The organism is Streptomyces clavuligerus, assembly GCF_005519465.1.
In the GTDB taxonomy this organism is placed as follows: domain Bacteria; phylum Actinomycetota; class Actinomycetes; order Streptomycetales; family Streptomycetaceae; genus Streptomyces; species Streptomyces clavuligerus.
On record NZ_CP027859.1, the window covers coordinates 749133 to 803638 of the forward strand.

Annotated in this window: 56 protein-coding genes (1 of these 56 only partly in view); 30 read left to right on the forward strand and 26 right to left on the reverse strand. The window is 71.9% G+C overall.

From position 1 onward, the window contains the following. On the reverse strand, positions 1-391 hold the start of the coding sequence (locus CRV15_RS31510; protein WP_009999255.1) for a class-II aminoacyl-tRNA synthetase family protein. It extends 470 nt beyond the left edge of the window; only the first 391 of its 861 coding nucleotides appear in the window; the start codon lies at positions 389-391; the stop codon falls past the left edge of the window. 838 nt (positions 392-1229) lie between these two features. Between CRV15_RS31510 and CRV15_RS31515 the strand changes: the two genes are divergently transcribed. The 8 genes from CRV15_RS31515 (at position 1230) to CRV15_RS31550 (ending at position 10367) form a co-directional block, all read left to right on the forward strand. After that, positions 1230-2357, forward strand: a complete 1128-nt coding sequence (locus CRV15_RS31515) for a phytanoyl-CoA dioxygenase family protein (RefSeq protein ID WP_003953241.1) — start codon at positions 1230-1232, stop codon at positions 2355-2357. After that, a complete protein-coding gene (locus CRV15_RS31520) occupies positions 2339-3649 on the forward strand; it encodes a DUF6271 family protein (protein WP_003953240.1) in 1311 nt (436 codons plus the stop codon). The genes CRV15_RS31515 and CRV15_RS31520 overlap by 19 nt, the downstream gene beginning before the upstream one ends. A gap of 105 nt (positions 3650-3754) precedes the next feature. Further along, complete coding sequence (locus CRV15_RS31525; protein ID WP_003953239.1) at positions 3755-5803, forward strand: condensation domain-containing protein; 2049 nt, start codon at positions 3755-3757, stop codon at positions 5801-5803. Continuing rightward, a complete protein-coding gene (locus tag CRV15_RS31530; protein WP_003953238.1) occupies positions 5800-7125 on the forward strand; it encodes an MFS transporter in 1326 nt (441 codons plus the stop codon). The genes CRV15_RS31525 and CRV15_RS31530 overlap by 4 nt, the downstream gene beginning before the upstream one ends. 78 nt (positions 7126-7203) lie before the next feature. Continuing rightward, positions 7204-8016: a thiamine pyrophosphate-dependent enzyme gene (locus CRV15_RS31535; protein WP_003953237.1), complete on the forward strand. Its 813-nt coding sequence runs from the start codon at positions 7204-7206 to the stop codon at positions 8014-8016. A 66-nt stretch (positions 8017-8082) separates the two neighbouring features. Next, positions 8083-8988: a transketolase family protein gene (locus CRV15_RS31540; protein WP_003953236.1), complete on the forward strand. Its 906-nt coding sequence runs from the start codon at positions 8083-8085 to the stop codon at positions 8986-8988. 504 nt (positions 8989-9492) lie between these two features. After that, positions 9493-9636, forward strand: coding sequence for a hypothetical protein (locus tag CRV15_RS37160; protein WP_009999260.1), 144 nt, complete (start codon positions 9493-9495; stop codon positions 9634-9636). Beyond that, positions 9636-10367 (forward strand): restriction endonuclease, encoded by a 732-nt coding sequence (locus tag CRV15_RS31550; protein ID WP_003963257.1) that lies wholly within the window; start codon positions 9636-9638, stop codon positions 10365-10367. Before CRV15_RS37160 ends, CRV15_RS31550 begins: the two co-directional genes overlap by 1 nt. A 202-nt stretch (positions 10368-10569) precedes the next feature. Here CRV15_RS31550 and CRV15_RS31555 read toward each other — a convergent pair whose 3' ends face one another. From CRV15_RS31555 to CRV15_RS31565, 3 genes are all read right to left on the reverse strand, one after another. After that, positions 10570-11649, reverse strand: a complete 1080-nt coding sequence (locus CRV15_RS31555) for a helix-turn-helix domain-containing protein (RefSeq protein WP_003963258.1) — start codon at positions 11647-11649, stop codon at positions 10570-10572. Between the two features lie 302 nt (positions 11650-11951). Then, entirely contained in the window at positions 11952-12383 is a 432-nt protein-coding gene (locus CRV15_RS31560; RefSeq protein ID WP_003953233.1) for a nuclear transport factor 2 family protein, read from the reverse strand. Positions 12384-12523: 140 nt separating this feature from the next. Beyond that, entirely contained in the window at positions 12524-13600 is a 1077-nt protein-coding gene (locus CRV15_RS31565; protein WP_003963259.1) for an FAD-dependent oxidoreductase, read from the reverse strand. Between the two features lie 161 nt (positions 13601-13761). Here CRV15_RS31565 and CRV15_RS31570 point away from each other — a divergent pair, with 161 nt between their 5' ends. The 5 genes from CRV15_RS31570 (at position 13762) to CRV15_RS31590 (ending at position 19815) form a co-directional block, all read left to right on the forward strand. Continuing rightward, entirely contained in the window at positions 13762-14373 is a 612-nt protein-coding gene (locus tag CRV15_RS31570) for a TetR/AcrR family transcriptional regulator (protein WP_003953231.1), read from the forward strand. Positions 14374-14648: 275 nt separating this feature from the next. Continuing rightward, positions 14649-15215, forward strand: coding sequence for a glycerol-3-phosphate responsive antiterminator (locus CRV15_RS31575; RefSeq protein WP_003953230.1), 567 nt, complete (start codon positions 14649-14651; stop codon positions 15213-15215). A 537-nt stretch (positions 15216-15752) separates the two neighbouring features. Further along, on the forward strand, positions 15753-16529 hold the full coding sequence (locus tag CRV15_RS31580; RefSeq protein ID WP_003953229.1) for an SDR family NAD(P)-dependent oxidoreductase: 777 nt from the start codon (positions 15753-15755) through the stop codon (positions 16527-16529). A 108-nt stretch (positions 16530-16637) separates the two neighbouring features. Further along, positions 16638-18110, forward strand: a complete 1473-nt coding sequence (locus CRV15_RS31585) for an FAD-binding oxidoreductase (RefSeq protein WP_003953228.1) — start codon at positions 16638-16640, stop codon at positions 18108-18110. A 265-nt stretch (positions 18111-18375) separates the two neighbouring features. Then, positions 18376-19815 carry an FGGY-family carbohydrate kinase gene (locus CRV15_RS31590; RefSeq protein WP_003953227.1) on the forward strand — a complete coding sequence of 480 codons (1440 nt, stop codon included), beginning with the start codon at positions 18376-18378 and terminating at the stop codon, positions 19813-19815. Between the two features lie 58 nt (positions 19816-19873). Here the strand turns inward: CRV15_RS31590 and CRV15_RS31595 are convergent, their stop codons facing one another. The 4 genes from CRV15_RS31595 to CRV15_RS31610 form a co-directional block, all read right to left on the reverse strand. Then, the gene (locus CRV15_RS31595; RefSeq protein WP_003963263.1) at positions 19874-20251 is read right to left on the reverse strand and encodes a peptidase inhibitor family I36 protein; all 378 of its coding nucleotides are present in this window, start codon (positions 20249-20251) and stop codon (positions 19874-19876) included. A gap of 381 nt (positions 20252-20632) precedes the next feature. Beyond that, positions 20633-21040: a RidA family protein gene (locus tag CRV15_RS31600; RefSeq protein WP_003953225.1), complete on the reverse strand. Its 408-nt coding sequence runs from the start codon at positions 21038-21040 to the stop codon at positions 20633-20635. A 194-nt stretch (positions 21041-21234) separates the two neighbouring features. After that, positions 21235-22515: a cytochrome P450 family protein gene (locus CRV15_RS31605; protein ID WP_003953224.1), complete on the reverse strand. Its 1281-nt coding sequence runs from the start codon at positions 22513-22515 to the stop codon at positions 21235-21237. A 660-nt stretch (positions 22516-23175) separates the two neighbouring features. Further along, positions 23176-24195, reverse strand: a complete 1020-nt coding sequence (locus tag CRV15_RS31610; RefSeq protein WP_003953223.1) for an alcohol dehydrogenase — start codon at positions 24193-24195, stop codon at positions 23176-23178. Between the two features lie 410 nt (positions 24196-24605). Between CRV15_RS31610 and CRV15_RS31615 the strand changes: the two genes are divergently transcribed. The 4 genes from CRV15_RS31615 to CRV15_RS31630 all read left to right on the forward strand — a co-directional run bounded on the left by CRV15_RS31615 (position 24606) and on the right by CRV15_RS31630 (position 28955). Beyond that, complete coding sequence (locus CRV15_RS31615) at positions 24606-25205, forward strand: DUF6973 domain-containing protein (protein WP_009999264.1); 600 nt, start codon at positions 24606-24608, stop codon at positions 25203-25205. A gap of 44 nt (positions 25206-25249) precedes the next feature. Continuing rightward, a complete protein-coding gene (locus CRV15_RS31620) occupies positions 25250-25717 on the forward strand; it encodes a hypothetical protein (RefSeq protein WP_003953221.1) in 468 nt (155 codons plus the stop codon). 177 nt (positions 25718-25894) lie between these two features. Next, the gene (locus CRV15_RS31625) at positions 25895-27391 is read left to right on the forward strand and encodes an FG-GAP repeat protein (protein WP_009999265.1); all 1497 of its coding nucleotides are present in this window, start codon (positions 25895-25897) and stop codon (positions 27389-27391) included. A gap of 58 nt (positions 27392-27449) precedes the next feature. After that, positions 27450-28955 carry an FG-GAP-like repeat-containing protein gene (locus tag CRV15_RS31630; protein ID WP_003953219.1) on the forward strand — a complete coding sequence of 502 codons (1506 nt, stop codon included), beginning with the start codon at positions 27450-27452 and terminating at the stop codon, positions 28953-28955. 76 nt (positions 28956-29031) lie between these two features. Here CRV15_RS31630 and CRV15_RS31635 read toward each other — a convergent pair whose 3' ends face one another. Both CRV15_RS31635 and CRV15_RS36150 read right to left on the reverse strand, forming a co-directional pair. Beyond that, positions 29032-30492, reverse strand: a complete 1461-nt coding sequence (locus tag CRV15_RS31635) for a cytochrome P450 (protein WP_003963265.1) — start codon at positions 30490-30492, stop codon at positions 29032-29034. Next, a complete protein-coding gene (locus CRV15_RS36150; RefSeq protein WP_157849254.1) occupies positions 30489-30632 on the reverse strand; it encodes a hypothetical protein in 144 nt (47 codons plus the stop codon). The genes CRV15_RS31635 and CRV15_RS36150 overlap by 4 nt, the downstream gene beginning before the upstream one ends. 211 nt (positions 30633-30843) lie before the next feature. On the opposite strand from CRV15_RS36150, the gene CRV15_RS31640 reads away from it, so the two are divergent. After that, positions 30844-31542 (forward strand): HAD-IA family hydrolase, encoded by a 699-nt coding sequence (locus tag CRV15_RS31640; protein ID WP_003963266.1) that lies wholly within the window; start codon positions 30844-30846, stop codon positions 31540-31542. 208 nt (positions 31543-31750) lie between these two features. On the opposite strand, the gene CRV15_RS31645 is transcribed toward CRV15_RS31640, so the two are convergent. Beyond that, a complete protein-coding gene (locus tag CRV15_RS31645) occupies positions 31751-32731 on the reverse strand; it encodes a DUF2332 domain-containing protein (protein ID WP_003963267.1) in 981 nt (326 codons plus the stop codon). Continuing rightward, entirely contained in the window at positions 32728-33765 is a 1038-nt protein-coding gene (locus CRV15_RS31650; protein WP_009999269.1) for a polyprenyl synthetase family protein, read from the reverse strand. Before CRV15_RS31650 ends, CRV15_RS31645 begins: the two co-directional genes overlap by 4 nt. Positions 33766-34198: 433 nt before the next feature. On the opposite strand from CRV15_RS31650, the gene CRV15_RS37565 reads away from it, so the two are divergent. From CRV15_RS37565 to CRV15_RS36155, 6 genes are all read left to right on the forward strand, one after another. After that, complete coding sequence (locus CRV15_RS37565; protein WP_003953212.1) at positions 34199-34324, forward strand: hypothetical protein; 126 nt, start codon at positions 34199-34201, stop codon at positions 34322-34324. A gap of 53 nt (positions 34325-34377) precedes the next feature. Beyond that, on the forward strand, positions 34378-34503 hold the full coding sequence (locus tag CRV15_RS37570; RefSeq protein ID WP_003953211.1) for a hypothetical protein: 126 nt from the start codon (positions 34378-34380) through the stop codon (positions 34501-34503). 72 nt (positions 34504-34575) lie between these two features. Further along, positions 34576-34701 (forward strand): hypothetical protein, encoded by a 126-nt coding sequence (locus CRV15_RS37575; protein WP_003953210.1) that lies wholly within the window; start codon positions 34576-34578, stop codon positions 34699-34701. Between the two features lie 33 nt (positions 34702-34734). Further along, positions 34735-34857, forward strand: a complete 123-nt coding sequence (locus CRV15_RS37580) for a hypothetical protein (RefSeq protein WP_003953209.1) — start codon at positions 34735-34737, stop codon at positions 34855-34857. 18 nt (positions 34858-34875) lie between these two features. Beyond that, positions 34876-35001 (forward strand): hypothetical protein, encoded by a 126-nt coding sequence (locus tag CRV15_RS37585; protein ID WP_003953208.1) that lies wholly within the window; start codon positions 34876-34878, stop codon positions 34999-35001. Next, positions 34988-35152, forward strand: a complete 165-nt coding sequence (locus CRV15_RS36155; RefSeq protein ID WP_009999270.1) for a hypothetical protein — start codon at positions 34988-34990, stop codon at positions 35150-35152. Before CRV15_RS37585 ends, CRV15_RS36155 begins: the two co-directional genes overlap by 14 nt. Before the next feature lie 140 nt (positions 35153-35292). Here CRV15_RS36155 and CRV15_RS31655 read toward each other — a convergent pair whose 3' ends face one another. Then, positions 35293-35835 carry a hypothetical protein gene (locus CRV15_RS31655; protein WP_009999272.1) on the reverse strand — a complete coding sequence of 181 codons (543 nt, stop codon included), beginning with the start codon at positions 35833-35835 and terminating at the stop codon, positions 35293-35295. 250 nt (positions 35836-36085) lie between these two features. On the opposite strand from CRV15_RS31655, the gene CRV15_RS31660 reads away from it, so the two are divergent. After that, the gene (locus CRV15_RS31660) at positions 36086-36625 is read left to right on the forward strand and encodes a DEAD/DEAH box helicase family protein (protein ID WP_003953205.1); all 540 of its coding nucleotides are present in this window, start codon (positions 36086-36088) and stop codon (positions 36623-36625) included. 162 nt (positions 36626-36787) lie between these two features. On the opposite strand, the gene CRV15_RS31665 is transcribed toward CRV15_RS31660, so the two are convergent. From CRV15_RS31665 to CRV15_RS37590, 3 genes are all read right to left on the reverse strand, one after another. Continuing rightward, positions 36788-37147, reverse strand: coding sequence for a hypothetical protein (locus CRV15_RS31665; RefSeq protein ID WP_003953204.1), 360 nt, complete (start codon positions 37145-37147; stop codon positions 36788-36790). Continuing rightward, positions 37144-37722 (reverse strand): DUF6232 family protein, encoded by a 579-nt coding sequence (locus CRV15_RS31670; RefSeq protein WP_009999275.1) that lies wholly within the window; start codon positions 37720-37722, stop codon positions 37144-37146. The genes CRV15_RS31665 and CRV15_RS31670 overlap by 4 nt, the downstream gene beginning before the upstream one ends. A 358-nt stretch (positions 37723-38080) precedes the next feature. Continuing rightward, complete coding sequence (locus tag CRV15_RS37590) at positions 38081-38920, reverse strand: TioE family transcriptional regulator (protein WP_003953202.1); 840 nt, start codon at positions 38918-38920, stop codon at positions 38081-38083. Positions 38921-38989: 69 nt separating this feature from the next. On the opposite strand from CRV15_RS37590, the gene CRV15_RS31680 reads away from it, so the two are divergent. Continuing rightward, on the forward strand, positions 38990-40309 hold the full coding sequence (locus tag CRV15_RS31680) for an erythromycin esterase family protein (RefSeq protein WP_003963271.1): 1320 nt from the start codon (positions 38990-38992) through the stop codon (positions 40307-40309). A 107-nt stretch (positions 40310-40416) separates the two neighbouring features. Continuing rightward, positions 40417-41007 carry a lytic polysaccharide monooxygenase auxiliary activity family 9 protein gene (locus CRV15_RS31685; protein ID WP_003953200.1) on the forward strand — a complete coding sequence of 197 codons (591 nt, stop codon included), beginning with the start codon at positions 40417-40419 and terminating at the stop codon, positions 41005-41007. Between the two features lie 21 nt (positions 41008-41028). Here the strand turns inward: CRV15_RS31685 and CRV15_RS31690 are convergent, their stop codons facing one another. Continuing rightward, positions 41029-42366 carry a hypothetical protein gene (locus tag CRV15_RS31690; protein ID WP_003953199.1) on the reverse strand — a complete coding sequence of 446 codons (1338 nt, stop codon included), beginning with the start codon at positions 42364-42366 and terminating at the stop codon, positions 41029-41031. Positions 42367-42551: 185 nt separating this feature from the next. After that, positions 42552-44120, reverse strand: coding sequence for an ATP-grasp domain-containing protein (locus tag CRV15_RS31695; RefSeq protein WP_003953198.1), 1569 nt, complete (start codon positions 44118-44120; stop codon positions 42552-42554). A gap of 382 nt (positions 44121-44502) precedes the next feature. Between CRV15_RS31695 and CRV15_RS31700 the strand changes: the two genes are divergently transcribed. Then, positions 44503-46497: a 1,4-dihydropyridine esterase gene (locus CRV15_RS31700; protein ID WP_129555073.1), complete on the forward strand. Its 1995-nt coding sequence runs from the start codon at positions 44503-44505 to the stop codon at positions 46495-46497. A gap of 47 nt (positions 46498-46544) precedes the next feature. Here the strand turns inward: CRV15_RS31700 and CRV15_RS31705 are convergent, their stop codons facing one another. The 8 genes from CRV15_RS31705 to CRV15_RS31735 all read right to left on the reverse strand — a co-directional run bounded on the left by CRV15_RS31705 (position 46545) and on the right by CRV15_RS31735 (position 52777). Then, positions 46545-47522: a hypothetical protein gene (locus CRV15_RS31705; RefSeq protein WP_003963273.1), complete on the reverse strand. Its 978-nt coding sequence runs from the start codon at positions 47520-47522 to the stop codon at positions 46545-46547. A 150-nt stretch (positions 47523-47672) separates the two neighbouring features. Next, positions 47673-48263, reverse strand: a complete 591-nt coding sequence (locus CRV15_RS31710) for a S26 family signal peptidase (RefSeq protein ID WP_003953195.1) — start codon at positions 48261-48263, stop codon at positions 47673-47675. Between the two features lie 5 nt (positions 48264-48268). Then, complete coding sequence (locus tag CRV15_RS31715) at positions 48269-50170, reverse strand: ABC transporter ATP-binding protein (protein ID WP_009999282.1); 1902 nt, start codon at positions 50168-50170, stop codon at positions 48269-48271. An 11-nt stretch (positions 50171-50181) separates the two neighbouring features. Further along, the gene (locus tag CRV15_RS31720) at positions 50182-50733 is read right to left on the reverse strand and encodes a thioredoxin domain-containing protein (protein WP_003953193.1); all 552 of its coding nucleotides are present in this window, start codon (positions 50731-50733) and stop codon (positions 50182-50184) included. Positions 50734-50735: 2 nt separating this feature from the next. Next, positions 50736-51278: a MauE/DoxX family redox-associated membrane protein gene (locus CRV15_RS31725; protein ID WP_009999283.1), complete on the reverse strand. Its 543-nt coding sequence runs from the start codon at positions 51276-51278 to the stop codon at positions 50736-50738. A gap of 127 nt (positions 51279-51405) precedes the next feature. Further along, positions 51406-51606 (reverse strand): hypothetical protein, encoded by a 201-nt coding sequence (locus CRV15_RS37180; protein ID WP_009999284.1) that lies wholly within the window; start codon positions 51604-51606, stop codon positions 51406-51408. A gap of 85 nt (positions 51607-51691) precedes the next feature. Then, the gene (locus tag CRV15_RS31730) at positions 51692-51898 is read right to left on the reverse strand and encodes a hypothetical protein (RefSeq protein ID WP_003953191.1); all 207 of its coding nucleotides are present in this window, start codon (positions 51896-51898) and stop codon (positions 51692-51694) included. 297 nt (positions 51899-52195) lie between these two features. After that, the gene (locus tag CRV15_RS31735) at positions 52196-52777 is read right to left on the reverse strand and encodes a helix-turn-helix domain-containing protein (RefSeq protein ID WP_230864309.1); all 582 of its coding nucleotides are present in this window, start codon (positions 52775-52777) and stop codon (positions 52196-52198) included. A 121-nt stretch (positions 52778-52898) separates the two neighbouring features. Between CRV15_RS31735 and CRV15_RS31740 the strand changes: the two genes are divergently transcribed. Beyond that, entirely contained in the window at positions 52899-54068 is a 1170-nt protein-coding gene (locus CRV15_RS31740; protein WP_003953189.1) for a helix-turn-helix domain-containing protein, read from the forward strand. A 141-nt stretch (positions 54069-54209) separates the two neighbouring features. Further along, a complete protein-coding gene (locus tag CRV15_RS31745; RefSeq protein ID WP_003953188.1) occupies positions 54210-54425 on the forward strand; it encodes a hypothetical protein in 216 nt (71 codons plus the stop codon). Positions 54426-54506 lie beyond the last annotated feature (81 nt).

Genomic DNA, 54506 nt, shown 5'->3' on the forward strand with positions numbered 1-54506 from the left:
GCAGTCCGTTGTCGCCGACGTCCCGGCCCTCCAGGGAGAGCAGCAGTCCGTAGCAGGTCGCGGAGGGCAGCAGATGGCCGGTCGGGCGCAGCGGCAGTTCGCCCGGCGCGTCCCCGGCGGCGAGGCCGTCGAACGCCTCCGGCGCGAAGCGCGCGGCGGAGACCCCGAGGTGGGGGAAGTTGCGGAAGTAGTCAAGACGCGCGAGTCCTTCCGCGGGGAGCAGCGGGGGGCCCACGACCTCGGGGGCCGCGAGCCGTGCCGCGAGTCCGGTGATCAGGTTGTCCAGACCGTGGAGCAGTGCGGTTTGGACCGGGTCCAGGGCGACGAGGCCGGCACCGGGGTTCTTCAGACCGCCGTCCGGGAGGGCCGTGACGGTGCTGGTGTTACTCATGGAAAACCGTTCCTTCTCGGCGTGAGCGAGCAGTCGAGCAGTCGAGCGATCGGGCAGTCGAGCGTTCGAGATGTCGGGCTGTCGGCTGTCGGCTGTCGGGCTGTCGGACTGCTTGGGCAGCCGACGTCTCGACGTGGGCGAGCGATCGAGCCCATCAAGGGTCGAGCAGAGCACGCGGTCGAAACCGGGCACGCGGTCGAGCTCGTCAACGGGGATCGAACACGTCTGGGGCGGGTGGTGCGTCGTCGGTACGTGGGCGCGGGTCGACGGAATCCACGGAGTCCACGGGATCGACGGATCGCGTGGTGCCGTGAGGGACGCGCGGCGCCGTGGGGGACGCGGAACGCGAGGATCAGCCCTGGACCGGTGGGGCCGGACAGGGCGAGAACCGGACGGGGCAGAACCGTGGCGGAGCTGGGTACAAGGACGGGTACACGCGGAAAAGCGCAGGACGAGCATGGTCAGGACCGGCTGATGCCCCATCAGCATCCGGTGTCGCAGTGGGACATTAGGCCAGCCAAACCACTGATGTCCAGACCACTGGGAGCGCGTCGGCGGGGCGAGCCGGAAAGGGCTTTCGGAGACGGAGGCCGCCCCGATCCACATGTCGACACAGCACTTGACAGCGCTTGTGGTCTGGACCAATTCTGCTGGGCAACGTGGCTCCAGCACCTCGCCACGGCGTCGCCAACCATCATGCCGTCCGCCTCCGCGCCCCACCAGGGGCCGATCCGTGCTGCCCGCCCATCGCCGAGGAGAAGAGCGTGTCTTCGACATGCTCCGGGCCCTCTCCCACCGCGCACCGCGCTCCCGACTGCCGCCGTCCTGGAGGGATCTCATGACCGCTTCCGCATCCGCCGCCCCGGGCCGCCGCCGCCCCTATCTGCACCGGGCGGCCTCCGAACGCCCCTACTTCAGCGCCGACGGCGAGTCCTATCTCGCCCAGACCACCCTGCGGGAACTGGAGAAGTCCCGTCCGCTGCGGGTGCTGTCCGATGAGGACTTCGCGCACTGGCAGACCTACGGCTATGTCATCGTCCGGGAGGCGATCCCCGCCGGGGCCGCGCGCCGACTGCTCGACTTCACCTGGGAGTTCCAGGGGCTCGACCCCGACCGTCCGGAGAGCTGGTACGAGGACCGCCCGTTCCGCTCCGAGCTGGACCAGCAGCTCCACGTCTACGGTTTCGTGGAGGCGTACCACCACCAGCTCCTGTGGGACAGCCGCCAGGCCCAGCGGGTGTACGACGCGTTCGTCGACGTCTGGGACTGCGAGGAGCTGTGGGTCACCCTCGACCGGCTCAACCTCAACCCGCCCAATGTCCGCAACCGTGACCGTTCGCTCATCTCGCCCACGGACCGCGGCTTCGACATCGAGCTGCACTGGGACATCGACACCACGCTCGGCGTCCCGCCGCAGCGGGTGCAGGGCATCATCGCGCTCAACGACACCAGCCCCGAGACGGGCGGCTTCCAGTGCTGCCCGGAGCTGTTCCGGCAGTTCGAGGAGTGGAAGACGGTCCAGCCCGCTGGCCGCGACCCGCTGCGCCCCGCCATCGACCGGGCCGAACTCCCCGTCGTCCGGCCCGATCTGCACCCCGGCGACCTGCTGATCTGGAACGGGCTGCTCGCCCACGGCGTCGCGCGCAACCGCTCCGAGAACGGGGTACGGGCGGTGCAGTACCTGTCGATGATGCCCGCGTTGGAGGAGCACGCGCGACTGCGTCAGTCGCGGGTGGACTCCTGGCGGCATCTGCGCACCCCGCGCTGGAACCGCACCCTGGTCGGCGACCCGGTGCTGCACGAGTCCAAGCGCTACCCGACGGCCGCGCTCAGCGGACTCGGCAGCAGGCTGCTGGGGCTCGCCTCCTGGAACGAACCCGATGAATCCGATGAAAGCACCCCGGCGGCGGCCACCCCGGGCGAGGAGCGGAGCGGGGAGCAGCCGTCGTGCGCCGTGTCTGCCTGACCCTCCCCACCAACCGGGCCTGCGCCGCGACCATCGCGGCGGTCGGTGAGGAGGCCGCCCACGGCGCCCGCCACTTCGGCGCCGAGGTGCGGCTGCTGATCCTGGACTCGTCCGACGGGGCGGCGCACGAGGAGCACCGGGCGGCGGTACGGGCCCTGCCCCCGGTGCCCGGTGTGGTCGTCCACCATCTCGACGAGGCCCGGCAGCGGGCCTTCCTCCGGGAGGTCGTCACCCGCTCCGGTGTCGCCGCGCCGGAACGGGTCCTCGGACTGATGCTGCCGTCCGGTGTCTCCTACGGCGCCTGCACCAACCGGGCGTTCCTGATCGCGGAGGCCCTGGGCTGCTCCTCGGTGCACCGCCGGGACTCCGACAGCCGCTACCAGTACCGGGACGGCGCGCCGGTGCTGCCCCTGCACCAGGAGCTGACGGCCCTCGGCCGACGGGCCGCCGACGTGACCGGGCTGGTGACCCGCAGCAGGCTCGACCCCGCCTGCGCGGACCGGGCGGTGGCGCTGGTCGGCGGCTCGTTCGTGGGCGAGATGTCGGTGGACGTCGCGGAGATCCACGCACTCGACCCGGGCATCTACCGGGAGGTCGTCGGTCTCTCGATCCCCGACGGCATCCCGGAGATCTGGCGCGGGAACCTGATCAAGGAGTCCTTCCGGGGCGCGGGCACCGCCCCGTTCACCGGCGACGTCACCACCCTCACCCGGGTCAGCCCCACCCGTGTGGACATGTGCAACATCGGCCTGGGCCGCGAGGTCTACGGCCGTGTCCCGCTGCCGCCCGCCACCGACACCATCGGCAGCGACTACTTCCTCGTCCACGCGGTCCACGACGCCCGGCTGCCGGGCGTCCTGCACAACCGCCATATCGTCAACTATCACACCGGCGAACGCCGTTCGGACGCGGGATTCCTCGCCTACCAGCTCAGATTCGCGAAATTCCTGCTGGCCACGCCCTATCTGAACAGCGTGTACGAGCGCATGACGGCCGCCGGTGACGCGCTGCTCGACGACGAGGGGCGCATCCGCTCGTCCGCTGTCGCCGGATTCGTCCGGGACAGCACCGGTCTCGACCCGGCGGTGAACGCCGAGCGGCTCGACGTCCTCGACCGCTGTTACCGCAAGCTGGACGGCCGTTGGACGGCGGTCGCGGACGCCCTGGCCGAGCGCCGCGAGAAATTTCTCGCGGAAGCACGGAACGACATGGCGGACTTCGCCCTCTTGATCGACGCCTGGGAACCGCTCACCCGGGCAGCGCCCGCCGTCGCATCCGTCCTCGTCCCGTGAGTCACACCGCCGTTTTCCTCCCCCACCGCTCCACGAAGACCGCGAAAGGCGTCACATGCCCCACTCCCCACACCGCGTGCCCCCGCTCCGGGCGGTGCCGGTCTCATGGCGGTGACCGAAGTGAGCGAAGTATCTCAAGTGCCCGAAGTATCTGAAGTAGCTGAAGTAGCTGAAGTATCCGAGGTGCCCGAGGTGCATGACGTACCCGAGGTGCATGACGTACCTGAGGCGCCCGAGGTGGCTGAGGTACCCGAGGTGGCCGAACGGTCATCCGTGCGGCCGAGGCCGACGGCCATCCGCACCGTCACCGTCGCCTACACGGGCGGCGAGGCCCGCCGGGGCCCCGTCACCATGGGGCAGGCCAACATGATCCGCTGCATCCTGCGGGACGAGCCCACCCACATCAACATCCACGACGTCTGGCCGGTACCGGCCGGGACCCGGGTGGAGGCCGCGGTCGACGCGCTGCGCGCGCTGGCCGTCCGGCACGAGGCGCTGCGGACCACGTTCCCCGGTCCGGCGGGCGCGGTGCCGCGCGAGCAGACGGTGGCGACCGGGGGCGAGTTCACCGTCACCGTCCTCAACCACGACGCCCTCCCCGACGATGCCGCCGCCTACGCCGAATCGGTGGCGCGGCACTCCCGCGCGGGCCGGTTCCGGCTGGACCGGGACTTCCCGCTGCGGATCTCGCTCATCGCCCTGGACGGGATGCCCCTCTTCGTCGCGCTGGCGTCCAGCCACGCCGTGACGGACGGGAGCGCGCTCGCCGTCCTCCGGGAGGAGTGGACCACCCTGCTGGCCGAGGGGACGCTGCCGCCCCTGGACATGCTCACGCCGCTCGACCTCGCCGCCGAGGAGACGTCCCCGGCGGGGCTGCGGAAGTCCGACGCGTCCCTGAGGCACTGGGAACGCATCCTCCGCACCGGCCCTCAGGCGATGTTCGCGGAGCCCGGCGCCGAAGGCACCGACACCCGGCAGCCGGGGCTCGTCCTGCGCTCCCGGCGGGGGGCCCGCGCGCTGGCGCTCGTGGCGCGGCGGACGGGCGCGCTGCCGTCGACGGTCCTGCTGACGGCGTGGTGCACGCTGGTCGCGCACCGCACCGGACAGCCCTCCTGCGTCGCCGCCGTCCCGACGTCCAACCGCTTCCTGCCCCAGATGTCCCGTTCGGTGAACACCCTCTCCCAGGACGCGCTGCTCCTGCTGGACGTCCGCGAGGACTCCTTCGACGCACTTCTGCGCAAGGCGTGGGGCGCCGCGCTCAACGCCTACCGGCACAGCCGGTTCGACTCCCTCGCCCTGTGGGACATGATCGGGCGGACGACATGGGAGCGCGGCAGCGCCTTCGCGCGCGATGTCGTCTTCAACGATGTGAGCCTGCTGCCGTCGACGCTCGCCTCCGCGACCACGGACGAGACCGAGGACCCTGAACTGGAAGTGGGCCCGGGGCCGGAGCAGGTGCTGCCGACCCGGCTGCTGACCTTCGTGTACCGGACCGAGCCGACGCTCCACCTCGGGGTGTGGGCCGACCCGGCGCTGCTCCCCCGGAGCGAGGCGGAGGCTTTCCTCACCGGGCTGGTCCGGCTGCTGGAGGCGGCAGGCGCGGCGGATGTGCCGCTCGCGGCGCTGACCGAGGTCACGGGGGTCCGGCCGGTGGAACGCGGTTCGGACTGGGCACGGGTGGACGGCTGCTGGGTCTCGCCGCGGGGTGTCGCCGACGCGCTGAGCACGGCGCTCGGGGGCCGACCGGCGCATGTCGCCCTGGACGCCCCGGGCACGGAGGCCGGGGGGCTCACCGCGTACATCGCCGCCGGTGGCTCCCCGTTGACACCGGAACAGGCCCACGCCGCCCTGATGGACATGCTCCCGGGCCGCCCCGGGCTGCTGGCCCCGCGCCGGTATGTGATCGTCCAGGACCCGCCCCCGGAGCAGGAACAGGAACAGGATCGGGAACGGGAACAGGAATCGGGACGGGGGCAGAGGAGCGAGGACGGCGGCTGGGCCGGGCAGCCGGTCCTCAGCGAAGGAGACGGCCGGGAACGGAAGCCGGAATCCGGAACGGGAACGGAAGCGGAAGCCGGAACCGAAGCAGGAGCAGGAGCAGGAACGGGAACGGCAGCGGGCTCAGGCGCGGCGGGAACGGCGGATCTGGCATGACCATCGACGACGTAACGGTTCAGCAGAAGCCGGACCCGCTCCCCAGCCCCTGGCGCTCGCGCCACTTCCGTCTCTTCTTCACCGCCCGCAGCACCTCGCTGCTCGCCGACGGCATGCTCATGGTGTCGCTCACGACCGCCGTCCTCGGCGCGGGCCATGGAGCGGGCGGCGTGGGCTACGCGCTCGCCGCGTGGATGACACCGATCGCGCTGCTGGTCCTCTTCGGCGGGGTGCTGGCCGACCGCTTCACCCCCCAGGTGATGATGATCGGCGCCGACGGGGTACGGATGCTGGCCATGATCGCGATGGCGGCACTGCTCGCGGGTGACGGCCGGGCGGCGCTGTGGCAGATCATGGCCCTGATGGCGGTCAGCGGCGCGGCGACCGCGATGTTCCAGCCCGGCCTGGCCAGCATGGTCCCCCAGGTCGCCGAGGACATCCAGCGGGCCAACGCGCTGCTGCGCATCTCCGAGGCGATGAGCGCCCTGATCGGTCCCGGGCTCGCCGGGCTCCTCGTCGCGTACGGGGATGTCGCGAGCTCGTATGTGGTCATCGCGGCGGCCTACGCGCTCAGCGCACTGGGTCTTGCCCCACTGTGCAAACTCCGTACCACACGGGACGAGAGCGACGACCCCATCCTGCGCAGACTGGTCACCGGATGGCACGAGTTCCGGTCCCGCCCCTGGCTGTGGGGGGTCATCGCGATCTGGAGCATGTACGGGCTCTTCGTCTTCGGCCCGTCCCTGCCACTGGGCGCGGCGCTGCTCAGCGAGCAGCACGGCGCCGACGGCTATGGCTGGATCGCCTCCGCCGACGGCGCCGGCACGATCGTCGGCGGCCTCCTCGGCATGCGGGTCCGCCCCCGCCGTCCCCTGGTCGCGGGGGCCTGCGCGATGTTCTTCTTCGCCCTCAACCCGCTGGCTCCCGCGCTGGGTTGGTCCTTCACGGCGACGGCGTTCGTCCATGTCCTCGCGGGCTGCGGCTTCGCGTTCTGGGGAGTGATGTGGGCGACCAGCGTCCAGTCCCACATCCCGCTCGCCGTCCTGAGCCGGGTCTACGCCTATGACGTCGCGGGCTCCATCATGGTCATCCCCCTCGGCCGCGCCCTCTCCGGCCCGGCGGCCGAGTCCGTCGGCGCGGACGATGTGCTCCTCTTCTCGTCCGTCATGTCGGTCGTCTGTATCGCGGCCATGCTCTGCGTTCCCGCCATCCGCAACCTGGGCCGGGAGCCGCAGCCGGTCGGCGGAGTCGACGGGACGAGCGACCGGAACGAAGGGAGTGACGGGGCCGAGGGGAACGGCGCTGACGGCGGGGGTCGTTGACGGCCGGGCGGCGGTGCCGGGGCGGGCTCTCCCGGGTGCGCTTGACTTCAAGTGAACTTGAAGTTGCATGGTTGATCCATGACGCAGACGACAGCGAACAGCCACCCCGTCGGAGCCCGCCCTGAAGCCGGAGCCGAAGCCGAAGCCGAGGTCGGAGCCGGAAGCAGGGCCGGAACCGCCGGCCCCACCGCCACAGGCTTCGGCGATCTCGACCGGCTGATGTCCCTGATGACCGGGGACGAGAAGCACGGACCGGCCGCCACCTCGACACTCGACGCGCTGTGGGTGCTCTACGACCGGGTGCTGCGGGTGTCCCCCGCCACCGCGGACGCCCCGGAACGGGATCGGTTCCTGCTCTCCAAGGGCCATGGCCCGATGGCCTATTACGCCGTCCTGGCCGCCAAGGGCTTCGTCTCCGAGGAGTCACTGTCCGGTTTCGGCAGCTATGACTCACCGCTCGGTCACCACCCGGACCGGGTGCTGGTGCCCGGGGCGGAGATCGGCAGCGGGTCGCTCGGACACGGGCTGCCGCTCGGCGTGGGCACGGCGCTCGGACTGCGGGCGCAGGGGCGGACCGAGCCGCGGGTGTGGGTACTGATCGGGGACGCGGAGCTGGACGAGGGCAGCAATCACGAGGCCATCGCGTACGCGGGCCCCGCGGGGCTGGAGGCGCTGCACACCCTCGTCATCGACAACGGCTCCGCCACCCATGGCTGGCCGGGCGGGATCGCCTCCCGTTTCGCGTCGGCGGGCTGGTCGGCGGTGACCGTCGACGGGCGGGACCACGAGGCACTGTACGCGGCGTACACCCTGCCGCACCCCGGGCGTCCGCACGCGGTGATCGCCCGGGTGGAGTCCAAGGCCGACCACGGTGAGCCGAAGATCGCCTGACCGCCTCCCGTTCCGCTTCCGCACCGCCCGTACCGACCCATCGACTCATTCAAGGGGAACACCGCGATGGACACCATGCGCGAACGTTTCATCTCCACCACGTCCCGGCTGCTCGACGATGACCCGCGGCTGGCCGTCGTTCTCGCGGACATCAGCGCCGACGGCTTCGCACCCGCCCGGGAGGCCCACCCGGACCGGGTGATCAATGTGGGCATCCGCGAACAACTGCTGATCGGCGTCGGCGGAGGGCTGGCACTGACCGGGCTGCGGCCGGTCGTCCACACCTTCGCGAGCTTCCTGGTCGAGCGGCCCTTCGAGCAGATCAAGCTCGACTTCGGCCACCAGGACACCGGGGCGGTGCTGGTCAGCGCCGGTGGCTCGTACGACTGGCCGGCCGGGGGCTTCACCCATATGGCACCCGGCGATGTCGCCCTCCTGGACACGCTGGACGGCTGGACCATCCATGTCCCCGGCCACCCCGACGAGGCGGAGGCCCTGCTCCGCAAGGCGGTCACCGGCGACGACCGTGTCTATGTGCGGCTCTCGCTCCAGCAGAACGAGACGCCGCTCCCGGTGACCGGCGAGGGCTTCCTCACTCTGCGCGAGGGCCGTTCGGGGGTCGTGGTCGCGGTGGGTCCGATGCTGGAGGCCGTGGCCGAGGCCGTGCGCGACCTCGACGTCACCCTGCTCTACGCGACGACCGTCAGGCCCTTCGACAGCGCGACCCTGCGCCGGGCCGTCGGCGGTACGGGAGCGGCGGCCGATGTGGTGATCGTCGAACCGTATCTGGCGGGCACCTCCACCGCCGCGGCCAACGACGCGCTGCGCGACCTGCCCCACCGCGTGCTCGGACTGGGCGTGGGACGCAAGGAGCTGCGCCGTTACGGGCAGATGGACGAGCATCTGACCGCCCACCGGCTGGACGCGGCGTCGCTCCGGGAGGACATCGGCGGTTTCCTCGGCGCCCGATGAGGCGGCCGGGAGACATCCGGCGAGGCGAACGGGGACAGGCAGGACAAGCAGGGACAGGCGGGAGGCAGGGGGGAGCCCTTGCTTCTCGCCATTCCCCGGCGGGGCCTCCGCCGTTGGCGCTCCGGACCTTCCTTCGCAGGTCAACGGGGTGCGACGGGGCGGGCGCCGCAGGGACCGGCGTACCGGGGGTGATGGGCGGTACGGGCGGCACGGACGCTGATCGATCTGATCGTCCCAGGTGAGGGCCGGGTCGGCGAGGAGATGCCCCGATCGTGCGGGCCGGTCGGCTGCCGAGCGGGTCGATGGCTGATTGAAATCCCATATCGGCTCCGTGTCGTGATGAACCGTCATGGGCTGTCAGTGCCCGCTGCTAGACCTTTTGCAGGGGCGGCTCAGGGGACGGGCCGCCGATGGGAGGGGGAAGGCATGGCGAAAGCACCGGAGGGATTCGTTCACGTACGCGCGCATCTCCGCCGCAAACCGGGTCCCAGGAAGGCGAAACGGATGAGCGGCTGGACGATCGCCGGGCTGCTGGCCGGGGTGTGGCTGTGGGGACAGACCGTCGGGTTCGGTGAGTCGGCGACGGGCACGCCGCCCGCCGCCGAGCCCCGGCCGAGCGCGTCGTCCACGCCGACCGGCCAGCGCTGATGCGGCCACCGGCGCAAGGCGCGGCGCGGCGGCGCCGTTCGGGGTGGCTGCCGCTGCGGCGCCCGCGCGGTCCGGCCGAGCTGGTATCGGCGGGCGTGGTGGCCCTGGCCCTGCTCGTCCTGGCCGCCCGCGCGGCGCTCGCGGCGGTCGAGGCCCTGACGGCCGTTCGGCCGGTCCTGCTGCTGCTCGCCCTGCTCGCGGGAGTGGCCGTCGCGGCGCGGTACCGGCGGGTGTTCACGGCCCGGCGCCGACAGCGGGAGCGGCTGGCCCTGCTGCGGCTGTCCCTGGCCGACCTCGACGCCCTGGACGACAGACGCTTCGAGTACGCCCTGCGGGATCTGCTGGTCCGTGACGGCTGGCCCGCCCGCAGGGTGGGCGGCGGCGGGGACCAGGCCGCCGATGTCATAGGCGACCACCGCCGACGCGGCCGGATCGTCGTCCAGGCCAAGCACACCCGGGTCGGCGGGAAGGTGGGCTCGCCGGTGATGTACGCGGTGAAGGGCACGGCCGGACCGGCGCACGGGGCGGATCACGCCGTCGTCGTCACCAACGGTTCCTTCACCCGCGACGCCATGGCGTGGGGCGACCGGCACGGCGTCCACTGGGTCGACAGGGAACGGCTGCGGCGCTGGGCCGAGAGCGGAACGGCGCTGCACGAACTGCTCGGCCTGCCCGACCGGTCGATACGGTCCGCGCGCCCCCGAGGGAACCGGCTGGGCGGCGCCGCCTGAACGGGCCTCCGGGCGGCCGGAGCGGTTCCGGCCGCCGGGGGTGTACGGGCAGCCGGTCAGCGGGCGGCGGCCTGCCGCGCCGCGACGGACCGTGGCCCCGGCCCGGTCCGTCCGCGCGGCAGCAGCGCTCGGCTACCGGGACTTCGCCCCCCGGCCGCCGACTGCCAGGACATCGCCCCGGCCCGGGGCGGTAGCGGCACGATCAGCCCTGAGGCGAAGGGCCGGAGGCACCTGGGAAACCACGGGCACCAGGCGTACCAGGGGCACCCCGGGCGCCCGCCGCGCCCCTCCCCGTTCCCGTACCGGTACCGCCCAGGAGCAGGGCCAGCCCGGCCGGGGTGATGGTGTGGAGCACGCTTCTGCCGTGCCGCACGCTCACCAGCAGACCCGCCTCGCGCAGCACGGCGGTGTGCTGACTGGCGGCAGGGCTGGAGACACCTAACCGACCGGCCAGTTCGCCGGTGGTACAGCCGGAGACGACGGCCCCCAGGACGGCGGCGCGGGTACGGCCGATGAGCACACCGAGCGAGACGGGCGGCCCCGTACCACCGGGGGTCGGGACGCCGGGCGCGTGCTGGAGGGGGTAGACGAGGACGGGGGTCCGTTCGCTGTCGGCGAGGGTGACCGGGGCGCGGGCGCAGAAGTACGAGGGTTGCAGCAGCAGTCCTCGGCCGTTCAGCCGGACCTCCCGCTCCACCGGATAGTCGGCCTCCAGGACGGGTGGCCGCCAGCGCAGTACCGGGGTGAAACCTTTCAGCAGCCCTTCGGTGCCGCCCTCCAGCGCATCCCGGGCGCGCACCGCCCGGTCGGCGTCCACCTGGGCCCGGACCTGCGCCCAGATCGGGGCGAGCGCGTGCTGATGGTAGGCGCGGAGGGTGGCGGCGAGTCGGCGCAGCGCCCCGGGCTCGCCGTCGGCCAGGGCGCGCCCCCAGGCCGGGAGCGGCACGCCCGACCCGGCCGCCAGCCGGGACATGTCCGCCCGCAGCCAGGCACGGGGGACGCTGAGCACGGTGTCGAGCCTGCTCTCCAGGTCGAAGGAGCCGCGCGGGTCGGGGGTGAGGAAGTCCGGCGAGTATCCGCGCGGCGGCAGCAGGGTGCCGAGGGCCGTGCAGAGGGGTGGCAGCCGGTGCAGGGTCTGGCGCCGCCACGCGCTGAACGCGGGGGCGCCGTCACGCCCCGACGCCAGCGTCTGAAAGCTGTTGCTGATCTCCCACAGGGGGTCGGGGGCCACCGCGACTCTCACCCGGGCGAGGTCGTCACTGGTGAAGTACACCCGCAGCATGGGGCCTCCGACGGCGATCGGTCATCAGTGATCGCAACAGTGACCCTGACACCCGGGTGGGGGCAAGTCGGCATTTGGACACTTCCACTGCTCTAGACCTGTGGAAGTTCTCCATCGCCACGGACCCGGTGGCGGCCGTGGGCCGGGCCGGACGGGCAGGGCCCTCGCCCGTCCGGCCATCGGCCATCGGACCTCCGCCTCCGGTGCGCGCGGTTCGCCACCGATCAGCACCGATCAGCACCGATGGCGCGGGTCAGCACGGCCAGCACGGGCCAGCGCAGGCCAACGCAGGTCAGCGCGGGTCAGCGCAGATTGTCGCCCCAGCCGCCCTGGATCATGGTCTGGAACGCCCACGCCCCGTCCCGTTTGATCAGGATGTCGGCGTAGCGCAGCCGCTGGGTGACATCCCCGGCCGTCATGACCGAGTCGGTGAAGACGACCACCATGGCCGGGCTCAGGAAGACGGGCGTCCGCTCGGACTCGAAGCTGATGTCCTGGCTTCCGTCCCCCACCACATGGGTCATGGTCTCGACGAACTGCTCACGGCTCCACTGGGCCGAGGCGCCGTTGCCCGCCGAGTCGTCGCTGATGAGGTTGAGGGGGAAGACCGCGACGTCGGCCATCCGCTGGATGTCACCGCTCGCGGCGGCCTTGTCGTAGTCGGCGAACCAGGCGTGGACGGAGGCGGTCTCGTCGGCGGTCGGGGTGTATCCGGCGTCGGGAAGCTGGGGCATGCGCACTCCTCCGGGAGTCCGTCGGGACTCGTCGATCTGGGGATGATTGATCAAACTTGATTACCCTGCAAAAGTACCCCTGGACCATCAGCTAGTCAAACTTGATTACGCGATGACACGCCAGGGCGCCCTGACACCCCTCACCACGGCAGCACGCCTATCAGCAGGTCACGCGGGCCAGTGCGCCGGACGGTCATGAAGCGGTGCAGCCACCGGGAGGCGAAGGCGACCCGCTGCGCGCTGCGGCGGCGTTCCGCGTCATAGGCGCGCAGCGCGGCGGACAGACCCCCGGGACCGGGCGCGCCGCGACCGGGCGCGCCGCCGGGAGGGAGCGCGGCGACGGCCCGCGCCAGGGCCTCGGCGTCGAGGATCGCCGTGCACGCCCCCTGGCCCAGGTTGGGCGTCATGGCGTGCGCGGCGTCGCCGACCAGCGCGACCCTTCCACCACGGACGAAGGCGGGCAGCGCGGGGTAGAGGTGCCGCATCTCATAGCGAATCCACTCGGACGGATCGGTTCCGGCGAGAATGCGCGGGATCGGGTCGTGCCAGCCGTCGAAGTACCCGCGCAGCTCCTCGGCCGTGGTGGCGGCGGGCACGGTGGCGTACCAGTTCGTGCGCCCCGGTTCGATCGGGGTGATCCCGAAGAAGCGCCCCGCGCCCCAGGTCTCGCCGTACACACCGCTCTCGAAGTCGGCGATGCCGATCCAGGCCACGGTTCCGATGAAGCGCGGGGCGCCGCGCCCGCCGAAGCAGGCGGCGCGCACGGTGCTGCCGATCCCGTCGGCGCCGACCACCAGATCGTTCGCGGCGGCGAGCTGCCGTACGCAGGAGACCGGCGCACCGTAGGCGACCGGGACATCCCCGAACGCGGCCACCGCGTCCAGCAGGGCGTCCATCAGCCGGGGCCGGGGGATCATCAGCTCCGCCCGGCCCGCTCTGCGCTCGATCCGCTCCAGCGGGAGGTTCGCCAGCACCCTCCCCTCCGGGGTGCGGATCTGCGCGTTCCGGTAGGGCACCGCCCGGGCGCGGACCGCCTCGCCCACACCGAGCCGGTCGAGCGCGGCCTGCGCGGCGGGATGGATGCCGAACGCGGTGCCGTACCGCTCGGGCCCGGCGCGCCGTTCACAGACGGAGACCGACCACCCCGCGCGGCGCAGCCCGAGCGCGGTCGCCAGCCCGCCGACTCCCGCCCCCACGACCACCGCTGTTCCGGTCATACGCCCTCCCGGTCGTACAGCCCCGTCCGCCGGCCCCGTCCACCCGGTTTCACCACAGCCGTGGTACCACAACTGGGGTAGCCTGCCCAAGAAATCACCGGGTGAGGGAAGATGACGAGCCGTAGGACAGGGGACAACGGGCAGAGGCGGGGCGACCGACGGTGAATCCCGACCGGCGGGACCGGCTGCGTGACGCGGCCGTCGAGGTGCTGGCCGCCGCCGGCGGACGCGGGCTGACCCACCGGGCCGTCGACACGGCCGCCGGGGTACCGCTCGGCACCACCAAGAACTACTTCCCGACCAGGGACGCCGTGTTGCGGGCGGTGGCCGAGCGCTGCCATGAGCAGTATCGCGAGATCACCGCGGGCCCGCTCGGCACCGGCCCTGCCGACCGCGAGGGCCTGGTGGTCCTGGTCCGGACCCTGCTGGAGAACGTCGCGGGGCCGGGCCGCCCCCGGCTGCTCGCCCATCTGGAACTCCAGGCCGAGGCCGCCCGCAAACCCTGGCTCTCGACCGTCCTCGACGCCGTCGCGGCCTCAGACTTCACCGGCTTCGAGCAGGCACAGCGGGCCGCCGGACTGCCCGTCACCCCACAGCGCGCCACGACCGTCACCCTCGCCCTGCACGCCGCCGTCCCGCATCTGCTGGCCGGGGGCCCCGACACGCTGGCCGCCGCCGGTCTGGACGACCTCGACCGTTTTGTACGCGACCTGCTCCAGGCGGTCTACCCCGAGGCCCCGGAGCTGCCCGAGAGCCCCGAGACCCCGCAGTGACCACCGCAGGGGACGGAGACCGCCCCTGCCGTTGCCGTTCCGGCAATGAACTTTGCCGAACACGTGACCACCGGAGCATCGTCGCGGAACAGCCGAGAACGCCGGCCCCGTGCAGACGGACGCGAGGTGGTCATCCGACCGCCCGTCCCCGGGCCGGGGGCCGGCCCCTGGCCCGGTGGTCTTCGGCCAGCCCGGGGGAGACGGCATACCCGGCCTGCGGCGGGCCCCGTATGGTTGGCCCATTCCGTACGGGGAGACCGCCGGGGAGACCGCCATTGGACGCCAGCCTCACCGAACTCCTGGAGCAGCACCCGGTCATCGCGAGCGTCAAGGACGCGGACGGCCTCCGGGCGGTCCTGGGCTCCGGCCCGAGAATCGTGTTCCTGCTGTACGGGTCCCTCCTCGATCTGCCCGACATCGTGCGGACGCTCAAGGACCACGGGCATATCGTCCTGGTCAACGTCGACCTGCTCGACGGCTTCGCCGGGAAGGAGGTCGTGGTCCGCTATATGAAGGAACGGACCGCCGTCGACGGGATTCTCAGCTCGAAGGCGTTCATGGTGCGCGCCGCCCGTGAGCAGGGACTGTACGCGGTGCACCGGTTCTTTCTCATCGACTCGTTCTCGTACCACAACCTCGTCCCGCAGGTGCGCATCTCGAAGCCGGACTGCGTGGAGATCCTGCCGGGCTGCATTCCCCGGGTGATCTCCTGGCTCGTCGCGGAGACCGATGTCCCGATCATCGCGGGCGGACTCGTGTGCGACCGGGAGGACGTATTCGCCGCGCTGAAGGCAGGCGCGTGCGCCATCGCCTCCTCAAATCGGGATGTGTGGGCCATGTGACACCACATCACCGAGGACGCAGGGTTGACAGTGTAAACAGCCGCTCGTAACTTACGCTCGTAACTCGGCCGCAGAGCCGCCATCAGCCCACCGGTCCTTCGATTCAGCGGCTCGTCGATTCTCCGACTGACCGTCGCCGCTGCATGTCGATTCTCGCCGGACAATTTCATATCGGCTGCCGCCCCGCGCGGAAGCAGTTACTAGAGACCAGAGAACAGTAACTCCTCACCCACCGAGGATTACTGTTCTCTTTTTCTGTCCGGATAATGATCTTTTGCGAAGAGGTGACGGAACGTTGACCAAGGCCCAGAAATGTCGGCCGTGCCGCGTTTCGTCTCCATCGCTTCGGCGTGGTTCCGGATACGGGTCGGCACCGGAAGCCCGGGGGATTCCGGAGGCTGTTCCCTTCTCCTGATCGAACGTCTTTTCCCCACCCTGTCCTCACCACCCCGTCTCACCATCCCGTCTCACCACATCGTCATCCCCACCCCGTCCTCCTCACCCCATCCTCACCCGCCCAAGGCAGGAACCCCCTCTGTGGACATCACGGACTTCCACCCCCGCCTCTTCTCCCTCGACGGCAGGAACGCCATCGTCACCGGCGGCAACACCGGTCTGGGCCAGGCGTTCTCGCTCGCCCTCGCCAAGGCAGGCGCGAACGTCTTCGTCGCGTCCGCCCTCGCGGACGACGGCACGACCCGCGCACTCGTCGAAGCCACCGGCCGCCGGATGGAGTTCCTCAAGGCGGACCTCACCGAGCCGGGTGTGCCCCGACAGGTCGTCCGGGGCTGTGTGGAAGCCTTCGGCTCCGTGGACATCCTCGTGAACTCGGCGGGCATCGCCACGCTCGCCACCGTCGAGGAGTTCGGCCGCGCGGAGTGGGACCCGATGGTCGCGATCAATCTCACCGCCGCCTTCGAGCTGAGCCATGAGGCGACCTCGTTCATGATCCCGCAGCGCTCCGGCAAGATAATCAACATCGCCTCGGTCTTCTCCGTCCTGGGCGGCCGGTGGTCTCCCGCGTACGCGGCGACCAAACACGGCATAGCGGGCTTCACCAAGGCGTACTGCGATGAGCTGGCCCAGTACAACATCCAGGTCAACGCGTTGGCGCCCGGCTACTTCGCCACCCGGATCACCGAGGCGACCCGCACGGACCCCGAGAGCAACCAGCGGGTCCTCGACCACATCCCCGCCGCGCGCTGGGGCGAGGCGGCCGATCTGATGGGGGCGGTGGTGTTCCTCGCCTCCCGCGCGTCCGACTACATCAACGGTGTGGTCCTGCCGGTGGACGGGGGCTATCTGGTCCGCTGACACCCCCGCGACAGCCACGCCCCGCCCCGTCGCGCGCGCCGCACTCCCCCGCGCCCCGCCAACCCCCCGCCGGCACACAGCACACGGATACACCACGAGGTGGAACCCATGCCCCCATCGCTCTCGAAACTCACCCGTGAGGAGATCGTCGCCCGGCTGAAGGAGCTGCTCGGCGCCGGACCGGTCGTCACCGACGAGGACCAGCTCAAGCGGGCGAGCGTCGACCGCTTCAAGAAGTACCCGTCCGTGCACGGCATCTACGACGGACCGATCCCGGCGGCGATCGTCCGCGCCCGCTCCACCGAGGACATCGCCCGCGTCCTGGCCTTCGCGAACGACCACCGGATCAATGTCGTCGCCCGCACCGGCGGCTCCGGCACCGAGGGCGGACTGGAGACGGTCGTCGAGGACACCATCGTCCTCGACGGCTCCGGCCTCGCCGCGATCCACCCCGTCGACATCGAGAACATGCGGGTCACCGTGGGCTGCGGGGTCCCCCTCCAGACCCTTGAGGACCAATTGCGCGCCCAGGGCCTCACCACCGGCCACTCCCCGCAGTCCAAACCGCTCGCCCAGTACGGCGGGCTGGTCTCCACCCGGTCGACCGGTCAGCTCTCCACGCTGTACGGCGGGATCGAGGACATGGTCGTCGGGCTGGAGGCGGTCTTCCCCGACGGCACCGTCACCCGGATCAAGAACGTCCCGCGCCGCGCCGCCGGGCCCGACATCCGGCACATCGTCATCGGCAACGAGGGCGCCCTGTGCTTCATCACCGAGGTGACGGTGAAGGTCTTCCGCTTCCAGCCGGAGAACGACGAGTTCCACGGCTTCCTCGTCGACGACATGGCGACCGGCGTCGCGATCGTCCGCGAGGTGGTCACCAACGGCTACCGCCCCTCCGTGGCCCGCGTCTACTCCCCCGAGGACGCCCGGCAGCACTTCTCGGAGCTGCCCGGCTTCCACGGCGAGGCGGTCGTGGTCATCTTCGTCGCCGAGGGCCCGAAGGGGCTCGTCCGGGCGACGAGCGAGGAGATCGAACGGGTCGCCGCCCGGCACTCGCACACCCGGGTCGACGCCGGGCTGATCAGGGCCTGGTTCACCGGCCTCAACTGGGGCCCCGACAAGATCGAGGCCGAGAAGGCGCATATGCTCCGCGCCGCCGAACTCGGCTACACCACCGAGGTGGCCGTCGACTGGTCGCGGACGGTCGAGCTGTACGACGCCGTCATGCGCCGCGTCCGTACGGAGTTCCCCGCCGCCGATGACCTCCTGCTGCTGGGCGCGCACTCCTCGCACAGCTATCAGACCGGCACCAACCTCTACTTCGTCTACGACTACAAGGTCGGCTGCGAACCGCGCGAGGAGATCGGGACGTACCACATCCCGCTCAACGCGATCATCGTCGAGGAGGCCCTTCGGGTGGGCGGCTCGATGGTCCACCACCACGGCATCGGCAAGTACCGGGCGGGGTGGACGGCACAGGAGCACGGCAGCGCGTACTACCTGCTGGCCAAGTTGAAGGAGGCGTTCGACCCCAACGGGATCATGAACAAGGGCACGATCTTCCCGATCGAGGGCTGAACCCCGAGGGCTGAACCCCCGCCCCTGCCTGCCTTCTCCCCCCTCGCCGGGCCACCGGGCCCGGCCCATGGCCGCGCGGTCCCGTCCCTTTCCCCCTCCCAAGTGACGGGGCCGCGCTCCCCCCTCCCCCAGCTCCCCCTCCTGTCCCTTCTCCCCTCCTGTCCCTTCTTCCCCTCCCTCCATTCCTTTCCTTCCTTCCGCCCTTCCCTCCTTCCGTTCTTCCGCCGGGTGGTGCCGTCCGTCCGGCCCGTACCCCGGAGCCCGCATGGCCAGCAGCACCCGTCCCCGTTACGTCATCGGCATCGACAGCGGCTCCCAGTCGGCCAAGGTGACCGTCTTCGACGACCGGGGCCGGGCCATGAGCGAGGGCCGGGCCGCCCTGCGGCCGTATCTGACCCCGCGCCCCGGCGCGGTCGAGCACCCCGACGACGATCTGTGGACGTCGATCGGCGAGGCGAGCCGAGTGGCGCTCGCGGGCTTCCCCGGCGACCCGGCGGACATCGCGGGCGTCGGACTGTGCTCGATCCGTTTCTGCCGAGCCCTGCTGAACTGGGACGGGCTGCTGGCGCGGCCGGTCATGAGCTGGATGGACGAGCGGGTGGGGCAGCCGCACGCCGACCCCGGGGCCGCGTATGTCACCACCTCGTCCGGCTATCTCGCGCACCGGCTGACGGGCGCCTTCCGCGACACGGCCGCGAACTGCGCCGGAATATGGCCCGTGGACCCGGAGACCTGGCAGTGGTCGACGGACGACGCCGAGCTGGCGAAGTTCGGCGTGACCCGGCCCATGCTGTTCGACCTCGTCATGCCGGGCCATGTGCTCGGCGGGATCACCCGGCGGGCGTCCGCGCACACCGGTATACCGGCGGGGGTCCCGGTCGTCGCCACCGCGAACGACAAGGCGGTGGAGGCGCTCGGCTGCGGACTGCGCGGGCCCGGGACCCTGCTGGTGTCCCTCGGTACCTACGCGGCGGCGATGACGGCCGGAAGCCGGCCGATGCCGGACGCCCGCGCCTTCTGGACCAACTACGCGAGCGAGCCCGGCCGTCATCTGTACGAGTCGAACGGTGTCCGGCGCGGGATGTGGACGGTGAGCTGGTACCGCGATCTGCTCGGCGAGGAGGTGTCCGGGCGGGCGCGGGCCGCGGGCCTGTCCCCGGACGCGTATCTCGACGCGGGGGCGGAGCAGGTCCCGCCGGGCTGTGACGGGCTGCTGGCCGTGCTCGACTGGCTGGCCCCGGCGGACGCCCCGTTCCGCAGGGGCAGTCTGCTCGGCTTCGACGGCCGTCAGGGCCGCTTCCACATCCACCGCGCGATCCTGGAGGCGCTGGCCCTCACCGTCCAGGACGCGTCGGCGCGGATGGCCGCCGAACTCGGCACGGAGTACCGGGAGGTCATCGTCTCCGGCGGTGGCTCCCGTTCCGATCTGATGATGCAGATCCACGCGGACGTGCACGGCCTCCCGGCCCGCCGGGCCGAGGCGTCATCGGGCGCGGCGGGCCTCGGCGCGGCGATCTGCGCGGCGGTCGGCGTCGGGCTGTGCACGGACTTCGACGAGGCCGTCGACCGGATGGTCCGCCCGGGGGCCGTCTTCGTCCCGGACGGAGCCCGCCGCGCGGTCTACCGGCGCCTCGGGGAGGTGCACCGCGAGGTGCGGCGGCACACCGACGAGATCTACCGGCAGACCTACGGCGTCCTCGGCTGAGCCTCCCGGGGCACCGGCCCCGGCGCCTCCCCCGGAGCTTCCCTCGGGGCCGAGCGGGTCAGCAGCGGACCGACGAGGCGGTGTCGTTCTCGTTCATCGGCAGGTTGACTCGGTATCCGATCAGCATGTGGTGGTAGCGGCCCGTGAGGTCGTCGTGGTCGTACCAGGTGCAGATGCGGCCGGTGTCGTTGGACCAGGACGACATCGTGTCGTTGAAGTCGTAGTTCCGCAGCGAGGCGATCGTGTCGCGGGCGCTGACGGAGATACCGCCGCCCGTGAAGTCGACGTCCCGGTAGAGACAGAGGCTCTGACCGGGACAGTTCGAGCCGGTGAACGTCCCGACCTGGGCGATCACGGGGTCGGCCGCCGCGGGCCCGGCGGCGAGCGTGGTGGCGGCCAGGGTCAGGACCACGGCCGGGAGGGCAGTGCGGTACATGTGAACCTCCAGAGAGGGACCCCGGGCGGGAATCCGCGGACGGGGCGGAAAGCGGCCCGGGGGGGGGCCGCCACCGGTGGTCGCGGACCGCCGGGCCACACCTACCCCACGGATACGGCGCGGCGCCGGACGCGTGAGGATCGCCACACTTGCCCAGGGGTCCGCGGTGAACCGTCCCGGCGGTGGGGCCGTGAAGATGGGCGCACCCCCCGCACACTCGCACCCCCGTTCCTCCGCTCTTCCGTTCCTCCTGTGCTCCGGTGCTCCGGTGCTCCTCTTCTTCTTCCGTACGGTCCCACCCCGACTCCCGGGCGGCGGCTTCCTGGGGCGCGACGCCGCCGCCCGGGGCCACAACGGATGGCCCCGGGCCCGTTCGGGTGTTCAGCCCATGACCGCCGTGGCCTCGACCTCCACCAGATGGACGGGGACGTGCAGTGCCGCGACGCCCACCAGCGTGGCCGGTGCCGCCGGAGTGACGCCCAGCCGGGCGGCGGCGCGGGCGACGCCCTCCAGGAAGAGGGGCATCTTCTCCGGGGTCCAGTCGACGGCGTACACGGTCAGCCGGGTGACGTCCGCGAAGGAGCCTCCCGCGGCGGCCAGCGCGGTGGCGACGTTGAGATAGCAGCGTTCGACCTGGGCGGTGAGGTCTCCTTCGCCGACCGTGACCCCGTCGGCGTCCCAGGCGACCTGCCCCGCGACGAAGACCAGCTTCGTCCCGGACGCGATCGCCACCTGCCGGTGGACGCCGGTCTTCGGCAGCTCCTCGGGGTCGAGCAGGGTGATGGCCATACTGTTCGCCTCTCGCCAGGGGGCACCGGGTCCGCTGTCGTCGTGCGGATCGGGCGCCTCGGTTTCCCTCGATTACTGAGGAACCGTAGGAGAACGGCCGCGACCTGGGAAGAACGCACTTTTGGGTGACGGGGGAACCTCGTGGTGACCGCGCGGCTCAGCGGCGCGCGGCCACCACGGGCACCGCCGGGCGGTCAGCCGGCTTCCGTCCCCAGCCTGACCGGCAGTCCGTCGGTGGCACTGTCGAGGGGGCTCGGATGCCTCAGGAGATCCGCCTCGGGTACCGCCAGATCCAGTTCGGGGAAGCGGGCGAACAGGCTCCGCAGGGCGATCTCGGCCTCCGTACGGCCCAGATGGGCCCCCACGCAGAAGTGGGCCCCGTGCCCCAGCGACAGATGCCGTACCGCCGACTCCCGTGCGGCACGGGTGACGTCGAACCGGTCGGCGTCCGCCCCGTGCGCCGCCTTGTCCCGGCCGGCCGCGGAGTAACCGGCGAGAACCGGGGTGCCCTTGGGGATCAAGGTGCCGTCCACGACGAGGTCCCGCTTCGGGTAGCGGAACGGGAAGTAGCTGATCGGGGCGTCCCAACGCAGGGTCTCCTCGACCACGTCGCCCCAGCTCGCGCCGCCCGACCGTACCGTGTCGAGCTGTTCGCGATGCCCGCACAGGGCCCGTACGGCATTGCTGATCAGCGTCATCGTCGTCTCATGACCGGCGATGATCGACGTCCGGATCGTCGCGTTCAGCTCATCCTCGCTGAGCCGGTCGCCGTCCTCCTCCCGCAGGGCGATCAGCGCGCTCGTCAGATCGTCGCCGGGCTCCCGGGTCCGGTTGACGACGACCGTGGCCACGACCTCCGTCAGCTCCCGATAGGCCAGCGCCGCCGGTTCCGGATCGCCGGTGACATCGAGGGTCTGCTCCGTCAGCTCGTGCATCCGCTGCCGGTACTCCTCATCCACCCCGAACAGTTCGCAGATCACCTCCAGCGGCAGGGGCAACGCGAAGTGGGGGTGCAGATCGACGACGCCGTCCCCGGCCGCGGCGGCAGCGGCAGCGAGGCCGTCGAGCAGCCGGGAGACATGCCCCTCGATCCGGGGCCGCAGCTCCTCCACCCGGCGCGCCGTGAACTCCTTGCTGATCAGCGAGCGCAGCCTGCGGTGCTTCGCGCCGTCGGCGGTGTGCATTCCGGGCACGGTGGTGAAGAGCAGCATCGGCCAGTTCTCGGGGATTCGCCCCTCCTGGAGGGCGGTGAAGTGCTCGGGGTTCTTGGTGACCTCGGGGTGGGTCAGGAAGTCCTTCAGCGCCTCGTGGCCGAGGACCGCCATACCGGGTATCCCGCCGGGGAGCACGGTGTCGGCGACGTTGCCCTCGGCCAGCAGCCGGGCGTTGGTGGCGTGGGGGGAGCGCCGGGGGCTGAGGTCCAGTTGGGGCAGCGGCTCCGTACGGGACGACTCGGCGGGGTCGGTGGTCTCCATCGGCGCTCCTGACGGTAGATGAGGTCTGATGCCGCCGACGGGTCCGATGCGCCGCCGGTCGGTCGGCTCCGCCCGCCTGCCCGCCGGGGTTCGGCGGGTGGGCGCGGGCCGCGGGTCCATCGTCCGTGGACGGCACCGTTCCGTGAAGAGCGCGTCCAGGGGGCGCCCCGGGGCGCGAACCGCCGGCCGCGGCGGCCCGTACGGGAAGCCCCTGCGGGAGGCCCCGTACGGGAGAACCCGGACCGGCGCACTCGTCCGAGGGGCCCGTACGGAAAGTCCCTCCCGCGCGGAAGACTCCGTACGGAAAGCTCCGTACGGAAGATCCCTACGGGACGTCGTGGACGGGAGGGCCCCTGCGGCGGGGGCCGTTCCATGGACGGCACCGTTCCGTGAAACGTACGTCCAGGGGGCACGGCGGGGGCACGGACCGCCGAGCACGACAGCCCGCACCGGAAACCCCGTACGAGAAGCCCCTGCGGGAAACACGAACGAGCACACGCGTCCGGCCGACCCGTACGGGAAACCCTCCCGCGCGGCCGTTCATCCACCGGGAGGCCGTCCGGGCCGGGACGGCCCCCCACCCACGCGGCGGCCCCGGGCGTGGGGCCGTGCCGGGACCGCCGAGGGCCGCACGGGAGGCGCGCAGCAGGGCGGGGCGGCTCAGCCGCCGATGGTGAGCACCATCCGGAACCGCGCGGCACCACTGCGCATCCGTTCGTACGCGGCACCGGCCTCCTCCAGCGGGGCCGTCTCGACCATCGGGCGCACCCCGCTGAGCGCGGCGAACGCCATGGCCCTCTCGACGTCCCGCGCCGTCCCGGAGGGATGGCCGTGCACGCTCCGGGCGGCGTTGATGAGCTGGAGCGGGGTGATCGTGAGCGGGTCGGACGAGACCCCGATCACCAGGAGCTGACCGCGTGGCGCCAGCCCGTCGACGGTCCGCGACATCGCGTCGGAGTTGGCGGCGGTCGCCAGGACGACCGTCGCGCCACCGAGGTCGCGCAGCGCCTCCGCCACATCGGTCGTGGTGGAGTCGATGTAGTGGCGGGCGCCGAGCCGCAGCGCCAGCTCCTCCTTGTCGGCGCCCCGGGCGACGGCGACAGTATCGAAGCCGGAGGCGGCGGCGTACTGCACCCCGAGATGGCCGAGCCCGCCGAGACCGACCACGGCGACGAGGTCACCGGCGCGGGCGGCGCTGCGCCGCAGGGAGTTGTAGACGGTCACGCCCGCGCAGCCGAGGGGTGCCGCCTCGATGGCGGAGAGCCCGTCCGGAATCCGGACGAGCGCGTTGGCCGGGGCGACCATGGCCTCGGCGAAGCCGCCGGGGTAGGACCAGCCGGGCACCTGGAGGGAGTCGCAGGTGATGAAGTCGCCGTCCCGGCAGGAGAGGCAGTGGCCGCAGTGCCCGCCGAACCATCCGACGCCGACCCGTTCCCCCTGCCGCCAACCCTGGACGCCCTCGCCGAGGGCGTCGATTCTGCCCGCCACCTCATGCCCGGTGACCAGGGGGAAGTCCAGTCCGGGGAAGTGGTTGTCCACGAGGTAGGAGTCGGTGTGGCAGATCCCGCACGCCTCGACCGCGATCCTGACCTGCCCGGGCCCCGGCTCGGGCAGCTCGCGTTCGACGATCCGGAACTCGCCGCCCGGAGTGGTCACCTCGGCAACACGCATGGAGCTCATGAGGTCGGTCTCCTTCTCTCCGTGCCCGCGTCCCTGACGGCCCACGGGCACACTCCCGGTGCGGAAGGGGGCGGTCCGGCCGTACGACCGTACCCGGGGGCCCCGGCCCCCGCCCGCCGCACCGGCCGGGGCGCGCGGGGCCACACCCGCCCGGCGGAAACCGGCCACGCGACCGGGTGGGCCGCTGTCGGCCGACCGGCCGGAAGGGCGTCTTCCTCTCTGATCTCCACGGCGCGCCGCACCCACCCGCGCGTCCACGCCTTCCCCCGGATTCCCCTGGTATTTCTCCGTCGAATCCGCGCAGCGACGTCACTTCACCGGGGTGTCCGCCGCCCGGCTCGTCCGCGTACGCTCGTCGCCGCGTTCAGCGGGAACGGCCCGGCGCGGTCGTCGCGGGGGTCGGGCTGCCCATGGGCTTCGACGCGACGGGGGCGGCGGTGCCGGTGCGGACGGGGTTCGAGGGCAACCGGCTGCGGCTCCGGTTCGGCGGCGGCCCGGCCGCGTTCCCCATGGAGTTCCCCGCGATCGCGGCCACGGGGGACACGCTCGACACCTGGTGGTCCACCGGCATCCAGCGGCGCATCGTGTGCGAGAACGAGCCCGTGGACTGCTTCCGGGTCCGCAACGCGCGCGGACCGGCGTTCGATCTGTCGAAGAAGGCGTTCCCCGAGGCGACGGAGACGGAGGACAACCGGACCGACGCCGCGCGGCACTGCGTCTGGAACGGTCTGATGACGGAGGGCACCCATCGCGGCTTCGCGCAGCGGATGGCCGCGGCGCACGAGATCGACGGGCGGGCGAACCCGGGGTGGAGCCGTGACGCCCAGCTCATGGACGAGTACAAGAACAAGACGGGCGTCCAGGTCGGGCTGCGGAACGAGGGGGCGCCGCGCCTGATCGAGTCCACCTGTCTTCACTACGGACGGGAGGCGCGGATCGTTCCCGAGCCGGACACCATCGATCTGACGAACCCGTACGGGGTCGACGTGATCGCGCTCCGGCACCCCTGACGCCCTGCCGCCGCTGCCCCCGACGGGCGGGGCAGAGTGGGCCCATGGCGCTGCTCCCCTTGCTGTTGGTGGCCGGGCTCACTCTGTGGTCCTGGGCCCGGCCGCTGGTCGGTGGGCGGTGGCGGCGCAGCCCCGGCTGGTTCACCGGGACCGCGCTCCTGCTGCTGGTCACGACCGCACTCGTCCACTTCTTCGGTCTGATGTCCGGAGGGCTGGACGTGGAGGAGGCGTGCCGTGAGGCGGGGCAGCCCTACGACCACGTGTACCGCGCCGCGCGTCAGGAGGAGCGCGAGGAGTACACGCGGTGGTTCCCGCTGAGCAACGAGTGCAACGCGGGCTATGACCTGGTGCCGGGCTGGGTGAACCCGACGGTGGCCGTCCTGCCCGTCGTGGCCTTCCTGTGCCTGGTGCGGGCGGTGGGGCTGGTGGTCGTCCGGCTGCGGACGCCGGGGGGCGCAGCGGCGGGCACGGCGACGGGCACGCCGGAGGAAGCCGCGCGCATCACGCGCTGAACGAATCCAGGCCCAACGATTCCCGGCCCAACGATCCCGGCCGAACGATCCCCGGGTGAACGATCCCCGGGAGGTGGTGCAACCCTTCCGCGTACTCGTGGGTCAAGCAGTGGCATGACGGGACGTCAACCCCGCGTGTCCCACTCACCGTTCGCCTTCGTCAGGGAGGGACCCCCCATGAGGACACACAGCGCACCCCGCGGCCCGGGGCTGGCCGTCGCGATCGCGGTGGTCATCGGCGCGCTGGCGGCCCCGGCCGCCGCCTCGGCCCCGGCGTTCGCCGCACCGGCGGAGAGCGCGTCACGGCAGCGGGCCGAACCGGTGGCGCAACCGGAGGACTTCAACGGCGACGGCTACCGCGATGTGGCGGTCGCCGCCCAGCACGGAACGGTGGACGGCGTGGCCAAGGCCGGTTACGTCGCCGTCCTCTACGGCTCCAGGAGCGGTTCCCCGCTCGCGCGGAAGCAGATCGTCCACCAGGACACCGCGGGAATCCCCGACGAGGCCGAGGAGGGTGACGGCTTCGGCGGCGCCCTCGTCAGCGGGGACCTCGACCGGGACGGCTACACCGATCTGGTCGTCGGCACCGCCACCGAGGACGTCGGCACGCTCCAGGACGCCGGTACGGTCACGGTGGTGTGGGGCGGACCGCAGGGGCTCTCCGGCGGGACGACCGTCACGAGCGGGGTCCGGGCGCGCGACGCCCTCGGCCGTCTGCTCGCGGTCGGGGACTTCGACGGCGACGGCGACAGCGACCTCGTCACCACCGACGACGGGAACTTCCGTCTGCGGACGGTCTTCGGCCCCTTCGGGCGGGACGGCTCGCACGCCGGAACGGAGCGCGACGGGTACGGCCTCGACCACTACTCCTACGTGGACCTCGCTGCGGGCGACACGAACCGCGACGGGCGGACGGACCTCGTCACCACGACCGTGGGCCACGGCGACTTCCAGGGGTACGGTGCCTCGTTCCGGCTGGGGACCGCCTCCGGCATCGGCCAGCTGCGGCACTTCGGCGCCGGGAAGTTCGACGGCGACAACGCGGACGTCGGCGACATCAACCGGGACGGCTACGCGGACATCGTCATCGGCCGGACCGTCGACGGCGGCGACGAGGACGTGTACATCCCGACCGCCAAGGGCGGGATGATCACCTGGATTCCCGGCTCGGCCAAGGGGCCGCTGCCCGCACGGGCCCGCGCGTTCAACCAGGACAGCGCGCATGTGCCCGGGGCCGCCGAGTGGCGCGACGGCTTCGGCACGGGCGTCTCCATCGGCGATGTCGACGGCGACGGGTACCAGGACATCGCGGCGGGCGTGCCCCACGAGGCCCTCGGCCGGGTCCAGAAGGCCGGTTCCGTGGTCGTCCTGCGCGGCTCCAAGGAGGGGCCCACCGGGAAGGGTTCGCAGGCCGTCAGCCAGGACACCCCGGGGGTGCCGGGCGCCGCCGAGCCCTCCGACATCTTCGGCTACCGCTCCACCGTCGTCGACATCAACGGCGACGGCAGGGGCGAGCTGTTCGCCTCGGCCCTGGGGGAGAACGAGAGCGCCGGGGTGGTCTCGTTCCTCCCCGGGACGCGCAACGGGGTCACCGCGACGGGCTCCGTCACCTTCGGCGCGGGCTCGCTCGGCATGCTCGCCGCCAAGGGCCTCCTCGGCTCGTTCAACGACTGACGACGGCCCCTCCCCGCCTGCTTCTCGAACTCTGTCCCTCACAGGAAGACACCGACCCATGACCTCACGCGGAACGATCCGTGTCCTCGGTCCCGTCGCCGCGCTCGCGGTCGCCGGGACCCTGTCCGTACCGGCGGCGCACGCCGCTCCCGAGCGGCCCCCGGCGGCAGGCGCCACGGCGCAGGCGGAACGGAAGGCGCCGAAGGCGACGCCCGACGACTTCAACGGCGACGGTTTCCCCGATGTGGCGGTCTCGGCCCCCGCCGCGAACATGGAGGACGTCCTCATGCCGGGGTACGTCGCCGTCCTCTACGGCGGCAGAACCGGCCCGCTGTACGCGAAACGCCAGCTCATCCACCAGGACAGCCCGGGGGTTCCCGAGGAGGCCGAGACATACGACGGGTTCGGCACCGTCACGACCACCGGCGATCTGGACCGGGACGGCTACACGGACCTGATCGTCGCCGCCACCGGGGAGGACGTGGGCGAATTCCACAACGCCGGAACCGTCTCGGTGATCTGGGGCGGGCCGAAGGGCCTCTCCGGCGGGGCGACCCTGAAGACCGGCGTCCAGGAGTACGGACAGATCGGCTCCGTGATGGCCGCCGGGGACTTCGACGGCGACGGCGACACCGATCTCACCCTCATCGAGGGGTACGGCGTGAGCCGGCACACCCTGTCGGGCCCGTTCCGCCGGGACGGCTCCCCCGCCGCGTCGACCACCGTCAAGGACGACAAGCTCCGGATTCACGACATGGCCTCCGGTGATCTGAACCGTGACGGCAGGGACGACCTCGTCACGATCCAGGCCGACATCGACAGCCCGGGCGCCACGACCTGGTTCCGGCCCGGCACGGCGAAGGGCCTGGGCAGCGGCACCCGGCTCACGGGCCGCAGCACCATCGGCAACAACATCGACGTCGGGGACGTGAACCGGGACGGCTACGAGGACCTCGTCATCGGCCGCAGCCGCCAGGGGTACTCCGGCGAGCAGCCGATCGACAAGGGCGGCAAGGTCACCTGGCTCCCGGGCTCCGCTCAGGGCCCGGTGGTGGCGCGGGCCCGTTCGTTCAACCAGGACAGCCCCGGGATACCGGGCACCGCCGAGGGCCCGGTGCGGTTCACCGAGGGGGACAGGTTCGGTTCCGATGTGACGGTCGGGGACGTCGACGGGGACGGCTACGGCGACATCGTCGCGGGTGTGCCCGGCGAGGGGGTCGGGAAGATCCGCCAGGCGGGCGCCTTCGTCGTGATCCGGGGCTCCGCGAGCGGTCCGACGGGCACCGGGGCGCAGATGTTCCACCAGGACTCCCCCGATGTGCCGGGCGGGGCGGAGATCGACGACCAGTTCGGCTCCACCTCGAAGGTCGTCGACACCGACCGGGACGGGCGGGGCGAGGTCGTCGTCGCCGCCGTGGGCGAGAACTGGAACGCCGGGTCGGTCTGGGTCTTCGAGCCGACCGCGTCCGGGCTCACCGCCAAGGGGTCCATCACCTTCGGGCAGGGGACGCTCGGTCTCTACGCCAACGCCCAGGACGAGTTCGGCGCCCGGTTCAACCAGTAGGGGGAGCGCGCGCGTGCTGCCGCCGCCGCCCGCTGAGGCCATGGGCCCGTACGGATGCCGTACGGGCCCGTCGGCTCTATCGGGCGGGCTCGGCGGGCTGGTGCCCGTCGAAGCCCGAGTCGGCACCGGGGTCGGGGCCGGGGCCTGAGCCAGGGTCGGGGTCGGGGTCGGGGTCGGTCAGCCGGTGGACGGTCAGCCGTATTCCGGCCAGGGACAGTGTGGCCAGGGCGGTGGGCCGCGAGCGGCTGCCGGGGGCGTGGCGGAAGCGGTAACGGGTGAGCGCCGACGCCAGGAACAGCGCGATCTCGTTCATGGCCAGGGTGTCGCCGACGCATTTGCGACGGCCGGTCGAGAACGGGATGAGGGCCTGCCGCTGTGCCCTGCCCGCCCGTTCGGGCAGCCAGCGGTCGGGGTCGAAGGAGGCGGGCCGGGGGAAGACCTCGGGGTCGCGGTGGAGGCAGTAGGGGCTGAAGACCACGTCGACCCCGGCGGGTATCCGGTGTCCGCCGAGTTCGACCGGGGCGGTGGTGACCCGGCTGACCAGCCAGACGGACGGGTACAGCCGCAGGGTCTCGGTGACGACCCGGCCGAGCAGCGGCAGCCGGGGCAGATCCTCGGCCACGGGGTCCCGGCCGCCGAGGACGTCGGCGAGTTCGGCGCGCAGCCGGTGCTGCACGTCCTGGTCGGTGGCGAGGAGGTGCAGGGCCGAGGCGACCGAGGAGGCGGAGGTCTCCACTCCGGCGCCGATCAAGGTGAAGACCTGGTCCACGAGGTCGGTCTCGGTGAAGGCGGGCGTGCCGTCGGGCCCCGTGGCGGCCATGAGCCGGGACAGCACCTCGTTCCCGTCCGCTCCGGTGGCCCGGTGGGCGGCGATGGCCCCGGCGAGTGCCGTGCGGATGAGTTCCCTGCCCCTGTCGACACGGCGGAGCGCGGGCAGCGGCAGCCGGTGCAGGGAGGGCGGGAGCACCATCCGGATGAAGCCGTCCTTTTCGAGCTGTGGAAAGGTCCGGACGGAGTCGGTGACGGCCTGGGCGAAATCCGCGTCACGGAAGAGTGTGCCGAGGACGGTGAGGGTGGCGAGTTTCATCGCCTCCTCGCTCACGTCCAGGGTCTGTCCGTCGTGCCAGTCGTCCACGACCCGGCGTCCGGCGTCGGCGACGACCGGCCCGTACGAGGAGATCGCGGTGGGGTGGAACGCGGGCTGCACCAGGGGCCGCTGCACCCGATGATCTGCGTTATTGCAGGTGGCCAGGCCGTTTCCGGCCATGTAGCGGATGAAGTCGAAGAACGGGCCGCCCTTGTCGTAGGGGTGCGGGTCGGTGACGAGAATCCGGTGCACCAGTTCACGCCGGGTGACCAGGACGATCGGGCGTCGGCCGAGCAGCAGCCGGAGTACCCCGGGGCCGGTGCCGGGGCGGTGCAGGCGCAGCAGCAGCCGCAGCGGATCGCGGTAGAGGCCCAGGCCGTGGCCCACGAGGGGGAGGGCGCCCGGGGCGGCGGGCGGCGGGTGCCCAAGGGCGGCGACGGTGGAGGTCATCGCGCGCCTCCCCTGGACGTTCCGACCCGGATGACGCTCCGGTTCTTCGTCCCCTCCGGCCTCACCGTCCTCTCCGTCCTCTCTGTCCTCGCCGTCCTCTCTGTCCTCTTCGCCTTTTTCATCTTCTTCATCTTCTTCATCGGCACGCACCTCACTCCCTTCGGGAGCACCTTCGGAAACACGGGGATCTCGTTTCCCAGAGTGGGCCAGACCGGCGGATGCCGACAGGGCGCTCGCGGGCGCATCAGGGCGCACGCCCACCCGGGCGGGGCCCGGCCGGGTGCGGGCTTCACCGTGTGCGAGGCGGGCGGGTAGCGTCGGGAGGACCGCGCGAGAAGGGAACCGCCGCCGATGCCGCATCCGTCCCGTTCCGACAACTCCCACGGCTCCACTGGCTCCCACGGTCCCGCCCTGCGGGCGCTCATCCTCGACTTCGTCGGAGTTCTCACGGCCGAGCCGGGCCCCACCATCCGCGCCTGGTGCACGGCGCAGGGGCTCGACCCGGGAGCCTGGGGCAGGACCCTCCAGGACGACCCCGAGGGCCGGTCCCTGTACACGGAGCTGGAGCTGGGGCGGATGGGCCAGGCGGAGTGGAACGCCCGGACGGCACCGCTGCTCGGCCCCGGCGTGGACCCGGTGAACCTGATGGGCCGCGCCTGGGAGGCGGTCCCGACGGCCCGGCGGATGGCCGCCCTCGCCCGCACCGCCCGCGCGTCGGGCCTGCGGCTCGCGCTGCTGTCGAACTCGTTCGGACTCGATCCGCACAACCCGTACACACACGCCGGTATCTGGGACCTGTTTGACGTCCATGTGATCTCCGAGGCGGTCGGCCTGGCCAAGCCCGACCCGGCGATCTACCACCACACCCTGGACCTGCTGGACCTCCCCCCCGAAGCCTGCGTCTTCGCCGACGACCACGCCCCCAACCTCGCCCCGGCCGCCGCCCTCGGCATCACCACGGTCCACGTCACCGACGAACAAACCGCCGTCGCCCGCCTGTCCTCGCTCCTCGGCCTCATACCGCCACGCCCGCTCGCCGCCCACGACTGATCGATCACCTCAGGGCGACGCGCCACGAACGTCTGTGGCGGGGTGCCCGGCGTCACAGGACGGTGTTCGGTGAACGGGATCGGAGAACGGGAAACGGGATCGGGAAACGGGAAACGGGAAACGGACACGACCGGTCCTCCGGCGGGTTCGGGAACCCCTCGGAGGACCGGTCGGTGAGGTGCGGCGGTCCGGTGTCAGTTGTCAGTTGTCAGTAGAGGGTGAGGCGCAGGTGGACCGGCCCGGACCAGGCTTCCGGTTCCAGGGCGATGCGGGCCGCCCGGTGGCCGTTCTCGGCGTACCCGCTCAGGACCTGGTCCACGCGGATGCGTTCGACCGGGGGCAGATAGTGCCAGACCAGGCTGTGCCACACGACGGTGAGGACGTCCGGGTCCACGGGGCGGGCCAGTTCCTCGCGGAGCCAGTCGGCCGCAGGGGCGCGGTCCACCCGGGGCCGTTCCGCTGCCGCGACCTCCAGGGCCGCTTCCAGCAGCGTCAGGTCCTCGGTGTGCTCGGGCGGGAGGAAGGAGCGCAGGACGGCGGTGTCGACGGGGTCGGCGGGGTCACGGGGTGCCAGGTCGCAGCCGGCGCGTTCGACGATCTCGTACGCGCCGGGCCGGGAGCGGGGGCCCGCCGGGAGGCGGACCGGGGAGGAGGCCGGGCCCCACTCCCCCGCCGGGCCGTACCAGCGGTAGTGGTCGGGGAGCAGGCCGAGCCCGGCGCACGCGCCCAGTTCCAGCAGGCGCACCCGGCCGCCGCCGAGGAGGCAGAGACCGTCCTGGAGCACGGCGGCGCGCTGCGGCTGGTGCTGCTGGACGGGTTCCCGCAGCGCGGCCTCGATCACGGCGGGGTGGCGCAGGAGGACGTCCCGCGCGGCGCTCCAGAGGCCGTCGGCCGAGGGGGGCGTGCCGGGTGAGCGGAGGGCGGCGCGGAACCGGGCGGCCAGCTCCGGGGCGCTGCCGTCCACCATCAACCGGTGCAGTCCGGCCAGGGCGCGCAGACCGAAGAGGGGCTGTGTGCGCTCGGGGTGGCCCAGCAGGGTCCGGCCCACCGCGCCGCCGTCCCGGATGTCCCGGGCGAGTCCCGCGAGGAGCGCGGCGGACGCGGGCGCGGTGGGGCCGAGGGCGGTGGCGAAGGCGCCGAGTTCACCGATGAGGCGGGGGGCGTCCCCCGGGGTGGCGGTGCGGGTCACTCGGAGCCTGCCCCGGCCGGTTCGGGCATCCCCAGCAGGGCGGACTGGTCGATCCTGTTGCCGATGGCGTCGCGGTACGGGGAGGCGTCGGCGAGGTGGTCGAGCAGGTTGCGGGCGCGGGAGTGCAGGGCGCCGACCCGGCGGCGGTAGCCGTCGACGACGGGCGGGCAGTGCAGCAGGGCGCGCAGTTCGGCCCGTGCGGTCAGGTCGGCGCGGGCGGCCGTACGAAGGGTGTGCATGCGGTTCCGTTCGCGGGGGTCGGCGCTCGCCAGGGCGTGGGCGAGCAGCAGGGTGGGGGTGCCGTTGGCGAGGTCCTCGTCGGTCTCGGGGGTGACGTCGGCGTTGTCGTTGTGGACCTGCCGCAGGACGCCGAGGAGTTGGCCGAGTACGGTCCACGCCTCCAGGGCGCGGGGGTCGGTGACGGCGGCGCGCGCGGCCATACGGGCGTCCCTGCCGTATCCGGCGCCGGTCTTGCCGGTGTAGGCGCGCATCACCCGTTCCCAGGTCAGCGCCTCGCTGTCGCGTGCGGTGTCGTCGAGTTGTCCGGCGCCCGCGGCGACGGTGCTCCAGCCGAGGTCACGCCGCCAGCCGCGGGCGAGTTCCGCGGGGACGCCGGGTCCTTCGACGGCCGCCTCGGGCAGGACGCCCAGGCACAGGACGCCGCCGATGAGGAGTTCATGGGCGCTGCCGTGGTCGCCCGGGGCGGCGTCGACGAGGTCGTCCAGGGCTTCGGTGCCCGCGAACCACAGGGTGGAGGCCACGGCGACCGGGACGGCGGGGGCGGGGTTCCCGCTGATGGCGCCCAGGACGGCGAGGGCGAACAGGCGGTTGGACAGGGGGCCCTGCTGCTGGAGCGCGGTGGTGACGATGGCGCGGACGGGGTCGTGGAGCCTGCTTCCGGGCGGGCAGGCGCGGTCGATCACGGCGAGGGTGTCCTCTCGCACCTGCTGGTCCCAGGGGATCAGAACCCCCCAGGGATGCCCGTTGAGAGAGTCCGGGACCGTGTTCGTCACGGGGGATTCGATGCCGCTCACAGCTTTCCCCTTTCTGTTCATCCGGAATTAACCTTGCTGCCACCCGGGCGGCTTGCGGAGCGCCGCTTTCCGAATTTTCCGCGGGGCCCGTTGGCACGCCCTCTTAACGCGGCGGACAAAGCGCGGCACTCACACCTTTCAGCGTGACGTAAGTCACCGCAAAGAAAGGGTCGAATCCCTGACACTCGCTCCACCAGCACGTACAGCCGAGCGAGCGGACGGCCGACCGCTCAGATCGACTGTGACCCAGGTCACATGAGAGGGATTGAGAAGGCGGCCCGCCGCTCCCGTTATTCAGGTCGAAGGCACCGGGAAGGACCCGCACCGGCAGGACCGGATAACCGGGTGACCGCCTTCAGAGCTTTACGGGAAATCGCTTCATCCAGCAGCCCCGTCGGCTCCCCGTATCCATTCGATGTGAAAGGGAAATGCCATGCGTGACATCGACACCGCACTGACGGCCGCGCTCTCCGCCCTCTCCGGCGACACCGCCGAGAGCCCCCTCACCCTCCCCGACGACATCGACGTGCTCGAACTCCGCCCGCAGAACAACTGCTGACAGCAGAACGCGTCCAGAAGAAACCCACCCGACACAACGGAAGGCCCACTCCCATGCGTGACATCGACCCCGCCCTCGCCGACGCCGTCGCCGCCCTCTCCGGCGACACCACCGAAAGCCCCCTCACCCTCCCCGACACCATGGACGTCCTCGAAGGCAACCCGACCAACGGCTGCTGAACCCCCGAGCGCACCGCGCGTTCACCACTCGCACACCGCACATCTCACAGACCCACCTCGAAGGGAACCTCCATGCGTGACATCGACCCCGCCCTCGCCGACGCCGTCGCCGCCCTCTCCGGCGACACCGCCGAAAGCCCCCTCACCCTCCCCGACACCATGGACGTCCTCGAAGGCAACCCGACCAACCACTGCTGACAGCAGGTCGGCACAGCACGAAAGGCACCATCCATGCGTAACGCCGAATCCGCCCTGAGGGCCGCCCGCGCCGCCCTGTCCGGGGACGGCGTCGAAAGCCCGCTGACACTGCCCGAAGGACCCGTCACCGGACTGAAGCCGACCCATCAGTGCTGACACGAAAGGAGTTATCCGGTGCGTGACATCGACACCGCGCTGACCGCCGCCCGCGCCGCCCTCTCGGGCGACAGCGGCGAAAGCCCTCTCACCCTCCCCGACGACATTCTCGAATGGAAGGGAAATCCCGGTGGCAGTTGCTGAGCGCGAAGCCCTCTCCCTGTATGACGTCGAACCCGTTCTGACCGACGCGCTCTCCGCCCTCTTGGGCGAGGCCGCCGAAAGCCCCCTCGCTGTTCCGGAGGGCGCCGAGGTCCTGGACCTGCGGCAGGAAGTCAGCCCACCTGGCTGCTGACACAGCAGTGGGCACACAGCGCGCGCCCCGTCCGGCACCGTCTCCCGCGATCGAAGGAGACAGGTACTGGGCGGGGCGCGCTGTCGTGCCGTACGCCATGGACACCCGGTGCGGCCCGGTGCGCCCGCGCCGACGGTCGGTCAGGTGTCGTCCCCGGGGCCGGACGGCAGCATCCCCGACGCACGGGCGATGCCCTCCACCTCCCGCCGGTCCTCGCCGCGCCTGCGCTCCTGCGCGTCGATCCGGTCGCGCAGCGCGCGCAGCCGCTCCGCGTCCGCCGCCACCTCGGGCGGCACCAGCGACATCGCCCCCTTGGCGTGCTCGCCGTCACCGAGCTGGACGACGACATGCCCGGCACGGCCCTCCGGCCCTGACCCCCCGCTGAGCAGTCCCATGAGATGCAGCAGCTCCTGCTGGACCTCCGGGGTGAACAGCTCCTTCTCCTCGTCGTCCATCGTCAGCTCCGCGGCACCGCCGCCGTGCGTGACCCACAGCCGGATGATCTCCATGAGCAGTCCGAACTGGGCGCTGGGCAGCCGGGCCCGCAGCGCTTCCACATACAGCCGGTAGCGCAGCCGTATGACTTCCTGCCCACCGCGTTCGCCCTGACCGCCTCGCTCGGGCTGCCCCCCGCCTCGCTCGGCCTGCCCGCCTCGCTCGGGCTGCTCGTCCGGGTCCGCCATGACGGTTCCTCCCCTCCGACGCGCTCCGACGGTACAGCAGGCCGTACGCCACGGATATGGCTTCAACGGCATCGGTCCACGGCGTCCAGCCAGGGGGAATCGCTTCTTCCCCACCCCCAACAGACGCACAGGAATTCCCCATACGCATGCCCGATATAAGACACCCTGCCGACCGTTCGGGGACGCCCCCGCCGCCGAGCCCCCGGAAAAACGATCGCGCGGGGCGAACCGGGGTTGGCAGGCTGCCCCCATGGAATCGAAGCACACAGAAGTACTGCTCATCGGGGGCCGCGCCGGAGTCGGGAAGACGACGGTGGGGTGGGAGGTGTCGGCGCTGCTGCGGGCGGGCAATGTGGCGCACGCCGTGATCGACGGTGACTTCATGGGGCAGGTCCATCCGGCTCCGGAGGGAGATCCGCACCGGGCGGAGATCACCGAGTGCAATCTGACCGCGGTGTGGGCGAACTTCGCCCGGCGCGGCTGTCGGCGGCTGATCTATACGAACACCGTGAGCGTGCTGCCCGAGGCGACGGGGATGTTCCGGCGGGCCATGGGAGCGGAGACGCGCATCGTCAGGGTGCTGCTCACCGCCTCGGACGCGACCACCCGCGACCGGCTCGAACGCCGGGAGACCGGGTCCGGGCTGGCGGAGGAGATCGACAACAGCATCCGCAAAGCGCGGCTCCTGGACGAACAGGTCTCCCCCGGGACCACGCGGGTGGTGACGGACGGGCGCGCGGTCGGGGAGATCGCGCGCGAGGTGGTGGCCACGACCGGCTGGATGCGGTGACGGTCCGGACGGGCCGTCACCGCATCGCCTGAGCGGATACCGGCCGCCGTCCGGCCTTGTCCCCGCCGCCCGGCTCAGATACGGCCCGCCACGCTGTCGAAGAAGCGGACGACACCGGGCAGCGCCAGGCAGAGCCGGGGAAAGCCGGCAAAGCCCGGGAACTCAGCCGCCCAGCAGCTCCATGATGAGCCGCACCGTCTCCAGGACCGGCACACCGAGCATCCCGGCCGTCGCCGCGACCCCGGTGATGGCCATCAGGGCACGGTGGCGCTCCTGGGGCTCGATCGCGGGGTCCGCCGTCAGGGCCGGAAGGGCCTCGTCGATCGAGTGGGCGGACAGCGGCGGAACGTTGGCGCGCAGCTCCCGCAACAGCGTCAGCAACTCCCGTATCGCCTCCTCCAGCGCGGGCGACGCGGCCTGGGTGCCGACCGGGCCCGACTGGTGGTTGACCATGCCCGTGTTGTTCTCGCCGCCGTGCATGTTGACGGTGTTGCCGAAGTAGTAGTTGCTCCCACTGCTCATGAGTTCGCCATCCCCACGTTGTTGCTGCCGCCGTACATGTTCACGTTGTCACCGAAGTAGTAGTTGCTGGGACTGCTGATCACCAGCCGCTCCACCCGCACCTGGAACTCCGCCTGCGGGTTCTCGATGGCGTCGGATATGAGGTGGACGAGCTGCCGGAGCTGCCCGTGGTCCCTCCCGGAGACCACGGCGGTCGAGGCACCGGCGGTCTCGACGCCGAGGACGAAGTGGGGCTGCGCGGTCAGCACCGCGATCATGTCCACGAGGGCGTAGATCATGAAGGCCCCGGAGGCCAGCCACATCAGCCCGAGCAGGGTGGCGGGGGTTTCCTCCCCCTGGGCCAGCGCCGCGATGGTCCCGCCGAGGAGGGTGAGCGCCGCGGTCACCGCGAGGGTGATCCCCACCCTCCGGAAAAAGCGCAGGACCGCCTCCTTGCGCCGGGGGTTGAGGGTGTAGGTGTAGACACGCGCGATGTTGTGGAGCGGGTAGGCGGCGCCGCCGATCCAGAGCAGCCGTTTGCTGACCCGGATGTCGATCGACTCCGTCAGCCCGGTGGGAAGGCTCCCTGTCGACATCGACGCCTGGGTGGCGGCGGGAGGTGGGGCCGTGGGAGCGGGTGGGGTGTTCCACGGTCGCTGTGGCGGCAGTGGTGGCTGAGCGGGCTCTGCCGGTTGCATCGTTCCCCCAGAGGTGCGGTGCCGCTGTCGGTCGAGGAGCTGAGAGGTCAGAACCTCGGAGCCATGCTCCTCCCGGCGCGGGCACCGGCGCAAAGAATATGTCCGCAACAGGATTGGGCACCCGCCCGGATAAGACCATGTGTTCACGGATAATCACCGAGAATGTTGCGGTGCGGTGACCTGTGGCGGCGCCTGCCCCGCCTCCGCCCTCCGTGCTCCGTCGGCCCGCCCCGCGCCGCGCGCCCGCCGTGCCCGGTCAGCCGCGCTCGCGCAGATATCCCTCCAGTTCGGCGGCCCCCGCCAGCAGCGCCCGTCCACGGGCGCGGAGCCGGGCGTGCCAGTCGCCCAGAGCGGCTTCCAGCGGGGCGAGGCCGCCGGCGGTGCGGACCTCGGTGATCAGCGGGGCGATCCGTTCCAGCGGATGGCCGCCGCGCCGGAGTTGACGGGTGAGACGGGCGTCCCGTACGGCGGACTCGTCGTAGACGCGGTAGCCGGTGCGGGGGTCGCGGCGCGGGCGGACGAGCCCGGCACGTTCCCAGGCGCGCAGCGTCGCGGGGCGGATGCCGAGGCCGCGCGCCAGGGGGCCGATGAACGTGCCGCCGGGGCCCGTCACCGTATCGGCGCCGGAGTCGGAGCACTCGGCGGAACCGGAGCACTCAGTGGGGCCGAAGGGTTCGTTGGAATCAGAAGGCTCGATGGGATCGGAGAGATCAGAGAGATCGGAGAGATCGGAGTGCCCGATGGGCTCCAGCTCGCGGAGGGCCTGTTCCACCGCCTGGAGGGTGCGGCGGTCGTCGAGGAGTTGGACGTGGCTCCCGTCGATGAGCCGGAACGCCTCGTCCACCGTGCCCTCGTGCACGGCCCGCATGATCGACGCCGCCGTCCGATGGCCGTGGGCCGGTACCAGGGCGAGGAACGCGCGCAGGGCCCGCGCGTGCAGCGGGGCGTAGACCCGGTAGCCGTGAGCGGTGCGCCCGGCGGGCGGAAGGATGCCCTCCTCCTCGTAGTTCCGGACCGCCTGCGTCGACAGACCGTGCTCACGAGCGAGGTCGACCGGCCGGAGCCTCCGTTCACCGCTTTGAAGGTTTTTCCCCATGAACCCTGCCAGCAACCAGGACTATCGTGGAAAAGTCTCCACCGTTTCTTCAACGATACCGTTGAATGCATGGTCACCGACGTCACCGACATCAAGGACACCGCCCACGCCTTCGGGGCCGCCGCCGTCAGAAGACTGCTCCCGGCCCGGCCCCGGGTGCTCGCCCTCGGTGAGCCCACCCATGGCGAGGACACCCTCCTCGAACTCCGCAACGCGCTCTTCCGGCAGCTCGTCGAGGAGGACGGCTATCGGACCATCGCGATCGAGAGCGACTGTCTGATGGGGCTGGTCGTGGACGAGTACGTCGTCTCGGGCCGCGGCTCGCTCGACGCGGTCATGGAACGCGGCTTCAGCCACGGGTTCGGCGCGTCCGCGGCAAACCGTGAGCTGGTGCGCTGGATGCGCGCCCACAACGAGGGCCGTCCCGTCTCCGAACGCGTGCGCTTCGCCGGGTGCGACGGCCCGCTGGAGATCACCGGCGCCGCGAGCCCCCGGCAGGCCCTCACCGCGCTCCACCGCCGGGTCGCGGAACGGGTGGACGCGGAGCTGCTCCCCTGCACGGCGGACAGGCTCGACCGGCTGCTCGGCGCCGACGCCGCGTGGACCGAGGCCGCCGCGATGATGGACCCGGCCCGTTCCGTGGGACGGTCGCCCGAGGCCAGGGAGTTGCGGCTGCTCGCCGACGACCTCGTCGCTCTGCTCGACGAGCAGCCGCCGTACCCGGGCACCGCGGACGCGCGGGGCGTGCAGGGCACCTGGGATGTACAGGACTCGTGGGAGGCAAGGGAGGCGTGGGACCGGACGCGTCTGTACGCGCGCACCGCCGTCGGCCTGCTGCGCTATCACTCCTCGATGGCCGACCCCTCGCCGGGCCGGATGCGGCGGCTGATGGGTCTGCGGGCCCGGACGCTGGCGGACAACCTGCTCGCCCTCGCCGAACGGGGCCCGGTGCTGGCCTTCGCCCACCATCTCCATCTCCAGCGGGGCCCGAGCCGGATGCAGCTGGGCGGGCTGCCGCTGGAGTGGTGGAGCACCGGCGCTCTGATGGATGCCCGGCTGGGGACGGAGTACGGCTTTCTCGCCACGGTCCTCGGCACGCTCCGGCACCGGGGGGTGGACGTCCCGTCGCCGGACACACTCGAAGGGCTGCTGTACACCCTGCCGGAGGACGGCCTCCCGGAGGGCGCCTTCTTCGGGGGCCGCTGCGTCGTCGACGCCCCCGCGCTGGCCGACGCCCTCGGGGACACATCACTCACGCCCCGTGTCTCCCCCTACCACGGCTATATCCCGCTCGACCCCGCCCGTCTCGCCCGTCACGACGGTCTCGTCTTCATCAAGGACGTCCCGAAGAACCCCCAACCGGAGGGCGGGGAAGGGGACTTGGTCTAGACCTGAACGGTCATCGCGGCTACGCTCGCACTTGGTCTGGACCGCACTGCTGGAACGCCGCCCCCACTGCGGCGATCCCCCACTCTCCCCCCACCCAGGAGCGAAGCATGCGCAGGAAGATCACATCGGTTCTCGTCGGTCTCGGCGTACTCGGCGGAACGCTCGTCGCCGCCACCGGCAGCGCGCAGAGCCATGGTTACGCCGACTCCGCCACCAGCCGTCAGCAGCTCTGTGCCACGGGCGCGGTGCGGAACTGCGGTCAGATCCAGTGGGAGCCGGAGAGTGTCGAGGGGCTGAAGGGCTTCCCCTCCGCCGGGCCCGCCGACGGCAGGATCTGCGCCGGTGGCAACGGCCGCTTCTCCGAGCTGGACGACCCGCGCGGCGGCGCCTGGCCCACCACACAGCTCTCGTCCGGCCAGAGCCACACCTTCAGCTGGCGGATCAAGGTCCGCCACGCCACGAGCGACTTCCGCTACTACATCACCAAGGACGGCTACAACCCGGCCAAGCCGCTGACCCGCGCCGACCTGGAGCCGCAGCCCTTCCTCACGGTTCCGTTCGGCGGGGTGCGCCCGGCGGCCGTCGTGACCCACAACGGCACCCTGCCGCAGAAGTCCGGACGCCATCTGATTCTCGGCGTCTGGACGATCGCGGACACGGCGAACGCGTTCTACGCCTGTTCCGACGTCAGGTTCTGACACACCTGACACCCCGTGCGCTCATGCCCGTCCCCTGACACCGGGGCCGGTTCCTGAGCGACCCTCATCCGTCCCGGTACGGCCGCCGCGTCCCGCGCCGTACCGGGACCTTTCGCTGGTGGGGAGAGGGCGCACAGCCATGTGCGGCGGCACGTCCAGCAGCACCCGGCGCAGATCGAGGAGTCGGCGCACGGATGCGTCCAGGAATGACGTGATCGTATAACCGCCCGTTCCGACGGTGGGGTCGGTGGGGTCGCCCGCCGGGTGGCCGCTCCCGGACGACAGGGCGGGCGGCAGGGCAGGTGGAGAGGCGGGCGGAGGAACGAAGGCGTCGGGCAACTGGCGGCGGGCTATGCCCAGATGGGCCCTGCGGAAGCCGATGAACTGGTCGAGGAGCAGCAGGAGTGCCCGGCGCGCTGCGGGCCCGAGCTGCCCGGCGGCCACCCGGTCGGCCACGTTCACCCCGTTCCGGGAGGACTCCCGCCAGACGGTGATCACAGAGCGCGAGGGGTAGGGGAAGCGGGGCAGGGCCTCGTCGAGGAAGCGCTCGTAGGCGGGTCCCGGGCGCAGCAGGGCCAGTTCGAGCAGTTGCACACCGGGCATGAACGAGCCGCTGGCACTGCCGCCCCGACCCGCGTAGCCGTGCAGATGGCGGCGGAAGTAGGCGAAGCTCCGCGTGGGCAGCCGCCGGTAGCGGGTCATATGGGCGCGGAAGTCGGCGAGTCGGCGCGTCGCCTCCGCCAAGACGGCGGGAGCGTGCTCGGGGCTCGGGTCGAGGGCGAGTGAGCGCAGCAGGTCGGCGGCGGCCCTGACATGGGGTTCGGCGCGGTGGTGGCCGAGGTAGAAATCGCGTTCGTGGCGGGCGTCGGGGCCGTCGGAGAAGACGCGGATGCCGTGTCCTGCCTCGTACAGCCGGCAGTTGAGGTCGATCAGCAGCTCATAGCTCAGGTCGGTGTCCAGGGCCGGGTGGCGCCGGGCCTGTTCATGGATCAGCGCGAGCAGCCGTCCGGGGACTGCGGCAGGGGCCCGGCCGGGAGGGGTGTAAGGGGTGTGGCCGCCGAGGAGGAAGAGCAGGTCGAGCTGGTGGGCGGCGGGGCCGTGCGGGTCGTCTCCGGCCCCGGCCCCGGCCCCGGACTCGGACTCGGACTCGGACTCGGCGAGCAGACGGGGGGTGATCTCGTCGAGGAGCGCGGCCTGTTCGTCGAGGAGGACGGTGTAGGGAATGGTGCCGGAGTGCAGGGCACGGAGTCGGCCGGGCAGCCGGTCCCGGACATAGTCGGCGAGCGGGTCGGGGGCCGCCGGGCGGTGGGACGTGTCCGGGTCGGGGGTGAGGGTGAACAGGGGGATGCGATCGGTCATGGGGGCTCCAGGGAGGGAGGGCCGGTGACGGGACCGCCCATGGCAGGGACAGGCGCGGGCGCAGCAGGCGCAGGCGCGGAGGCAGGCACAAGGCCCGGTGTCAGGACGCAGGAGCGGGCAAGACGCAGGAGCAGCAGGGCACAGGAGCGGCAGGACGCAGGATTGTCAGGAGAGCAGGGCGGCCGTCAGAAGTCGTCGCCCTGTCGGCGGTGGCAGGACGTCCGCCGGGCGGAGCCCCTGTCCGCTCCCCCGCCCCGGGTGCCGGAGCCGGAGGGCGTCATCGCGGACGTGGCAGACATGGCGGGCGACACGGCAGACGCGGACAGCGCGTACAGATGCGGTCCGTCCAGATGGCGGACGGTGAGCAGGTCCCGCAGCAGGATGTCCTCCACCGGGTGGGCGAGGGTGACGGCACCGGGATAGCCGGTGTCGTCGACGGTCGGTGTCAGGATGCCGCCGGGCCGCACCCACAGCGTCAGGTCGCGGAAGCTGTCCAGGGCGCGGATCGCGTCGAGCCCCCGGTAGTGGTCGAGCCGTCCCGCCACCGGGCTGACCAGCCCCGCCCAGGCGAACGCGGTCCGCCGCGCGTACGGCCGCCCGGCGCGGGCGTGGAACCGCCCGGGGCGCAGCAGCGCGTCCACGGTCCACTCGATCTGGCCCGCGCCGATGGCCTCCCGCGCGAACAGCGGCAGTCCACCGCCGGACGACCGTATCCCCGCCTCGACCAGGCGCGGCCCGTCGGGCGTCGTCTTGATCTCCAGATGGGCGGGGCCGTGCCGGACCCCGAGGGCGTCCAGGACCCGCCGCCCGTACCGGAACAGCTCCGCGAGCCCGGGGTATCCGCCCGACAGCAGGACATGGCTGACGCACAGATCGCGGTTGCCGTTGGCGCTGACGCGTTCCGTGCGCCAGGCGTCGGTGAGGTGGTGGACGCCGTCGCGGCTGACGGTGTTGAGGACGTACTCCGTCCCGGTCAGATACTCCTGGGCGACGACGCCGCCGTGCGGGTCCTCGGTGGTCAGGCGCAGTTCCCGCAGGGTGCGCAGGGCGGCGGCGGACTGCTCGGGGGTGTCGCAGAAGTGGACGCCCTCGCCCGCCGCACCGCGCAGCGGTTTCAGGACGACCGTCCTGCCGGTCTCCTTGTGCCAGCGGATGAGTTCGGCCTCGGTGCGGACGAGGAGCTGCCGGGTCGTGGGCACCCCGGCGGCCCTGAGCCGTTCGATCTGGAGGTACTTGTCCCGGCGGGCGGCGCTGCGGGCGGTGCCGTTGGCGGTGGGCAGTGCCAGGGCCTCGGCCAGCGCGTCCGCGAGTTCGACGCCGATCTCGCTGCCGGGGATCACCGCGACCGTTCCCGCCCGGCGCAGCCGTGCCACGAGCGCGGGCAGATCGCCGTCGTGGACGAGGTCGTCCGCGTAGGGGAACGGGTCGACGGCATGGCGGAAAACAGCCAGCGGCCGGGGTGTGCTGCGCAGCCGTACGACCCGGGCGCCCGCCGCCGCCAGGGCCTCGGGGAAGCCCCGGGCGGCGGTGTAGGGGTCGACGAGCACGACGGTCCCGCCGCCCCCTCCGCCGTACCCGTCTCCGTCTCCGTACCGGTCTCCGTCTGCGTCGTCTCCGTACCCGTCGTCAGGGATGGAGCCTTCGCCGCCTGGATACTCGCCGGTGTACTCCCACCCGGCCTGCTCGTCCTGCTCGTTCTCCTCCCTCTCCTCCCTGTCCGTGCTTCCTGCTCTGTCCGCTCCGGTGCCGGGCATCGTGACCTCCTGTAGGCCGTACCGGCCGTACCGCTCCCATGGCAGGGACCGGGCGTTCACGCTAGTCGCCGGGGGTCAGGGGAAATTGCCCCTCGGTGCAGAGCACGGTGCTGTCCGTGCACGACGGACGGCCGCGCCCGCGCGGAACGCTGGAACGGGCCGCCACGAAGCAAAGGGCCGCCACGGAACGGATGAAGAACGGCTGAGGGAAAGGTGAGGGAAGGCTGAGAAAACACTGAGATCACTCGGCCCCCTGCCCTATCACCGGTCCCAGGCGCTTCGGTCCTGCTTGCGCCGGGGCACGATGGCGCCGAGCGACGGGGCGTCCCATCACCTGGGGATGCCATCCGCTCTTCATGCCAGCGGACCGGAAGGAGCCGGTGTGCGTAGACAGGACCAACCAGGCGGAACGGCGAGGGCGGCGGCCCGGTGGGGGGTGACGCTGTCGACGGTGCTGGCCCTCGCCATGGGGCTGGCCCCGGGCGGGAGTACGGCGGTCGCGGCGCCCTCCTATGGAACGGGCACGGGAACGGGGACGGGGACGGGCGCCGATACGGAGGTACGGTCCGTCACCCTGGGGGACGGCGGGCGGATCACCACCAGCGCGAACGGCAGGGCCCTCAGCCACGAACCGGCCGAGGGGCGCGCGCAGGGCCCGCTGATGTTACAGACCAGCAGTGCCACGGGCGGCCGTGTCCACGCCCTGTCGCTCGACGCGGCGCGGGACATCACGGCAGGACGGCAGGACGCACGGCGCTACGACATCACCGAGCTGACCGGCAGACAGACCGCCGCGAGCGGCGGCACCACGGCGGCGGAGCGCACAGGCCGGGACCGCACCCCCGAGGCCGCCCCCAAACCGGGCCGCAAACCGGTCACCCACACCCTGACGATCGACTTCATCGGACGGGACGGCGCGCCGAGCCGTGACTTCGCCAGCCGGATACAGGGCTTCTCCGGCGCCGCCACCGGCATCTTCCCACCCGTCGACGCCTCGTCGGGCACTGCCACTCTCCAGGTGCCTCCGGGCCGCTATGGACTGGAGGCCATCCGCCGGGACCACCCCTCGGACCCCAAGGCCGCCACGGACGTACTCATCCAGCCCTGGCTGGAGGTGACCGGCGACACCAGAGTCACCGTGGACGCGCGCACCACCCGGCCGACGCGCCTCACCCCACCGGACCCCCGGGCGACCCATGTGATGAGCGAGCTGAACTACCGGGTGACGGTGGGCGAGCACTACATGGGGTTCGCCATGTCGTCGAGGACAGCCGATATCCGTACGGCGCACATCGGGCCGGAGGTCACGGACGGTTCGCTCACCCAGGCGTGGACCGCGATGTGGGCACAGGGCACCACCGACTACAACCTCGCGCTCGGGGAGGTCGAGTCCCGGCGCCTGGTGACCGGGAAGACCCGGCACTTCACGGACGGCGAGCTGGCCACCGTCCGCACCCGGGCGGGCCTTTCCGGAGCGGACGGCGCACAGGGCGAGATCTCCGCCGTCGGCGTCACGCCGGGGAGGATGTTCCCGATGGTCCCGATACGGGAGCTACCGCTGCCCACCACCCGTACACAGCGGCTGTCGACGGTACCGGGAACCTCTTGGGCGCTGGGTACCAAGCAGCGTCAGGCGCTGCCAGGCAGCCCCCCATGGGCGCGGGAAGCCTCGTACTCCACCCCGCTCAGGGAGTACGCGCCGGGGAGCCACCGGGTCGAGACCTTCAACACCGGGGTGTTCTCGCCGCTGCTCGGGGACGACCGTGACGGAGTGACGCGGGACGGGAACGTCCTCCAGGGCTCCCTGCCGCTGCTCGCGGACGGCGCCGGTCACCGGGGCGGCTCGGCCCTGTCGTCGGCACGGACCACGCTGCACCGCGACGGGGTCCTGATCGGCGAGAACGACGATCCTCTCAGCGGCGCCCCGGGCCGGGGCTTCACCGTGCCGCCGGGGGACGCCTCGTACACCCTGGCCACGTCCGTCACCCGGGACCCGGCGGTGGCGCGGGCGGCCTCCCGGATGGACGCCTCCTGGACGTTCCGCTCCCGGGAGACCACGGCTCCGGAGCGGCTTCCGGTCTCCGTCGCCCGTTTCCACACGCCCGTTGATCTGCGGTCCACCGCCCCGGCCGGGGCCCGGCAGCATGTCGCCGTCGGCCTCCAGGGCCCGGCGGCCCGGCCCGGGAACCTCGCGTCCCTGACGGTGGACGTCTCCTACGACGGGGGCGCGACCTGGAAGTCCACGCCCGTCACGGACCGGCGTTTCCAGGTCGTGAACCCGGCGGCCGGGAAGGGGATCTCCTTCCGGGCCACGTTCACCGACCGGGGCGGCAACAAGGGCACCGTGACGGTCGTCGACGCCTACCACGGCAGGTAGGGACGGCTGGCAGGGGCGGGGCGCCGGGACCGTCACGGTGCGCTGGATCATCCGGCGGCGGTGTGCGGAGCGCTGCGCCCCTGCCCCGACGGACACACGGGCAGCGGCCCCATACGGCCGGTCTCCGGCTCGTGTTCCACGTCGGCGCCCCAGATGAACGGCGGGCAGGTCGCCCCGGCGGCCACCGCGACGGTCACCTCCCGGGACGACGTGGCGGGGATGTCCAGCTCGCAGAGGAGCAGTTCCAGCAGGATGCGGGCGGGCCGGGGCGGGCTGGTGGTGCCGTCCGGGTGGGTGATGCCCGGGAGCGGCGGGAGCAGAAGGCTCCGCTGGTGGTGGCCGCATGCCGGGGACGGGGAGGAGAGTACGGCGTCACCCACCTTCTTCCGGATGCCGAGGGCGGGGACCCCGAAGGTGTGCCGCTTGCTCGTCCCGTTGGTGACCTTCAGGGTGTAGACGGACTTCCCGCCGGAGGCGACCGGTCCGCTGATGTCGAGGCTCAGCCTCGGCGGTTCCGGCTGCGGCGGACGGACCGGTTCGACGTTCGACGTGGCGCTGATGGTGTAGTCCCGCTCCCCGGCGACGTCGTAGTAGCCGATCTCTCCGCCGGGGAAGCGGTCGTGGAAACGGTGGTCGAAGCGGATCGTGGCCTTGATCTCGTAATGCCCCTTGCCCCGGTAGTCCAGCAGTTCACCCAGGTGTCCGCCGCCGATGTCCTGCCCCTCCCGCTTGGCGGTGTAGTGGCCGGTGATGGAGTCGCACTTCACCGATTCCGTGACGAACCAGGAGCCGGTCCTCTTGCAGTTCCCGGAGGCGTCCGCCCACAGATGGTGGCCGTTCGTCCAGAGGCAGAGCCGGAGCAGGGCCCAGCTCCCCTTGTTGCCGGACACGTTCCCGACGGTGCAGTCCACCATGTGCACCGGCAGCGGCGCGGCTGCCGCCGGTGCCGCGCCCGGCGCTCCGAGCGCCGTCGATATCGCCAGGGCCGCCGCCACGGCCATCACTCGCCATCGGGACACACGCATAGTGCTCACTCCTCCGGTCACGCCCGGCGCACGCCCGTCTGTTCAAGGGCCGCCGTCCGGGCCACGCCCAGGGTCGGCCCGCTGTCCGCCGCGTCACCGGAGGAGCCTCGGACGTCCACTCCAACGGGTGAAAAGGGGTGGAAAAGTGTTTCACCGCCGACGTGGTGACGAAGTGGCCCGAGGGGTCCGGGGTGTCAGACGGCGGACCGCGACACCGAGAATGTCGGCGCGTTCCACAAAACCGGTGTGGCGTGAGTCGTGGCTGTGGTCAGTGTTGTCACCGAGGACGATGTAACGGTCCTTGGGTACGGGTCTGCCCGCCTCGCGGGTGAGGGCCGGGCCGAGACCGGCGGGGACCGGGTCGCCGGGGGACGCCGCGACGCGTTTGATCATCCAGCGGCGGGCGGAGAGCGGCGCGCCGGGCTCCGGGACCCCGGGACCCGGCACGTCGGCCGCCGGGCCGTCGGAGGGGCGAGCGTCGGGGAGGAGAGCGCCAAGGGGCGGGGCGCCGGACGGCGGACGGCGTGCCACCACCACGACCCGGCCGGCCATGGGGCCGGGGGCTCGCCGGGACGGGGACAGCCTCCGTATGAGGACCCTGTCGCCGCTCCGGTACGAGGGCTCCATGCTGGCCCCGGCGACGGTGACCACGGCGAAGCGGCGGCGCAGCACCAGCGCCGCCGCGACCGGGAGCGTCGTCGCCACGGCGGCCACGACGGCCATGACGAGGGGGGCACTCATCGGTTTCACCGGTCCGCTCCCATGACCGAGGGGGACGGGCCGGGCGCAGGAAGGACGTCAGGTGGGTCAGGTGCTTCGCCGCGGTACCCCCGGGCCTGGACGGAGAAGAGCCGCGCGTAGGTCCCGTCGGCGCGGATCAGCTCGTCGTGCGTACCCCGTTCCGTGACCCGGCCGTCGTCGAGCACCGCGATCATGTCGGCGTCCCGGAGTGCGCCGAGACGGTGGGAGATGAGCACGCTGGTGCGGCCCGCGCGGTACTCGCGCAGCCGCAGGTGCACCCGGTATTCGGCCTCGGCGTCGAGTCCTGAGCTGGGTTCGTCGAGGATGAGCAGGTCGGCACGGTCGCGGAAGAAGGAGCGGGCGAGGGCGAGGCGCTGCCACTGGCCGCCGGAGAGCACTGTGCCCGCCACCGGTTCCTCCTTCTCCTCCTCGGCGAAGAAGGTCCGGCTGAGCAGGGTGTCGTATCCGTCGGCGAGCCGGGTCACGGTCTCGTGGGCCCCGGCGAGCCGGGCGGCGTGCTCGATCCGGCTGTGGTCCCGCAGCCGTTCCAGGTCTCCGAGTCCGATGTTCTCCCCGGCGGTCAGGTCGTACTCCATGTAGTCCTGGAACGTGGCCCCGATCCGGCGCCGCAGCTCGGCGGGGTCGGCGTCGCGCAGGTCGGTCCCGTCCCACAGGATGCGGCCCCGGGTCGGGTCGTACAGTCGGCAGAGCAGTTTGACGAGGGTCGACTTGCCCGCCCCGTTGAGTCCCACGAGGGCGACGGCACGTCCCGCCGGAATGGTGAGATCCGCCCCGCGCAGCACCCACGGGTGGTCCTCGCTGTAGCGGAACCAGACGTCCCGCAGCTCGATGCCGTGCCGCAGCGGCGGGACGGGCCGGGGGCGGGCGCTGACGGGCAGGTCGTCCGGGGTGGCCCGGACGGTGACGTAGTGGTCGAAGAGCAGCAGGGCCTGGTGCCCGTTGGCGATCTCGTTGGCGATTCCGGCGAGGGCGGCCTGGACGGCGGGCAGGGCCGCGAGCAGCAGGGACACATCGCCGACTCCGACGCCGCCCCCGCCCGCCGTGCGGACCGCCCACAGCAGGCCGAGCCCCGCGACCAGCGCGGCGAGGACTCCGAGGCCGAGTTGCACGGCCAGTTCCTGACGGTCGACGGTCTGTTTCGCGGCGTCGGCCCGGCGGCGTTCGTCGTTCATCCTGCCGCGCAGGAAGCCGCCGATGCCGAAGAGACGGATCTCCTTGGCGGCCTGGGGGCTGGTCAGGAGCTGCCGGTAGAACAGTTCACGGCGTTCGGCGGGACCGATGTCCCAGAACATGGCCGCGCGCCGTCGGCTCATCGCCAGTTCGCCGACGAGGACGGGTACCGCGGACAGCAGGACGGCGGCGGCGAGGACCGGGCTCAGCACGATCAGCGAGCCGAGGAACCCGGACGCGGTGACCACCGCCTGGAGGACGCCCAGCGCGCTGTTGACCGCCTGCGTCGGCATCATGCCGCCCGCCTGCTGGGCGAGGCGCAGCCGGTCGAGGAAGCGTGGGTCCTCGAACCGGCGCAGCCCGGTCAGTCCGTCCACGGACCGGTAGAGGGCGTCCTGCGCGGTGAGCCCGGCGGCCCGTTGCATCTGCGCCCGGATGTACTGGGCGAGTTGCGGAACCGCCGCCGCCGCGACTCCCGAGGCGGCGAGCAGCGCCGCCGGGACGAGCAGCGCGTCCACGCCACCGCCGCCCGCCAGCCGGTCCAGGACCGCCCGGACGGTCCACGCGGCGGCGACGGGCAGGAGTCCCCCGGCGACGGTGAGCAGGACGAGGGCCACGAGGTGCCAGGGCGCGGAGGTGAAGGCGAGCGCGGTCGCCGCGCGCAGGACGCGCAGGAGGCGGCGCGGGCCGGGTGTCTCGTTCGTTCCCTTCGCCACGGGGGCCGCCGTCACGGAAGCAGGGCGGGCGAGGCGGACAGGACCTGCTCCCCCACCGACTCGACGACGAGCTGTCCGCCCGCGCGGCGGACCCGGCACAGCGCGGGGAAGGCACGGACCTTGAACGCCTCGGTCAGCGGTCCGGAGATCCCCTCGTGCACGACCGTCCCGTACGGTGACAGCTCACGGAGCATCAGATCGGTGTCGTCCTCCCCCGGTTCCCCGCCCGCGACCACGGCGAGCACCCCGTTCCCGGGCGCCGCCGCGAGGGCCGCCGCCACCCGGGGCAGTTCCTCGTGACAGGGCGCGCAGCCCGGGTTGAGGAAGGCCACGACGGCCGGTGAGCGCAGGTCGGCGGGGGTCAGGGAACGGCCGTCGACGGTGGTCGCCGCGAAGTCCCCGACGATGGCGCGCGGCGGGAGCATCCCATCGTCGGGAGCCTGATCCCGCAGGGTGCGGGCGCCCTGCTGGGTGCGGAGCCTGCGGATCACCCCCACGGTCAGCAGCAGGTCGAGCAGACAGAGCGCGCCGAGGAGCACGACGGCGGCGATGAGATAGGGCATGGTCACTTCTCCGTTCCGATACGGACGGCGTCCCGCAGCCCCGCGCCGATGTCGTCGAGGACCGTCACGACCACGCCCAGGACGAGACCGGTGCCGACGGCCAGCGCGAGGCCGCCCGGCGCCCCGGGCAGCGAGTCGGAGGCGCCGAGGGCGCCGGTCCCCGCCACGGTGATCAGCAGGGCGTTGCGGACGAGATGGACGGGGCCGAGCCTGCTCTCCGACGCCCCGAAGCACCGGCACCGGCCGCGCACGCCACGCCGCAGCGAGGCCGCGATGGCGACGGTGAACGCGCCGAACAGACCGCCCGCGAGAGCGAACCCGGCGCGGTGCGAAGGGGACGGCGCGAGCAGCAGCACCACGGCCCCCGCCTCCGCCGCGACGACGATCGCCGCCACGGTGCGCGCGGGGCGCGCGGGCAGTTCCGTCAGCTCCCGTACGGAGCCGGTGAACGCGGCGTAGGACTCGGCGTCGCGGATTTTGCTCATGGCGGCGACGGCGAGGACGACCACGAGCAGGGTGCGGCAGGACAGCACGACGATTTCCATGGTCGGCCTTTCGTCGGATGGAGGCAGGGCGTGCTGCCCGTACCGGCAGGGGTACGGGCAGCCCGCGCGCATGGTCGCCCGGCGGGGGCCACGGACACCCCCGCCGGGCGGGATCAGTGGCGGTGGGTCAGCAGCCGCAGTGGCCGTACTCCCAGTACCAGCTGCCGTCGTCGCAGTTGACCCGGTACTGCGTGTAGTTCCGGCGCCCGGCACAGCTGCCGGGAATGCAGCGCGAACCGACCCTGCGGCACGCAACCGCGTGGGCCGTCGCACCCGGGGCCAGCCGGTCCACCAGCTGGTCGGCTAACGCTTGCAGGAGCTTCGTCATGAGCATTCCTTTCGTCGGTCCCACGCGGTCGGATACCACGCGGGAAGAATGAGGTGGGGCAGTGCCGTGCGGCAGCCGATGGGGCTCAGCAGCCGCAGCGGACCCACTGCCACTCCGAGGGAGGGCCGCCGTCGTCGCACACCCATCGGCGCTGCAAAACCCGTCCGTACGGGCCACAGGGCTGGGCCACACACCGCGAGCCCACCAGCTGGCAGTTGACCGCGTGGGCCGTCGCACCCGGGGCCAGCCGCAAGACCAGCCGGTCGGCGAGGCCGTTGAGGATCTTCGTCATGGACGCTCCCTTCGCCGGTCCCGCGCAGTCGACGACTACGCGGGAGGGATGAGGTCCAGGCCCGGGAAATCCGGTACGGACAGCGCCGAGCGGCGGTCCGTGGGCCGGGTGGGCCGGATGACGAAAAGACTGTCCGCCCGGTCTGTCCGGAACAACGGAAAGGCTCCACCCCGGACAGGAATTCCAATGTCCGGGCAGGTCAGAGCAGTGAGAAGAATTCCGTCCGCATGGCCTGCCGGACATCACCCGTTTGTCGGTCGGCGGCGGTCCGGCGGCTTTGGCGGCCGGGGGCACCCATCACATGGTGATGCGGCCCTCGCGCCCCTCCCTCATTCCCTCGAACGGCAGGCTGGTCTCCGTCCCCGTCGGCCGGTCGACGGGGCGTTGCCCGCTCCCGTCGCCGGAGCCGAGCGCCCACACGCCCAGGAACAACAACAGCGCCGTCGCGGCGAGGAGCACCCGGCGCATACGAGTGGCGCGGACGGCGCGTCGGCGCGGGCCGCGCGTGCGGAGGGGTGTGTCGTCGCTCGGCGGAGCCGACGGTGCCGACGGGGCCGACGGGGCCGACGGCTCCTCGGTGAACCGCGCCGCCACCCACGCGAGGGCCGCCAGCCGGTCGCGGGCCCGCAGCCACTCCTCGGCCTCCGCGCCCCGCCCGCAGGCGTGGACGAACGCGGCGAGCGTCTCCTCCCGGGGCAGCGACTTACGCTGCAAGGCATCGGCGAGGGTGCTGCGGGCGAGCACATCGCCCCGGGCCGCCGCCCTCTCCTCCAGTTGCCGGTAGGTCAGCCCGGAACGCTCCTTGAGCTGCCGCAGGAGTGCCACGAACTCCACCGGGTCGCGCGCTTCCTGTGGTTGCGGGTCCCCCGAATACGTCATGGACAGCAGCTTCACCGGATATTCACCAGAAATACAAGATAAATCCCGCCAATCTCACCGCCTGTAGCCAGCCACCCCTTACCCGTCAGGCGCATGGGCGGAACGCGCGTACCCTCGTGATATGGCCAACGCTACGGGCAGAAAACTGAAGGAAGTTCGAAAGCGCCGAGGGCTCAGCCAACGGGATCTCGCGAAAGCCTCCGGCGTATCACTCTCCTTGATCAGAAAACTCGAACAGGGCGATTACGGCACACCGATGCTGGAGACGCTGAGAAAGCTGGCCTCGGTTCTCGACATCCCCACGATGTGCCTCGTGGGCGAGGACCGCGAAGACCGGGCCACCCCCATGACAACCGACCTGTGGCAGAACGTCAGAGAGACACTGGAACACCCCGGCGAGGTCGACGGCCGTCTGGGAGAGGACGAGCCCACCGTCGCGGGCGTACAGCGTGCCTTCAAGGAGGCGGCCCCGCTCTTTGACAACGATCAGTACGCCGAACTCGCCGCCGTGCTCCCGCCCCTGCTCAGGGATGCCGACGCCCTCGGGACCGACGGCCGTTCCGTCCGGACCCGGCTCTTGCAACTCGCCGGAAATCTCATGGTCCAGACGCGTCAGTACGGCGCGGCGGACATCGCCCTCGCGCGCGCCATCGAGGAGTCGGACGATCAACTGGAAGCCGCCGCGACCGTCTGCACCCAGTGCTGGCTGCTGGTGCGCCAGGGCAAGCTGGACACAGCCCTCGAACTCGCCGTCCAGTGGGCGGACGACACCGAGCCACGCCTCTCCCGTGCCACGCGGTCCGAGCTGAGCACCTGGGGGCTGCTCTGCATCTGGATCTCGGCCGCCGCCGTGCGGAACAACGACAAGGAAACGGCGGCCGACGCGCTCCGGCTGGCCCAGGCCGCTGCGGTGACCCTGGGGAGGGAGCACCCCGGAGCGGGATTCTCGGGCAGCTTCGGGCCGAGGACGGTGCATCTGAAGCGTACGGAGAGCTACGGCATCCTGGATCAGCCGGATGTCGTTCTCCGCCTCGCCGAGCGGACGCCCGTCACAGCGCTGCGGCCGAGCAGCGACCGCAATCGCCATATGCTCGACATCGCCCACGCGCATGCCAAGAAAGGTCAATTCACCGACTCTTTCGAAAGGCTCGAACAGCTCAGGTACGCCAGCCCGGAATGGCTGCCCCACCAGCAGTACGCACGGGACATCTTCACCGTGGTCCTGAACGGGCGCAGGACACTGACACCCGAGATGCGCACCATGGCGGACTTTCTGAAGCTGCCGTTCTAGTCGCCCGGGGCCACCGATGGCACTTTCGGGGCATACCACCACGCAGTGCCATCGACGCCCCACACGCACGCTCCGTAGCCTCTCCGTCACCGAAGCAAGATCTTCGGCTATCCCCCACCCAGCGAGTCGACTGGTGACGACATGGCTCAGCTCTTCCTCCCCTCCCCTTTCGGTGAGGACGATCCAGAATCCAACCCCCTGAAGTTTCCGCCCTGCGAGTGCCCCGTCGAGAACTGCCCGGAAAAGGAGACGGCCGTCGAGTCCCCGACGATGATCCGCCTTCTTGAGGCTTTGGCGGAGCAGCGGGAAGCGACCCGGCGCCACGGAAACCACGGCAAGGACGAGTCCACCTCATGAAGCGGCGACTCCCCTCCGCTCTCTTCTTCGGCGTCACGCTCTTCTCCGGATACGTCTTCGCCGACACACTCATATCCGGCG

Excerpts from the sequence above, each read along its gene's own strand:
- CRV15_RS31515 (WP_003953241.1), top strand. The coding sequence starts at position 1,230 with ATGACCGCTTCCGCATCCGCCGCCCCGGGCCGCCGCCGCCCCTATCTG.
- CRV15_RS31525 (WP_003953239.1), top strand. The coding sequence starts at position 3,755 with ATGGCGGTGACCGAAGTGAGCGAAGTATCTCAAGTGCCCGAAGTATCT.
- CRV15_RS31530 (WP_003953238.1), top strand. The coding sequence starts at position 5,800 with ATGACCATCGACGACGTAACGGTTCAGCAGAAGCCGGACCCGCTCCCC.
- CRV15_RS31535 (WP_003953237.1), top strand. The coding sequence starts at position 7,204 with ATGACGCAGACGACAGCGAACAGCCACCCCGTCGGAGCCCGCCCTGAA.
- CRV15_RS31540 (WP_003953236.1), top strand. The coding sequence starts at position 8,083 with ATGGACACCATGCGCGAACGTTTCATCTCCACCACGTCCCGGCTGCTC.
- CRV15_RS37160 (WP_009999260.1), top strand. The coding sequence starts at position 9,493 with ATGAGCGGCTGGACGATCGCCGGGCTGCTGGCCGGGGTGTGGCTGTGG.
- CRV15_RS31550 (WP_003963257.1), top strand. The coding sequence starts at position 9,636 with ATGCGGCCACCGGCGCAAGGCGCGGCGCGGCGGCGCCGTTCGGGGTGG.
- CRV15_RS31555 (WP_003963258.1), bottom strand. The coding sequence starts at position 11,649 with ATGCTGCGGGTGTACTTCACCAGTGACGACCTCGCCCGGGTGAGAGTC.
- CRV15_RS31560 (WP_003953233.1), bottom strand. The coding sequence starts at position 12,383 with ATGCCCCAGCTTCCCGACGCCGGATACACCCCGACCGCCGACGAGACC.
- CRV15_RS31565 (WP_003963259.1), bottom strand. The coding sequence starts at position 13,600 with ATGACCGGAACAGCGGTGGTCGTGGGGGCGGGAGTCGGCGGGCTGGCG.
- CRV15_RS31585 (WP_003953228.1), top strand. The coding sequence starts at position 16,638 with ATGCCCCCATCGCTCTCGAAACTCACCCGTGAGGAGATCGTCGCCCGG.
- CRV15_RS31590 (WP_003953227.1), top strand. The coding sequence starts at position 18,376 with ATGGCCAGCAGCACCCGTCCCCGTTACGTCATCGGCATCGACAGCGGC.
- CRV15_RS31595 (WP_003963263.1), bottom strand. The coding sequence starts at position 20,251 with ATGTACCGCACTGCCCTCCCGGCCGTGGTCCTGACCCTGGCCGCCACC.
- CRV15_RS31600 (WP_003953225.1), bottom strand. The coding sequence starts at position 21,040 with ATGGCCATCACCCTGCTCGACCCCGAGGAGCTGCCGAAGACCGGCGTC.
- CRV15_RS31605 (WP_003953224.1), bottom strand. The coding sequence starts at position 22,515 with ATGGAGACCACCGACCCCGCCGAGTCGTCCCGTACGGAGCCGCTGCCC.
- CRV15_RS31610 (WP_003953223.1), bottom strand. The coding sequence starts at position 24,195 with ATGAGCTCCATGCGTGTTGCCGAGGTGACCACTCCGGGCGGCGAGTTC.
- CRV15_RS31615 (WP_009999264.1), top strand. The coding sequence starts at position 24,606 with ATGGGCTTCGACGCGACGGGGGCGGCGGTGCCGGTGCGGACGGGGTTC.
- CRV15_RS31620 (WP_003953221.1), top strand. The coding sequence starts at position 25,250 with ATGGCGCTGCTCCCCTTGCTGTTGGTGGCCGGGCTCACTCTGTGGTCC.
- CRV15_RS31625 (WP_009999265.1), top strand. The coding sequence starts at position 25,895 with ATGAGGACACACAGCGCACCCCGCGGCCCGGGGCTGGCCGTCGCGATC.
- CRV15_RS31630 (WP_003953219.1), top strand. The coding sequence starts at position 27,450 with ATGACCTCACGCGGAACGATCCGTGTCCTCGGTCCCGTCGCCGCGCTC.
- CRV15_RS31635 (WP_003963265.1), bottom strand. The coding sequence starts at position 30,492 with ATGACCTCCACCGTCGCCGCCCTTGGGCACCCGCCGCCCGCCGCCCCG.
- CRV15_RS36150 (WP_157849254.1), bottom strand. The coding sequence starts at position 30,632 with ATGAAGAAGATGAAGAAGATGAAAAAGGCGAAGAGGACAGAGAGGACG.
- CRV15_RS31640 (WP_003963266.1), top strand. The coding sequence starts at position 30,844 with ATGCCGCATCCGTCCCGTTCCGACAACTCCCACGGCTCCACTGGCTCC.
- CRV15_RS37565 (WP_003953212.1), top strand. The coding sequence starts at position 34,199 with ATGCGTGACATCGACACCGCACTGACGGCCGCGCTCTCCGCCCTCTCC.
- CRV15_RS37570 (WP_003953211.1), top strand. The coding sequence starts at position 34,378 with ATGCGTGACATCGACCCCGCCCTCGCCGACGCCGTCGCCGCCCTCTCC.
- CRV15_RS37575 (WP_003953210.1), top strand. The coding sequence starts at position 34,576 with ATGCGTGACATCGACCCCGCCCTCGCCGACGCCGTCGCCGCCCTCTCC.
- CRV15_RS37580 (WP_003953209.1), top strand. The coding sequence starts at position 34,735 with ATGCGTAACGCCGAATCCGCCCTGAGGGCCGCCCGCGCCGCCCTGTCC.
- CRV15_RS31655 (WP_009999272.1), bottom strand. The coding sequence starts at position 35,835 with ATGGCGGACCCGGACGAGCAGCCCGAGCGAGGCGGGCAGGCCGAGCGA.
- CRV15_RS31660 (WP_003953205.1), top strand. The coding sequence starts at position 36,086 with ATGGAATCGAAGCACACAGAAGTACTGCTCATCGGGGGCCGCGCCGGA.
- CRV15_RS31665 (WP_003953204.1), bottom strand. The coding sequence starts at position 37,147 with ATGAGCAGTGGGAGCAACTACTACTTCGGCAACACCGTCAACATGCAC.
- CRV15_RS31670 (WP_009999275.1), bottom strand. The coding sequence starts at position 37,722 with ATGTCGACAGGGAGCCTTCCCACCGGGCTGACGGAGTCGATCGACATC.
- CRV15_RS37590 (WP_003953202.1), bottom strand. The coding sequence starts at position 38,920 with ATGGGGAAAAACCTTCAAAGCGGTGAACGGAGGCTCCGGCCGGTCGAC.
- CRV15_RS31680 (WP_003963271.1), top strand. The coding sequence starts at position 38,990 with ATGGTCACCGACGTCACCGACATCAAGGACACCGCCCACGCCTTCGGG.
- CRV15_RS31685 (WP_003953200.1), top strand. The coding sequence starts at position 40,417 with ATGCGCAGGAAGATCACATCGGTTCTCGTCGGTCTCGGCGTACTCGGC.
- CRV15_RS31690 (WP_003953199.1), bottom strand. The coding sequence starts at position 42,366 with ATGACCGATCGCATCCCCCTGTTCACCCTCACCCCCGACCCGGACACG.
- CRV15_RS31695 (WP_003953198.1), bottom strand. The coding sequence starts at position 44,120 with ATGCCCGGCACCGGAGCGGACAGAGCAGGAAGCACGGACAGGGAGGAG.
- CRV15_RS31705 (WP_003963273.1), bottom strand. The coding sequence starts at position 47,522 with ATGCGTGTGTCCCGATGGCGAGTGATGGCCGTGGCGGCGGCCCTGGCG.
- CRV15_RS31710 (WP_003953195.1), bottom strand. The coding sequence starts at position 48,263 with ATGAGTGCCCCCCTCGTCATGGCCGTCGTGGCCGCCGTGGCGACGACG.
- CRV15_RS31720 (WP_003953193.1), bottom strand. The coding sequence starts at position 50,733 with ATGCCCTATCTCATCGCCGCCGTCGTGCTCCTCGGCGCGCTCTGTCTG.
- CRV15_RS31725 (WP_009999283.1), bottom strand. The coding sequence starts at position 51,278 with ATGGAAATCGTCGTGCTGTCCTGCCGCACCCTGCTCGTGGTCGTCCTC.
- CRV15_RS37180 (WP_009999284.1), bottom strand. The coding sequence starts at position 51,606 with ATGACGAAGCTCCTGCAAGCGTTAGCCGACCAGCTGGTGGACCGGCTG.
- CRV15_RS31730 (WP_003953191.1), bottom strand. The coding sequence starts at position 51,898 with ATGACGAAGATCCTCAACGGCCTCGCCGACCGGCTGGTCTTGCGGCTG.
- CRV15_RS31735 (WP_230864309.1), bottom strand. The coding sequence starts at position 52,777 with ATGACGTATTCGGGGGACCCGCAACCACAGGAAGCGCGCGACCCGGTG.
- CRV15_RS31740 (WP_003953189.1), top strand. The coding sequence starts at position 52,899 with ATGGCCAACGCTACGGGCAGAAAACTGAAGGAAGTTCGAAAGCGCCGA.
- CRV15_RS31745 (WP_003953188.1), top strand. The coding sequence starts at position 54,210 with ATGGCTCAGCTCTTCCTCCCCTCCCCTTTCGGTGAGGACGATCCAGAA.